The 41328-nt window shown below is 72.6% G+C and carries 43 protein-coding genes and 2 pseudogenes (1 of these 45 running past the window's edge); 22 read left to right on the top strand and 23 right to left on the bottom strand.

The genetic code is table 11. From position 1 onward, the window contains the following. Positions 1–51: 51 nt before the first annotated feature. Positions 52–2646, bottom strand: a complete 2595-nt coding sequence (locus ACFE76_RS07485) for a right-handed parallel beta-helix repeat-containing protein (protein ID WP_375431117.1) — start codon at positions 2644–2646, stop codon at positions 52–54. A 287-nt stretch (positions 2647–2933) separates the two neighbouring features. Further along, the gene (locus ACFE76_RS07480) at positions 2934–3299 is read right to left on the bottom strand and encodes a hypothetical protein (protein WP_375431116.1); all 366 of its coding nucleotides are present in this window, start codon (positions 3297–3299) and stop codon (positions 2934–2936) included. Here ACFE76_RS07480 and ACFE76_RS07475 point away from each other — a divergent pair. Then, entirely contained in the window at positions 3292–3630 is a 339-nt protein-coding gene (locus ACFE76_RS07475; RefSeq protein WP_375431115.1) for a hypothetical protein, read from the top strand. The genes ACFE76_RS07480 and ACFE76_RS07475 overlap by 8 nt on opposite strands. Before the next feature lie 6 nt (positions 3631–3636). Here the strand turns inward: ACFE76_RS07475 and ACFE76_RS07470 are convergent, their stop codons facing one another. The 5 genes from ACFE76_RS07470 to ACFE76_RS07450 all read right to left on the bottom strand — a co-directional run bounded on the left by ACFE76_RS07470 (position 3637) and on the right by ACFE76_RS07450 (position 7693). Then, positions 3637–4062, bottom strand: a complete 426-nt coding sequence (locus ACFE76_RS07470) for an adenylyltransferase/cytidyltransferase family protein (protein ID WP_375431114.1) — start codon at positions 4060–4062, stop codon at positions 3637–3639. After that, positions 4059–4448, bottom strand: a complete 390-nt coding sequence (locus ACFE76_RS07465; protein ID WP_375431113.1) for an adenylyltransferase/cytidyltransferase family protein — start codon at positions 4446–4448, stop codon at positions 4059–4061. Before ACFE76_RS07465 ends, ACFE76_RS07470 begins: the two co-directional genes overlap by 4 nt. Positions 4449–4566: 118 nt before the next feature. After that, the gene (locus tag ACFE76_RS07460) at positions 4567–5718 is read right to left on the bottom strand and encodes a glycosyltransferase family 4 protein (protein ID WP_375431112.1); all 1152 of its coding nucleotides are present in this window, start codon (positions 5716–5718) and stop codon (positions 4567–4569) included. Continuing rightward, complete coding sequence (locus tag ACFE76_RS07455) at positions 5715–6893, bottom strand: DUF1972 domain-containing protein (RefSeq protein ID WP_375431111.1); 1179 nt, start codon at positions 6891–6893, stop codon at positions 5715–5717. Before ACFE76_RS07455 ends, ACFE76_RS07460 begins: the two co-directional genes overlap by 4 nt. After that, the gene (locus tag ACFE76_RS07450; protein WP_375431110.1) at positions 6890–7693 is read right to left on the bottom strand and encodes a CDP-alcohol phosphatidyltransferase family protein; all 804 of its coding nucleotides are present in this window, start codon (positions 7691–7693) and stop codon (positions 6890–6892) included. The genes ACFE76_RS07455 and ACFE76_RS07450 overlap by 4 nt, the downstream gene beginning before the upstream one ends. Positions 7694–8065: 372 nt before the next feature. Between ACFE76_RS07450 and idi the strand changes: the two genes are divergently transcribed. The 6 genes from idi to ACFE76_RS07420 are packed head-to-tail and all read left to right on the top strand — an operon-like array spanning position 8066 to position 14074. Further along, on the top strand, positions 8066–8623 hold the full coding sequence (idi, locus tag ACFE76_RS07445; protein WP_375431109.1) for an isopentenyl-diphosphate Delta-isomerase: 558 nt from the start codon (positions 8066–8068) through the stop codon (positions 8621–8623). A gap of 16 nt (positions 8624–8639) precedes the next feature. Continuing rightward, positions 8640–9797 (top strand): polyprenyl synthetase family protein, encoded by a 1158-nt coding sequence (locus ACFE76_RS07440; protein ID WP_375431108.1) that lies wholly within the window; start codon positions 8640–8642, stop codon positions 9795–9797. A 22-nt stretch (positions 9798–9819) separates the two neighbouring features. Continuing rightward, complete coding sequence (locus ACFE76_RS07435; protein ID WP_375431107.1) at positions 9820–11307, top strand: phytoene desaturase family protein; 1488 nt, start codon at positions 9820–9822, stop codon at positions 11305–11307. Continuing rightward, complete coding sequence (locus ACFE76_RS07430) at positions 11304–12254, top strand: phytoene/squalene synthase family protein (RefSeq protein WP_375431106.1); 951 nt, start codon at positions 11304–11306, stop codon at positions 12252–12254. Before ACFE76_RS07435 ends, ACFE76_RS07430 begins: the two co-directional genes overlap by 4 nt. Further along, the gene (locus tag ACFE76_RS07425; protein WP_375431105.1) at positions 12232–13302 is read left to right on the top strand and encodes a DUF5914 domain-containing protein; all 1071 of its coding nucleotides are present in this window, start codon (positions 12232–12234) and stop codon (positions 13300–13302) included. The genes ACFE76_RS07430 and ACFE76_RS07425 overlap by 23 nt, the downstream gene beginning before the upstream one ends. Continuing rightward, positions 13286–14074, top strand: a complete 789-nt coding sequence (locus ACFE76_RS07420) for a hypothetical protein (RefSeq protein WP_375431104.1) — start codon at positions 13286–13288, stop codon at positions 14072–14074. The genes ACFE76_RS07425 and ACFE76_RS07420 overlap by 17 nt, the downstream gene beginning before the upstream one ends. Positions 14075–14281: 207 nt before the next feature. Here the strand turns inward: ACFE76_RS07420 and ACFE76_RS07415 are convergent, their stop codons facing one another. From ACFE76_RS07415 to ACFE76_RS07400, 4 genes are read right to left on the bottom strand one after another with little or no spacing between them, the layout of a single operon-like run. Continuing rightward, positions 14282–15853: an FAD-dependent oxidoreductase gene (locus ACFE76_RS07415; RefSeq protein WP_375431103.1), complete on the bottom strand. Its 1572-nt coding sequence runs from the start codon at positions 15851–15853 to the stop codon at positions 14282–14284. Further along, positions 15850–16587, bottom strand: a complete 738-nt coding sequence (locus ACFE76_RS07410) for a class I SAM-dependent methyltransferase (protein WP_375431102.1) — start codon at positions 16585–16587, stop codon at positions 15850–15852. Before ACFE76_RS07410 ends, ACFE76_RS07415 begins: the two co-directional genes overlap by 4 nt. Next, a complete protein-coding gene (locus ACFE76_RS07405) occupies positions 16584–17054 on the bottom strand; it encodes a lycopene cyclase domain-containing protein (protein WP_375431101.1) in 471 nt (156 codons plus the stop codon). Before ACFE76_RS07405 ends, ACFE76_RS07410 begins: the two co-directional genes overlap by 4 nt. Next, complete coding sequence (locus tag ACFE76_RS07400; protein WP_375431100.1) at positions 17047–17460, bottom strand: lycopene cyclase domain-containing protein; 414 nt, start codon at positions 17458–17460, stop codon at positions 17047–17049. The genes ACFE76_RS07405 and ACFE76_RS07400 overlap by 8 nt, the downstream gene beginning before the upstream one ends. 150 nt (positions 17461–17610) lie before the next feature. On the opposite strand from ACFE76_RS07400, the gene ACFE76_RS07395 reads away from it, so the two are divergent. The 3 genes from ACFE76_RS07395 to ACFE76_RS07385 are packed head-to-tail and all read left to right on the top strand — an operon-like array spanning position 17611 to position 19580. Further along, positions 17611–18912, top strand: coding sequence for an ROK family protein (locus ACFE76_RS07395; protein WP_375431099.1), 1302 nt, complete (start codon positions 17611–17613; stop codon positions 18910–18912). 45 nt (positions 18913–18957) lie between these two features. Then, positions 18958–19179 (top strand): ribbon-helix-helix protein, CopG family, encoded by a 222-nt coding sequence (locus ACFE76_RS07390; protein WP_375431098.1) that lies wholly within the window; start codon positions 18958–18960, stop codon positions 19177–19179. After that, positions 19176–19580 carry a PIN domain nuclease gene (locus tag ACFE76_RS07385; protein ID WP_375431097.1) on the top strand — a complete coding sequence of 135 codons (405 nt, stop codon included), beginning with the start codon at positions 19176–19178 and terminating at the stop codon, positions 19578–19580. Before ACFE76_RS07390 ends, ACFE76_RS07385 begins: the two co-directional genes overlap by 4 nt. A gap of 145 nt (positions 19581–19725) precedes the next feature. Here ACFE76_RS07385 and ACFE76_RS07380 read toward each other — a convergent pair whose 3' ends face one another. Beyond that, on the bottom strand, positions 19726–21024 hold the full coding sequence (locus ACFE76_RS07380) for a glucoamylase (RefSeq protein WP_375431096.1): 1299 nt from the start codon (positions 21022–21024) through the stop codon (positions 19726–19728). 96 nt (positions 21025–21120) lie between these two features. Next, positions 21121–21561, bottom strand: coding sequence for a YdeI/OmpD-associated family protein (locus ACFE76_RS07375; RefSeq protein ID WP_375431095.1), 441 nt, complete (start codon positions 21559–21561; stop codon positions 21121–21123). 101 nt (positions 21562–21662) lie between these two features. Here ACFE76_RS07375 and ACFE76_RS07370 point away from each other — a divergent pair, with 101 nt between their 5' ends. The 6 genes from ACFE76_RS07370 to ACFE76_RS07345 are packed head-to-tail and all read left to right on the top strand — an operon-like array spanning position 21663 to position 26858. Then, the gene (locus tag ACFE76_RS07370; RefSeq protein WP_375431094.1) at positions 21663–22373 is read left to right on the top strand and encodes a DUF4129 domain-containing protein; all 711 of its coding nucleotides are present in this window, start codon (positions 21663–21665) and stop codon (positions 22371–22373) included. Continuing rightward, a complete protein-coding gene (locus ACFE76_RS07365) occupies positions 22370–22876 on the top strand; it encodes a hypothetical protein (protein WP_375431093.1) in 507 nt (168 codons plus the stop codon). Before ACFE76_RS07370 ends, ACFE76_RS07365 begins: the two co-directional genes overlap by 4 nt. After that, positions 22866–23846 carry an AAA family ATPase gene (locus ACFE76_RS07360; RefSeq protein ID WP_375431092.1) on the top strand — a complete coding sequence of 327 codons (981 nt, stop codon included), beginning with the start codon at positions 22866–22868 and terminating at the stop codon, positions 23844–23846. The genes ACFE76_RS07365 and ACFE76_RS07360 overlap by 11 nt, the downstream gene beginning before the upstream one ends. A 10-nt stretch (positions 23847–23856) precedes the next feature. Then, positions 23857–25182, top strand: a complete 1326-nt coding sequence (locus tag ACFE76_RS07355) for a DUF58 domain-containing protein (protein ID WP_375431091.1) — start codon at positions 23857–23859, stop codon at positions 25180–25182. After that, positions 25179–25820 carry a hypothetical protein gene (locus tag ACFE76_RS07350; RefSeq protein ID WP_375431090.1) on the top strand — a complete coding sequence of 214 codons (642 nt, stop codon included), beginning with the start codon at positions 25179–25181 and terminating at the stop codon, positions 25818–25820. Before ACFE76_RS07355 ends, ACFE76_RS07350 begins: the two co-directional genes overlap by 4 nt. A gap of 9 nt (positions 25821–25829) precedes the next feature. After that, complete coding sequence (locus tag ACFE76_RS07345) at positions 25830–26858, top strand: aldo/keto reductase (RefSeq protein ID WP_375431089.1); 1029 nt, start codon at positions 25830–25832, stop codon at positions 26856–26858. A 73-nt stretch (positions 26859–26931) separates the two neighbouring features. Here ACFE76_RS07345 and ACFE76_RS07340 read toward each other — a convergent pair whose 3' ends face one another. Next, positions 26932–28617, bottom strand: a complete 1686-nt coding sequence (locus ACFE76_RS07340) for a hypothetical protein (protein WP_375431088.1) — start codon at positions 28615–28617, stop codon at positions 26932–26934. Positions 28618–28908: 291 nt separating this feature from the next. Here ACFE76_RS07340 and ACFE76_RS07335 point away from each other — a divergent pair, with 291 nt between their 5' ends. Next, positions 28909–30276 carry a GntP family permease gene (locus tag ACFE76_RS07335; protein WP_375431087.1) on the top strand — a complete coding sequence of 456 codons (1368 nt, stop codon included), beginning with the start codon at positions 28909–28911 and terminating at the stop codon, positions 30274–30276. A 286-nt stretch (positions 30277–30562) separates the two neighbouring features. Further along, complete coding sequence (locus tag ACFE76_RS07330; protein ID WP_375431086.1) at positions 30563–30691, top strand: hypothetical protein; 129 nt, start codon at positions 30563–30565, stop codon at positions 30689–30691. On the opposite strand, the gene ACFE76_RS07325 is transcribed toward ACFE76_RS07330, so the two are convergent. The 4 genes and pseudogenes from ACFE76_RS07325 to ACFE76_RS07310 form a co-directional block, all read right to left on the bottom strand. Then, positions 30680–31663 (bottom strand): glycosyltransferase family 9 protein, encoded by a 984-nt coding sequence (locus ACFE76_RS07325; protein ID WP_375431085.1) that lies wholly within the window; start codon positions 31661–31663, stop codon positions 30680–30682. The genes ACFE76_RS07330 and ACFE76_RS07325 overlap by 12 nt on opposite strands. 22 nt (positions 31664–31685) lie before the next feature. Then, positions 31686–33788, bottom strand: a complete 2103-nt coding sequence (locus ACFE76_RS07320) for a beta-galactosidase (RefSeq protein ID WP_375431084.1) — start codon at positions 33786–33788, stop codon at positions 31686–31688. Between the two features lie 199 nt (positions 33789–33987). Next, positions 33988–34083, bottom strand: a pseudogene (locus ACFE76_RS07315) (hypothetical protein); the annotation flags it as partial. A gap of 44 nt (positions 34084–34127) precedes the next feature. Next, positions 34128–34268 carry a hypothetical protein gene (locus tag ACFE76_RS07310; protein WP_375431083.1) on the bottom strand — a complete coding sequence of 47 codons (141 nt, stop codon included), beginning with the start codon at positions 34266–34268 and terminating at the stop codon, positions 34128–34130. A gap of 311 nt (positions 34269–34579) precedes the next feature. Between ACFE76_RS07310 and ACFE76_RS07305 the strand changes: the two genes are divergently transcribed. Next, the gene (locus ACFE76_RS07305) at positions 34580–35074 is read left to right on the top strand and encodes a helix-turn-helix domain-containing protein (RefSeq protein WP_375431082.1); all 495 of its coding nucleotides are present in this window, start codon (positions 34580–34582) and stop codon (positions 35072–35074) included. A 158-nt stretch (positions 35075–35232) separates the two neighbouring features. Then, positions 35233–36153, top strand: coding sequence for a CAP domain-containing protein (locus ACFE76_RS07300; protein ID WP_375431081.1), 921 nt, complete (start codon positions 35233–35235; stop codon positions 36151–36153). 9 nt (positions 36154–36162) lie between these two features. Here the strand turns inward: ACFE76_RS07300 and ACFE76_RS07295 are convergent, their stop codons facing one another. Beyond that, positions 36163–36384, bottom strand: coding sequence for a hypothetical protein (locus ACFE76_RS07295; RefSeq protein ID WP_375431080.1), 222 nt, complete (start codon positions 36382–36384; stop codon positions 36163–36165). 128 nt (positions 36385–36512) lie between these two features. Here ACFE76_RS07295 and ACFE76_RS07290 point away from each other — a divergent pair, with 128 nt between their 5' ends. Then, positions 36513–37253, top strand: coding sequence for a PadR family transcriptional regulator (locus tag ACFE76_RS07290; protein ID WP_375431079.1), 741 nt, complete (start codon positions 36513–36515; stop codon positions 37251–37253). A gap of 7 nt (positions 37254–37260) precedes the next feature. On the opposite strand, the gene ACFE76_RS07285 is transcribed toward ACFE76_RS07290, so the two are convergent. From ACFE76_RS07285 to ACFE76_RS07270, 4 genes and pseudogenes are all read right to left on the bottom strand, one after another. After that, positions 37261–38796 (bottom strand): FG-GAP repeat protein, encoded by a 1536-nt coding sequence (locus ACFE76_RS07285; protein WP_375431078.1) that lies wholly within the window; start codon positions 38794–38796, stop codon positions 37261–37263. 99 nt (positions 38797–38895) lie between these two features. Then, positions 38896–39416 (bottom strand): annotated as a pseudogene (locus ACFE76_RS07280) (DUF6886 family protein). 7 nt (positions 39417–39423) lie between these two features. Further along, complete coding sequence (locus ACFE76_RS07275) at positions 39424–40254, bottom strand: oxidoreductase (protein ID WP_375431077.1); 831 nt, start codon at positions 40252–40254, stop codon at positions 39424–39426. Between the two features lie 58 nt (positions 40255–40312). Then, positions 40313–40840, bottom strand: a complete 528-nt coding sequence (locus ACFE76_RS07270; protein ID WP_375431076.1) for an AAA family ATPase — start codon at positions 40838–40840, stop codon at positions 40313–40315. Between the two features lie 144 nt (positions 40841–40984). Here ACFE76_RS07270 and ACFE76_RS07265 point away from each other — a divergent pair, with 144 nt between their 5' ends. After that, positions 40985–41328 carry the 5' portion of a hypothetical protein gene (locus ACFE76_RS07265; protein WP_375431075.1) on the top strand. The gene runs 109 nt beyond the window's last position, so 344 of the gene's 453 nt are visible here — the first part of the coding sequence; its start codon is at positions 40985–40987; the stop codon falls past the right edge of the window.

The following is a 41328-nucleotide window of genomic DNA, read 5'->3' as shown; positions in this document are numbered from 1 at the left end:
CGGCAAAACCCGCCCGACCATGATCAACAACCACCCCATGAAAGATGCGGGCTAGCTCCAGGCGCCGAGCTGGCGGAGCCCAGGCTCGCCGCCGGACGCCGCGGCGGCCGCACCACTGAGACCGTCGGCGACGTCGGGCGCCACCGTGTTGACGGCTGCGCTGAGCCCGCCGGCGCGACTGACCGCGCGGCCGGCCGACGGTGGAGCGACGACGCTGTTCGCGTCCTGGCCGGTGGCCTCGCGGTAATGGTCGAGGTCGACGTACGCCAGCGACGAGCCCTTGCGACCCGCGGGCCAGTCGGCGAAGGACACCCCGTCCTTGGCGGTCTGGGCGTAGTAGTTGTGGTCGATCTGCAGCTGCAGCTCGCTGGCGGGGTACTGACCGGTGTAGTCGACGACGCAGACCACGCAGCTGCCGCTGTCGGCGAGCACGTTGTTGTAGACCTTGGCGTCCCGGCTGACCCAGACCATGTCGGGATCCTGCGGCCGGCGCGGGTCGCCGGTGCTGAGCCCCGGGCTCTGCCCCGAACGGCCGTCGGTGACCAGCACCAGGTTGGCGCCCTCGTTCCGGGCGAGGGTGTTGTTGGCGATCTCGACCCGGTCGGTGTCGATCACCCAGATCCCGTTCAGGCCGTTGTCGAGCGCGACGTTGTCGACCAGCCGGAAGCGGCTGGAGATCTCGAGCACGACACCCGAGCCGGTGTTGCGCTCGGCGCGGTTGCCGGTGAGGTCGACGTCGTAGGAGGCGACGTCGAACCACAGGCCGTGGCCCTCGTTGTCGGCGAACTCGCTGTCGGAGATCTGGACGTGCCGGGACGAGGTGAGCTTCATCCCGCCGGCGGCCGGGGCGCGGTTGAAGTGCTCGAGGTTGTTGTCGATGGCCGCGAGGTCGGTACCCACCAGCCGGTCGGCCTGGTTGGCGTGGAAGCCCATCAGCCCGTTACGGGCCGAGGTGAGCTGGTTCAGCGTGACGTCGGCGGCGAAGACCGACAACCCGGTGGTGGCGTTGTCGGCGAACACCATGTTCTCCAGCGTCACGCCGGAGTTGTTCACCGTGGCCGCGCCCAGCTGCCAGACCGAGGTGGCGTAGCGCCGGACCCCGATGCCCCGGACGGTGTCACCGACGCCGACGATGGTCAGCGCCTTGTCGAGGGTGCTCGCGCGGACCTCGGCGCGGCTCGGGTCCGACCCGACCACCAGCAGCTGGGCCTTGGTGTCCACGTAGAAGCTGTCGTCGCTGAGCTGGCTGCGGCGCCCGACCTGGGTCAGCCGCCGACCGTCGACCCACACCTGGTCGGGGTGGGCGGCCAGCGGGAACTGAGGGTTGACGAAGTTCCAGCCGGCTTCTTTCCGGTCCTTCGCGCCCTTGGTGTACGTCGGGCTGGAGTCGAACTCGTACGACCACGGCACCTCCCAGCCCGTACCCACTCGCCGCCAGCCGTCGACGACGGAGCTGCCCTCGAGCCAGACCTCCTCCGCCGGGTAGGACTGCAGGTGCACGACCTTGGCGATCGGCAGCAGGACGCTCTCGTGGTAGCTCCCGGCGCGCACGACGACCGTGGCCCCCGCGGGCGCGGCGTCGACCGCCGCCTGGATCGTGTCGAAGGGGTCCTCGAGCGAACCGGACGCCGTCGGACCGCCGCTGGGGCTGACGAAGACGGCCCCTTCTGGGACCGGGTAACGGGTGGTGCCCGGCGGTAACGACCCGTGCCCCTGACCGTCGCCTGCCTCGTCCTCGACCGTTCCGGCCGGATCGGCGGCCTCGGCCGGGTCGGCGGGCACCGGGACCGGCTCGCCGAGCGAGCCGGCGCCGTTGGTGGCCGTTCCCGATCCGGCGTCGCCGTCGGCGGTCCCGCCGGTGACGGAGAGCTGGCGGACGTTCAGGTTGTCGAGGCCGACCGTCTTGTTGGCGTCGGAGCTGCCGGCGACGTAGGTCCAGAGCGCGAGCGGGCCACCAGCCACCAGCCGGGACGCGGTGCTGTCGGTGGCAGCGAGCTGGACCGGCTTGGCCGACCCCGTCTTCACGGTGCTGGTCAGCTGGACCGGCGACGCGCCGCTCAGCGCCACCGTCAGGTTGAGCCGCTGGCCCTGCTTGACCCCACGGGCGACGGTCCGCTCCTCGAGCAGCACCAGCTTCTGGTCGTCGCTGCCGTCGAAGCGCGCGATCGAGAGGAACACCCGCTTGTCGAAGGCGAAGCGCACGGTGACCCGGTAGTAGGAGGAGCCGTTCGTCCGCAGCTGCAGGCCGACGTAGACGCCGCTGCCTCGCTGGGTGGGACGCGGCGCGAGGATGTCGACCGAGGTGAGCAGGTCGGCGGTCCGGACCGAGCTCAGGGTGGCCAGCCGTGAGGACCCGGGACGCGGCAGGGTCACCTTGCCGAGGCCGTCCTCGACCGAGTAGTCGGCGGGCACGGTCACGTCGTACGCGCCGCCGACGTCGGCGGTGCCCCAGCCCGTCTCGACGGTGCGCGTGAAGGTGTCGGTGACCACCACCCGGCCAGGTCCGTAGCTCGGGACGGCGTCAGCGGGCGCGTCGCGGTCCGACCGCTGGTTCGCCACGACGATCACGACGGCGAGCACCAGCAGCAGCACGACTGCGCCGACCCCGAGACGAGCTGCCCAGGGCCGCGGTCCGTTCGACGCCACGCGTGCGACTCCCCCTGTCGACGGCAAGTCCCGAGAGTGGGTTGCACCGCCAGGAACGGTATCAGAATGGGCTTCCGCAATCCGGGGAACAAAACGTCGGAACGAAAGCGAGATCTCGTCGGTCGGCTTTCGACCGAGCCCCTCAATATCCGCCTCTCGTTGACGTCGTCGGTTCCGGTCTGAGCGTGATGGACGCTCGACAGAGTCCGGTCGCGGCGACAAATGAGGGAACCACCGAACGCCTACCCGCTCGACGCCGTGATCCCCGCCGGTTGCTTTCGGGTCGATTAAGGTCGCTGCATGGTGTCAGGTCCGACGATCACGCGACCCCGGCTGGCCTGGCTCGTGCTGGCGGTCGCCGTCGTGGTGGTGGTCGTGGTCTCGGTGCTGGTCGTACGGGCGGTCCGCAGTCCCGGAGGCACCGTCGCTGCCAGCAGCAGCCCGACCCCGGCGGCCAGCGCCACGGGCTCTCCCACCTCAGGCGGCCAGACCTCGGCGTCCCCCACCTCCTCGACCAGCCGGCCGGCGTCGTCGGCCGGGGACACGTCGGCGAGCACCGCGCCCGAGCCGACCACGGGACCACGGACGAGGTCGCCGGTCCCGCTCGACACGACCGAGACGGTCGACCGCGGGCTGACGGCCCGGGTGACCACGCTGGAGGCGGTGACCGGCAAGGCTCAGGGGCCCGGTGAGGTGGCCGGTCCGGCCGTCCGGACCTCGGTCACCCTCACCAACCGGTCCGGGCGCACGGTCGACCTCAGCAACACGGTGGTGAACCTGCTCTACGGCCCCGACCAGCAGCCGGCTTCGGTGCTCAGCGGCCCCGGCGTCCAGGCGCTGCCGGCCTCGGTCAAGGACGGCAAGCAGGCGAGCGGACGCTACGTCTTCGCCGTGCCGACCGACCAGCGGGCCGAGGTCCTGATCACGGTGGACTACTCGGTCAGGACCGACATCGTCGCCTTCCGGGGCAAAGCCCCGAGCTGAGCCCGCTCAGCGCTCGGCGAGCAGGGAGCGCAGCAGCGTGCTGGAGGTGTGGGCGGTGTAGGGGAAGTAGTGCACCTGCACGCCGACCGAACCCATGTCGGCCTCGAGCTTGTCGCCCTTGGCGGTGCCGCGCCAGTCGTCGCCCTTGAACAAGATGTCGAAGCCGACCCGCTGCCACACCTCGAGCTTGTTGCTGGAGAAGTCGGTGGTCACCTCGTCGACGATGTCGAGCGCCGCCACGACCTCCATCCGCTCCTCGAGCGGCACGACGGGGTACTTCGACTTGGCCGCGTAGAGCGCCTCGTCGGTGACCACGCCGACCAGCAGCCGGTCACAGTGCTCGCGGGCGCGCAGCAGGATGTTGAGGTGGCCGACGTGGAACATGTCCCACGCGCCGGGAACGTAGCCGACGACCGGCGCCGCGGCGCTCACGCCACGTCCTCGGACCGGACGCCGCGGTCGACCGTCAACGGGTCCAACGCCCGACGCAGGGTGGCGCTCGCCGAGCACCGGCGTGGGCTCAGCACCTCCGCTGCGGGCAGCAACCCTTCGCCGTCGACGGTGAGCACGACGTCCGCCGTCGCCGCGGTGGCGCTCTGCTCGTGCACCACGACCTGGTCGACGCCGCGGACGTGGCTCAGCAGCGCCAGTCGCTCGTTGAGCGGCACGACCGGAGGCCGGCCGGCGACCGCAGCCACGGCGTCGTCGGTGTGCACGCCGACCACCAGGTGCGAGCAGCGCAGCCGGGCCTGCGCGAGGACGTCGAGGTCACCGACGTTGAGCAGGTCGAACGTGCCCAGCAGATAGCCGATCACCATCACGGACTCCCAGAAGTGCTTCTTAGATCGAATGCGGGTATCAATGTCCCCGTCGACGGCGAAATCTTATCGGCAGATATCGGTTCAGCGCGGCGGTTTGACCGCATTGAGCCTCAGATCACAGCCGGTCAACCGCGTCCACGACCGCGACGATCTCGCGGCGATAGCGCGGGACGGAAAAGCGTCGGACGGCCTCGGCGGCGGCCCGCTCAGCCAGTCGTACCCCGAGCTCGGCGTCACCGATCAGGCGTTCCATCGCTGCCGCCATCGCCTCGGCGTCGCCGGGCGGCACCAGCAGTCCGGTCCCGCCGTCGGTGACGCTCTCCAGGTGGCCGAGCGAGGCCGCCGCCACGACGGGTCGGCCGGCCAGCTGCGCCTCCACCACCGCGTTGCCGAACGGTTCGCGCAGCGAGGGCGCCAGCACGTAGCCGTTCCGTTCGAGCACCGGCCAGATCGGCGAGCTGTAGCCCGAGAAGGTGACCGCTCCCGCCAGGTCGTCGGCCGCGGCCCGCTCGCGGAGCTGGTCCTCGTACCACTCGTACCCGGGGAAGGTGGTGCCCGCGACCTCCAGCACCGCGTCGAAGCCGTCCGACCGGACCAGCGCGAGGGCGGCCAGCGCCACGTCCGGGGCCTTCCGCGGCGACAGCCGGCCGACCACGACGAAGCGGTGGGGGGGCGCGACCGGCGGCGGCACCGGCTCGGCCGCCGGACCGGGGACGCCGTTGTAGACGAGCCGGGCGCGACCGGCCAGGGCGGGTTCGACGTCGGTCATCGCCGCGAGGGCGGCCTGGCTGATCACGATCACGGCGTCCGCGAGCCGCAGCGGCAGCACCAGGGCTCGCCGGACCACCCGCCGGGCGTCAGTCTCGGCCTCGTGCAGATAGCCGACGGTCGGGGTCTGGGTGAGCCGGCCGACGAGCAGCCACCAGGGCAGCGTCACGGTGTTGACCAGGAGCACGGCGGGCCGCAGCCGCCGCAGCAGCACGGTCCCTCGGACCAGCGTGGCGACCGCCCGAAGCAGCATCAGCGGCAGACCCTTGGCGTTGGCCTGACCCTTGCTCAGCACCGGGAACGGGACGAAACGCACCTCGGCGCCGACGGCCCGCAGCCGCGGGACCAGGGGACCGTCGTCGGGCAGCGCCACGACGACCCGGCGGCCCTGCTCCACCAGCGCGACGACCGTCTGCAGCATCTGCAGGTCGGCCCCGTACAGGTCCGGGGACGGGTGGACGACCAGGACCGGCCCGCCACCGCCTCCCTGTCCCGTCACGTGTGGACGGGCTGCCGCTCGGGCTCGAGCGCCCGGATGTCGACCCCGGTCCGGCGGCCCGAGGGGCGCGGGCCGAGCTCGCGCCGCGCGAGCCGCTGGCACAGGTCCTCGTAGCGGGCGGCGACGTCGTCCCAGTTGTAGCGGCGGATCTCGGCCTGCAGGTCGCGACCGCGGTCACGGGTCCGCTGCGGGTCGGCCTCCGCTGCGACCACGAGCCGGGCCACGTCGGCCGGTCCGGCGAAGTACGTGGCGTCCTCAGCCAGCACCTCGCGGTTGAAGACGTTGTCGTGGGCGATGGTGAAGGTGCCGGCGCCCGCGGCACGGAGCAGCGACGGGTTGGTACCGCCGACGGAGTGCCCGTGCAGGTAGGTCAGCGCGTTCGCGTACAGCTCGTTGACCTGGTCGGCGTCCCAGATGCCCCCGACCAGGTGCACCCGGCCGTCGGCTGCGGCCCGCAGGCTCGCGGTGTAGGCGTCGGCGTACGGCGCCGAGCCGACCACGACGAGCGGAAGCGTCGCGGCGCTGGCGACATAGCCCCGGACGATCTCGAGCACGTGGTTCTCGGGCTCGAAGCGGGCGACCACCAGGTGGTAGCGGCCCGGTTCGAAGCCCAGCTCGCGTACCCGTTCAGCCCCCGGGTCGGTCAGGATCGGCGCGCCGTAGGCGATCAGCTCGGTCTGGGCGCTGAACTCGGCGGCGTAGTAGTCGGCGATGCCCTGCGCGTCGGCGATGAGGGCGTCGGACCAGCGTACGGACAGCGACTCAGCGGCCCGGTAGTAGCGCTGGCCGGTCGGTCCCCACTTGCCGCGGCGCCACTCCAGGCCGTCCACGTGGGTGGCCACGGGGATCCGACGGGCCTTCACGACGGGCAGCAGCGGGGCGTTGGCTGCGTTGAAGACCACGGCCGCGTCCGTGCCGCTCAGCGAGCGGTGCAGGACCGACAGCGTGGTGTGGGCCAGGGTCTCCAGCGACCGCCGGCGGACCACCGGCAGGTGCACCAGGGACATCCCGAGGTAGTTGGCGAGCGGCGGACCGGTCTCGTCGTCGCTGCGCCGGCAGAAGACGGTGACGGCGTGGCCGGCGGCCGCCAGCCGCTGGCCGACCTCCTCGACGCAGGTCTCGAAGCCGCCGTAGCGGGCGGGGACGCCGCGGGTGCCGATCAGGGCGATCTTCATCGGACTGCTCCTTGTGGGGGATTCACCGGGGACGCCGCCGGCTTCGGGACTGCGAGGGCATCGAGGGCGACGACGTCGCGCCGCCACTTGCGGACCACCAGCAGCGTGTAGCCGGCCGTGGCCAGGGCCAGGAAGGTGTAGATCCCGAAGAAGAGGTCGTGCGCCCCGAGCAGCAGGAAGACCACACACATGATCCCGTAGTCGGTCGGCAGCTTGAGCAGCGTCTTCGCCAGCTCCGCCGACTCCTTCGGCGGCGCCGGGACCCCGGCTTCGGCCCGACGGGCGCGGCCGAGCAGGTCGACCAGGATCATGCCGAAGAAGTGCACCGCGGACACCACCGCGAACGCCAACGGCACCAGCAGCCAGCCGGGACGCAGGTCGAAGTGTCGGTAGAAGGCGACCAGGACGACCAGGTGCAGTGACGCCACCTTGGCCGAGTCGATCATGTGGTCGAGCCACTCGCCCAGGAGGCTGCCGCCGCCGCGCAACCGGGCGAGCTGGCCGTCCGCGGAGTCGAACGCGTAGCCGAGCACGAGCAGGGCGGCGACGATGACGCCACTCCCCCAGCCGGCGGGGCCGAGCCCCAGCACGAGCAGCCCGGCGAGGGTGCAGGCCGCGCTCACGTAGGTGACCTGGTTGGGGGTCATCCCCAGCTGGTGCGCGGCCGCGGCGAAGATCCGACCGAGCGGCCGGTTGACGAAGAGCGAGTAGGGCGGTGCACCCTTGCTGGACTTCTGCGCGTTCCGCAGCAGCGCGAGCGACGAGCCGAAGCCGAGCGCCGGACCAGGCGAGGTACTCAACGCGCGACCTCCGCGGTCATGACGGAGGCCGCCAGCACGGGCGTGCCTGGTGGACCGGCCTGCAGAGGCGCTGACATCAGAACCGACTCTCCCTATCCGAGCGCGGCCCCCGCGACGCATTCGTGCAGTATGTCTCCGAACGTGGTGTGGCGGTCCGCCCCTCGGCAGCCGCTTGACGGCCATCGTAGATCATCATCGCGGCCGGGTAGCCAACCGAAACCTGGCTGTGACCTACGGTGTGGACGACCACCGCCGGGCGCCCGCGCCGAGATCCCTCGGCCCGGCCGCAGACGGTTTGCGTCCCGAGGGCGCGGCGCGACCTCAGTAGAGTGACGCAATGCGCATTACTCCTCACCCCCCGCGTGCAGCCTGATGAGACTGACCTCCGCCTCCGTGGCGACGGCCGAGGAGCGGGTCGTGCTGCTCGCCGACCACGGGGGGGCCATCGGCACCCGGCTCAAGTCGGAGGTGCACGGTCTGCGGACGCCGCTGCACCTGGCCTTCTCGCTCTATCTTTTCGACGCCGACGACCGGCTGCTGCTCACCCGGCGCGCGCTGACCAAGCGGACCTGGCCAGGGGTGTGGACCAACACCTGCTGCGGCCACCCGCAGCCGGACGAGGCGCCCGAGGACGCTGTCCGCCGTCGCATCGACCAGGAGCTGGGCCTCGAGCTGACCGACCTGGAGTGTGTGCTGCCCGACTTTGCCTACACCGCCGTCGACGCGAGCGGGGTGATGGAGAACGAGGTCTGCCCGGTCTTCCGCGCCCGCACGATGCATCCGTCGGCGAACCCCGCTGCGAATGCAGCGGAAGTGATGGACTGGAAGTGGGGGCAATGGCAGGACATCGTGACCGCCGTCGAAGCAACGCCGTACGTCTTTTCTCCGTGGGCGGTCCTGCAGGTGACCGAGCTGGCCGCTCGCTCGTGATGACCGGAGACCGACGGTGAGCCAGCCCTCGGCCGTCGGCGCCCCCCGGCTACTCCGTCCGAGCGTGGTGGCCCTGCCGACGCGTCGGGCGCGGGAGCTGAACGAGGACTTCCTGGCCCGCGTCGACGGTCGGCTCACCGACGTGGTGGCTGACCTGCAACGGATCTGGTCCGAAGAGGTCGCGCCGGCCGGCAGCGACGCGTCGGTCGACATCCTCGCCGACCGGGACCTGCCCGAGCTCGTCCGCGGACTGACCGGGACGGGCGGTAAGCGGATCCGGCCCAGCATGGCGTTCTGGGGCTGGGTCGTGGCCGGCGGGCGGCGCGAGGACCGCGGGGCCGCCGACCTGCTCGAGGTCGCGACCGCGCTGGAGCTGCTGCACATCTTTGCGCTGATCCACGACGACGTGATGGACGAGTCGAGCTCGCGGCGGGGCCAGCCCTCGGTGCACACCCTCGCCGCCCAGCTGCACCTGCACAGCGCCGGCCAGGGCAGCGCGACCCGGTTCGGCGAGAGCATCGCGGTGCTCGTGGGCGACCTGGCCCACGCCGAGGCCGACCACCTGGTCGCCTCGCTGCCCGAGCCGCTCCGCCGGGTCTGGCGGGTGCTGGTGATCGAGCTGGTACGCGGTCAGAGCCGTGACGTGATCGGCAGCGCCGCCGGCCGGCGCGACCTGGAGCACGCGCGCCAGGTGGCCCAGATGAAGTCCGGCTGCTACACCGTCTGGCGGCCGTTGCAGCTCGGCGCCCTGGCCGCTGAGGCCGACGACGCGACACTCGGCCTGTTGGCCGCGTACGGGGCCGAGGTCGGTGAGGCGTTCGCGCTCCGCGACGACCTGCTCGGGGTCTGGGGCGACCCAGCCCGGACCGGCAAGCCCGCTGGCGACGACCTGCTGTCGGGCAAGCCGACCGTGATCCTCGCGCTGGCCCACGACCTGCTCCAGGGTCTGGCCCGCGACGTGCTGGAGCGGGTCGGTACGCCCGAGCTCAGCCCCGCCGACGTCGCGTTCCTGCAGGACGCGCTGCGCGCCGGTGGCGTGGTGGATGCCGTCGAGTCGCGGATCAGCGCGCACGTGCACACCGCCGTCGGCCTGCTCGACGGGGCTGGCCTGGATCCCCAGGGCGCCGCCGGACTGACCCAGATGGCCCACCGGATAGCCTGGCGGGACCGATGATGCTGTACGGAAGGACCCAGTCGTGAACGAGGTCGTGATCATCGGCGCCGGGCTGGCCGGGCTGTCGTCCGCCTGCCACCTGGCGGGCCGGGGCTACGAGGTCACCGTCGTCGAGCGTGAGGACATCCCCGGCGGCCGCTCAGGCCTGCTGCAACGGGACGGCTTCACCTTCGAGACCGGGCCCAGCGTGCTCACCATGCCCGACCTGATCGCCGACGTGCTCCGCGCCGCGGGCAGCGACCTCTCGCTGCTGGGACCGCTGAAGCGTCTCGACCCGGCGTACCGGGCCGTCTACGCCGACGGCAGCACGATCATGGTGCGGGGCAACCGCGAAGCGATGCGGCAGGAGATCGCCGACACCTGCGGCAGCGTCGACGCCGCCGCGTTCGAAGGCTTCGTGGAGTGGTTGCGCAAGCTCTACGTCGTCGAGATGCCGAACTTCATCGACACCAACTTCGACTCCCCGCTCGGCCTGTTCAAGAACCCGCTGGCCGCAGCCAAGCTGGTGCAGCTGGGCGCGTTCCGTCGGCTCGGCCCTGCGGTCCGCTCGCACTTCCGCGACCCGCGGCTGCACCGGCTGTTCAGCTTCCAGGCCATGTACGCCGGGTTGGCGCCGGAGAAGGCGCTGGCCCTCTACGCCGTCATCACCTACATGGACAGCATCGAGGGCGTCTACTTCCCCGAGGGCGGCATGCACGCCGTGCCGCTCGCGCTGGCCCAGGCCGCGGAGAAGGCCGGGGTGCAGTTCCGCTACGGCGAGTCCGTCGAGTCGGTGCTGCGCTCCCCGACCGGCCGGGTGGCCGGCGTCCGGCTGGCCGGCGGCGGGGTCGTCGCCTCCGACGCGGTGGTCTGCACGCTCGACACCCCGGTGGCGTACGAGCAGCTGTTGCCCGAGCTCACGCCGCCGCGGGCTGCGCGCCCGGGCAAGGGCGACTACTCCCCGTCCGCGGTGGTCTGGCACGTCGGTGTCCGTGGTGTGCCCGAAGCGCCGGTGGCCCACCACAACATCCACTTCGGGACGGAGTGGAACACCGCGTTCGAGCACCTGCTGGACCGCGGCGAGCTGATGCCGGACCCGTCCCGGATGGTCACCGTCGCCTCGCTCGACGAGCCGGCCGCGGCCCCCGAGGGCTGTTCGACGCTGTTCGTGCTCGAGCCGGTGCCGAACCTGTCCGGTGGAAAGATCGACTGGAAGACCGAGGCGCCGGCGATGCGCGACCGGCTGCACGGCTTCCTCACCGAGAACGGCTACCCGGACGAGATCCTGGCCGAGGAGCTCGTCGACCCGGTCGAGTGGCAGCGGCAGGGGATGGCCGCCGGCACCCCGTTCGCGCTGGCCCACACCTTCCCCCAGACCGGCCCCTTCCGGCCGCCGAACGTGGAGCTCAGACTGCCCGGGATGTTCTTCGCCGGCTCGGGCACCGTGCCCGGCGTCGGGGTGCCGATGGTGCTGATCTCGGGCAAGCTCGCCGCGCAGCGGGTGGCGGCGTACCTGCCGGACCGCCCATGACTCTGGATCTGCTGAAGGAGGGGTACAAGCGCTGCGGCAAGCTGACCTGGGAGTACGGCACCACCTACTACTGGGGTGCCGCCCTGCTGCCGCGGGCCCGCCGCAAGCACGTGTACGCGGTCTACGCGCTCTGCCGGCTGGCCGACGACATCGTCGACGACCAGGACGTCATCGACCAGGGCGACACCGTGGCGACGGCCGCCGCGCTCGAGGCCTTCGCGACCCAGTTCCGGACGGCCCTGGCGTCCCGGCGTGCCGGCGGGGGTCTGGGCGAGGACCCGGTGATGGCGGCCGTGGTCAACACCGTGGTCGAGTGCGAGATCGACCCGGAGTGCTTCGACCGCTTCTTCGGCGCGATGGCGATGGACCTGACCACCACCTCCTACGAGACGTGGGACGACCTCTGCGGCTACATGGAGGGCTCGGCTGCGGTGATCGGGGAGATGATGCTGCCGGTGCTGGAGCCGCTCAGCCCGATGGCCTACGAACCGGCCCGCGCGCTGGGCCTGGCCTTCCAGCTCACCAACTTCCTCCGCGACGTCGACGAGGACCTCGACCGCGGCCGGGTCTACGTGCCGCAAGAGGACCTGCGCCGGTTCGGGGTCGATCTGACCACCCGCACCGCCTCGCCGGAGTGGCAGGCGTGCCTGGCTTTCGAGATCGACCGCAACCGGGAGCTGTACCGGCAGGCGGACGTGGGGATCGCCCTGCTGCCCGGCCGGTCGGCCCGCTGCGTGGGCGCCGCCCGCGTGCTGTACGCGAGAATTCTCGACCGGATCGAGGCGGCGGACTACGACGTCTTCAGCAGCCGGGTGCGCGTTCCCACCTGGCGCAAGGCCGTCACCGCCGCGCGCATCATGGTGGTGGGACCACCGAGGACCGTTGCACCGGCCGCCGGACCCGAGATCGAGAGGAGCGCCGACCATGTCGCTTCGGACACCCGCTGACCCCGTCTCCCGGCAGCCGACCGGTCAGGAGGCGGCGGAGGACTCGCTGGTGCCCGGGTTGCCGATGCCGGCGGCCGTCCGCTCCCGGATCCCGATCTCGCGGGTGCCGCAGCCGCACGAGAACCGGATGCTCTCCACCTGGCGGCTGGCCAAGCCGCGCCGGATCGCCGCCGCCCTGGTCGCCTCACAGGCCCAGAACTCCGGCGGCTGGTTCGTCGCCGGGGCGAGCGGGGACGTCGGTCGCAAGGAGTCGGTGGCCCGGACGATTGCTGGCCGCGAGGTGGTGCTGTGGCGCGACGCCGCGGGCGCGCTCGTCGCCGGCCCCGGCGCCTGCCCCCACCTGGGTGCGCTGATGGACCGCTGCCCGGTGTTGGAGGGCACGATGTACTGCCGCTGGCACGGTCTGGCGTTCGACGACCAGCCGCAGCCGGGCTGGAGCCCGTACCGGGCCTTCGACGACGGTGTCCTGGTCTGGGTGGGTCTGCCCACCGCCGGCGAGGAGCCGACAACCGCCCCGGCGCTGCCGCCCCGGCCGCCACTGCTGGACTCGGTCAGCGCGGTCATCGCCCAACCCGGGACCTGCGAGCCGCAGGACGTGATCGCCAACCGGCTCGACCCGTGGCACGGGTCGTGGTTCCACCCGTACGCGTTCAGCCACCTGGTCGTCGACGACGACGCGAGCGACGAGCACGTGCTGGTCGTCGACGTGACGTTCCGGCTGAGCCGTACCTGGGGGGTGCCGGTCCGGGCCGAGTTCAGCTGCCCGGACACCCGGACGATCGTGATGCGGATCGTGGAAGGCGAGGGCGCCGGGAGCGTGGTGGAGACGCACGCGACCCCGCTGGGGACCGACGCCGAGGGACGGCCGATGACCATGATCACCGAGGCGACGATCGCCTACTCCGACCGGCCGGGCTTTGCCGCGGCCCGCTGGTTCTCCCCGGTGCTGAAGCCGATGATCCGGCGTACGGCGCGACAGCTCTGGGTGGATGACCTCGACTACGCCGAACGGCGCTACGAGTTGCGGCGGCGTGGTGACCCGGGTTGACGGGTCCGCCGCGGTGGCGGTCGGGACACCGCCGCTGACCCGTGGAGAGGCCCTGGCTGTTCAAGTGCGGCACGAGGTGGTGTGGTTCTTCCGCCGACCCTGGCCCTGGCTGAACGGGGTCGCGTTCAACCTGGTGCTGTCGCTGCTCTACCTGGTGGTCCAGCCGCTCACCGGTCAGCCGCACCGCGACTGGGCGATCCTCGTCGGGACCTACTTCGCCGTCTGGATCCTGGCCGACGTCACCACCACGAACATCCTGGGCGCCGACGCCGTCCGGGTCGACGCCGAGCTGACGCACGACGTACCGCTCGGGCGGATCCTGATCGTCAAGAACGTCACCCTGCTGCTGGTGGTGGGGCTGCCGACGCTGGCCGCCACCGCCGTCATCACCGTGACCGAAGAGGCCAGCCACCGACTCGTGATCACGCTGCCGGGCGTCCTGCTACCGATCCTGACCTGGCTCGGCGTCGGCAACCTGATCTCGGTGCTGCTGCCGGTGGCCACCCGGCCCTGGCGCGAACGCTGGGAGCAGCGGCGCGAGGTACGCCCGACCGCACGCTGGCTCGTCGCCCTCGGCCTGCCGTACGCCCTGCTGGTCGCCGCCGAGCCGATCGCCGCCGTACCCCGGATCGTGCTGCGACACGCCCGCTTCCTCCCCCCCACCTTCGCCGTCCGCGGAGCCGTCCTGGGCGGCCTCGGCCTCACCCTCTGGGCCCTCAGCACCGGGCTGGCCCTGCTGGTCCACCACCTCCGACCCGTCCGGATCAGCTAACCGCTGACGAATGCTCCGCAGCCGGCCCTACGGGGTCCAGCAGAGCCCGATTCCGGATCTGGGGAGCATCTCTCAGCGGTCGAGGACCAAATCCAGCGCCTGATCAACCCGTTGCCGCACCACGCCATCGCGGCGGCCCCCGCTCGTGACCGCGACCGCCAGCGACCAGCCGCCCACGCTACTTTTCGTAGACCCCTACGGAAAAGGTCAGCGGGTGAGCAGGCGGCGGACCCGGCCGGCGACGGGGTGCCGACTGCTCATCGGGACGGTCCACAGGTCGTGGCCGGCCACGCCTTCGGCGGCGAGCAGGGCGTTCGCGGCCAGCAGACCGGTGGTGGCGGCGCGTTCCATCAGGGCGACCGGGTAGTCGCAGCGGATGCCGTCGCCAGCCAGCACCAGGCGCGGGTCGGCGGTGGTGACCTCGGGCCGCAGCTGCCACGGCGCCGTGCCGGCCAGCGGGCAGTCCTCGCTCAGCAGCCACTCCTCAGCCAGCACACCCGCGCCTTCGAGCTCGGGATAGAGCACGTCAAGCTGCTGGCGCAGCTCGGCCCGGACCCCGGCCTCGTCGGACCCCGGCCGCAGCGCGTAGGCGTGCAGCTCGACCACCGAGCCGCCGGAGGCGTCCGACCAGCGCCGGGCGCCGTTCTCGAAGCGTTCCAGCAGCGAGATGTTGTCGAGCGGCCCGAAGCCGCTGGTACCCAGGAACGGCGACCGCTCGGGCGCCGCCCGGCGGTCCAGCCACAGCCGCCAGACCGCGAACGGGGGTGCTTTCCGGGTGGCCGCCAGCCGGTCGGTGTCGCGCCCCTCGACCAAGCCGGAGCCGATCACCAGCCGCCGGGTCGTGGCCAGGTCGGTCGCGACGACCACGCCGGCGTAGGCGCGCTGCTCACCCGAGCCGAAGCCCACCAGCAGCTGGCCGTCGGCGCCCTCGGCGACGGACTGGACCGTCTCGGAGGTCCGCACCTGCACCCCCAGCCCGTGCAGATAGCGGCCGAGCGGCGCCCAGAGCGCGGTGTCGTAGTCCTCGCGCGGCACGTCGAAGAGCAGACCCTCGGCCGAACCGGTGAAGTAGGTGTGGAACATCGCCACCAGCTCACCCGCAGCAAACTCGGACGGGTGGGCAAAGAAGCTGCGCGCGAACACCTCGAGCGCCAGGTGCCGAGCGCCCTCGGGGAAGCGCAGCCGGTCGAGGAAGTCTGCGGCACTCTCGCCGTCGTAGCGGGAGAAGGTGTCCGGAAAGTCGACGTCCAGCAGCTCGAGCGCCGCCGGGACGTCCACCCGGGACAGATCCGCCAGGGTGAACGAGGGGCTCTGTGCGACGAACGCAGCCACCGACAGCGGTGGCGTCCGCGGCAGGGTGGCGAAGGAGTCGCGGTGACCGCCGGCCAGCACCAGGGGATAGTCCTCGAGCGGCACCAGCTGGTCGAGGCCGGGGTCAGCGCGGCGCAGCAGGCCGCGCAGGTTGTAGTACTGCCGGAAGAACGCGTGGAAGCCGCGGCTCATGGTGACCTCGGCCCCGTTCACGCCGTCGTCGTGCACGACCGGCCAGGCGCGGACGCGGCCGCCCAGCTGGGGCTGTGCCTCGACCAGGGTCACCGGGACGCCGCGCTCGGCCAGTCCCGTCGCCGCGGCCAGACCGGCGATCCCGCCACCGGCCACCAGGACCGGCCGCTGCCCGTCGCTACGCCGTACGCCCGGTGCGGCCGGGTGCCGGACCGCCCGGGCGTCGCGGCCCGGCTGCCAGTCGCGGTGCTCCGAGACCAGGCGACCGGGCCTCACGCCACCGGCTTGCGGGCGCGGAAGGTGTGCAGGATGCCGCGCTGCCAGCCGGCGGCGGTCCGCACCTCGACATCGACGTACCCGGCTCGGTAGAGCCGGTCGACGAAGGTCTGGACCGAGTCGAACCCGCGGACGCTGCGCCACAGGTAGCGGTAGAGCCGGGTCTGCCGCGAGGTCAGCCAGCTCAGCGGGATGACCACCAGCCAGCAGACCAGCGACCAGACCACATCGGCCAGCCGCGAGTGCGCCACCGAGTACTCCTGGACGACCAGCACCCCACCCGGCTCCAGCAGCCGGTGGACGTCGGTGAGCACCTCGTCGCGCTCGCTGACGTTGCGGAACAGGTACGCCGCCAGGACACCCTCCACGCCACCCGACAACGCCCACTCGCTCGCCCGGGCGCCCAGCTCCTGAGCCAGACCGTGCTCGAACCGGACGCCGGTCGGCCAGACCTTGTCCGCAGCCTCGTCGAGCATGCCGCGGGAGGCGTCGACGCCGGTCACCTCGACCGCGCGGACGGCCCGGGTGGCGGCCGCCAGCAGCGCTCGGGTGGACGCGCCGGAGCCGCAGCCGAGGTCGACCAGCCGAGCGGTCCGGTCGGCCGGCAGTGCGGTGAGCAACGCGTCCGCAGCGGCGGCGAGGTGCGCGTGATAGCCGGGGTTGCGCGCGACCATCGCGTCGTAGCTGGGCGCCGCCTCGTCGAAGGCCAGCGGCAGCTCGTCGGTGGTGATCATGGTCTGGTCCTCGCCTCTTCTGGCTTGGGTGCCGGCTGCTCGGGTGCAGTCGGCTCGGGAAAGGGTGTCGACCGCGGCCGACCGCGCGGGACAGTCTGCCGTGACCGGCGCGCGGCCGTGCTCTCCGGCGCAGAACTCCCCTGGTCCAGCCGGTGCCGCCACAGCAGGATGGCGAACGTGACCATGGCGAAGCCGAAGCCGAAGTCCTCGACCGGGATGTCCCAGGGCAGTCGCAGCCCGGTCATCTGCCGCTCGTTGTAGATCACGATCGGGTTGTCGAGCTTGGTCAGCCACCCGTCCACCGCCACCTGGAAGGCGAAGACGATCGCCATCGTGATCCAGTACTGGGCCGTCCGGAACACCCCGGTCCGTAGCCAGGCCAGCTCCAGCACGACGACCGCGACGACCGCCAGCACGGTCAGCAACGTGTACTCACCGACGCCGAGGAACGGCTCGGAGTCAAGCACGCGGAGCCTCCGCCGAACGGGCGGTACGGCCGCGGCCGCGGACGCGGGCGAGCACCTGCCCGACCGCCTCGTAGCTGAGCAGCCCACAGATCGGCACCACGACGAAGAAGACCAGCTCCTCCACCGGCATCCCGAACACGAGCTGGAGGCCGCTGACGTAGCGCGCGTTGTAGGTCCAGTGCTCACGCAGGATGCCGCCGATGTCCCAGACGGAGAAGACGAGCACGACCGGCACCAGGGCCCAGAGCAGCGTGGGCAGCCGTCGGTACACCCGGGCCCGCAGCACGAGCTCCAGCGGCAGCGTGACCACCAGGCAGGCCGCCATCAACAGCAGGTACTGATAGCGGTCGATCTCGGGTCCTGCCTCTCGGGAGTTCGGGTCGGCCCAGACGGCGTATCCCGCCACGTTACGTGGCTGGTGCGAGACTAGCCGGACGTGCTCAGTCCCTTCTACCGCCGAACCTCCGGTGGTTGCGGGTCGGGTGCGTACCTCGGATAGACAACGATTCGGCCGTTCGGCTGCGGCCGTCTGAGGGGCGGAGCGAGCATCGTCGGCATGCCATCAGACCGCTCGCGGCCCGCAGGCTCGCCCGAGCCTGGCCGCGGCCGTCGGCGGCGGGGCTGGAGCAGCGACGACCTCCGCTACGGCAACCTGCTGCGCATCCTGCGTCACCTGCGCGACCACGGACCGAGCAGCCGGACCGACATCGCTGCCGGCTGTGGGCTGGCCATGTCCACCATGACCGAGCTGATCGCGGAGCTGCGCGGTCGCCGGCTGGTCCGCGAGCTGAAGGGCGTCCCGCGCAAGGGAGCTGGTCGGCCGCTGCGTCCGGTCGCCCTCGACGGCGAGCCGTGGTGTGCACTCGGGGTGCAGGTCGACCTGTCCGGCATCCACGTCCTGGCCAGCACCGTCGGCGGCGAGGAGCTCTGGTCGGACTACGTGTCGCTGCCGCTGCTGCACTCGGGACCCGAGCCCGGCTGGGGGCTGCTCCGCGAGGCGCTGGACGACCAGTTCGGCCGCGTCCCGGAGGAGATGACGCTGGTCGCGGTCGAGCTCGCGCTGCCGGGCTACGTCGCCACCGACCGGGGCACGGTCGGCTGGTCGAAGGACCTCGGCTGGGACGGGTTGCCGCTGCAGGACCGGGTCACCGATCAGCTTGCCGAGCGCGGGAGAGCCGAGGTGGCGGTGGGGGTCGCGCACGACTGCCACCTGGCCGGGCTGCACGCGGTCCGGGTCGAGCTGGCGCTGCCGCTGCCCCACGTCGCGGTCTACCTCGGCGGGCTGCGCGAGGTGGGCGGCGCCCTGGTGGTCGACGGGGCGGTCTTCGACGGGGAGGACGGCAGTGCCGGCGACTTCGGCCACGTCAACGTCGACCCTCGCGGGCCCAGCTGTCCGTGCGGCCGGAACGGCTGCCTGGAGTCCCTGATCGGGCCGACGACGCTGCTCGCGCGGAGCGGCCTGGTGCCGGCGGAGGACGCCGACACCCTGGTGACCCAGGACCCGACGGCAGCGCTCGGCGCGCTCCTGGCTGCGGCCGACGACGGGGACCTCCGGGTGCTGGCCGTGCTGGCCGAGGCCGGCGACGCGCTCGGACTCGCCCTCGACGACATCATCGGCGCGGTCAACCCGAGCGTCGTGCTGCTCGGCGGCTACCTCGGCGTGCTGCAGCGCTACCTGCTCGAGCCCGCCCGGGCCCGGGTCGCCCGGCGTACGGCGGTCACCTCGTTCAGCGCCACCAAGCTGATCGCGCTCGGCGACTTGGCGCCGCGGGTCGTCGCCGGCGCCGCCCTCGCCGCCCGCGACGCCTGTCTCGCCGACCCGCTCCGGCTGACCTCGGTCGTCGGGGACGGCCGCTGACCCGACGGTCCCGGCGGTGCTATCTTCTGATATCAGGAGGCTGGGATGACAGATGTGCTGGTTCGTGGTGTTCCCGAAGAGGTCGTAGCGGCGGTGGACGCACACGCTGCGCGCCTCGGCCTGTCGCGGAGTGAGTACCTCCGCCGCCGCTTGCAGCAGGAGGTCTCCACCTCGGCCCGGCCGGTCACGGTCGCCGACCTGAGCTGGTTCTCCGACGTCTTCGCCGACCTCGGTGACCCCGAGGTGATGAAGGGCGCTTGGGAGTGAGCGGCTGGCTCGTCGACACCTCCGCGCTGTCACGACTCGCTTCTTGCGCCGAAGCCGTCGAGTGGGCCGACCGCATCGACCGTGGCCTGGTGCGAATCAGCACGGTGACGCGTCTCGAGGTGGGCTACTCGGCTCGGTCTGGCACAGATCTTCGCGCCGCCGGCCGACAACCGCCGCTCGTGTCGATGCCGCTGGAGTATCAGACTCCCGCTATCGAGGACCGGGCGATCGAGGTGCAGACGATCCTGGCTGACCACGGCCAGCACCGAGCGCCATCTGTGCCTGACCTGATCGTCGCTGCGACCGCGGAGCTCGTCGGCCTCACCGTCCTGCACCTCGACCAGGACTTCGAGCTGATCGCCGCCGTGACGGGCCAGGCGACCGAACGGCTCCGTATCTGACGGAACCAGCTGGACGGGCAGCCTGTTGCCGAGGCGGGGCCTCGCCCACCGTTCGCCGGACGCGGCCGGGCCTGGTCGGGCCGGGGCCACCGCCCTGGGGACGCGCAGGCGGGTGTAATGGCTGTGTCCCCGCCGGGGACCCCGCTCAGCGCGACAGGGTCGAGGCGGTCAGCACCACCACGGCCGCCGACCAGGCCAGTGGCGCGGCCGAGGCGGGTCGGCCGTCGCCCAGCACCTTCTCGGGTACCGAGCCGGCGGCCGTCCGGTGCTCGTCCAGCCAGCGCAGCCAGGCCACGGCGGTCCTACGATCGCCCACCGCGGCGGCGGTCAGCGCATAGCTGGAGGTGGCCGTGGTCCAGCTGACCCCGTCGCGCGGCCAGGAACCGCCGGGGGCCAGCCCGCCCGCCGGCCGGAGCATCGTGTCGCCGGCCCGGCGCCAGGCGGCGAGCACGCCCGGGTCAGCGGTAGCCGCGTACGGGGGCAACAGGAACGCCGCCCCCAGGTCGGTGGAGGACGCGGGTCCACCGCGGTGCCGCGGATAGCCGTCCGCCGCGAACGCCGCCGTGATCCTCTCGCCGAGCCGAACGGCCGCGGCCCTCACCTGCTCGGCCCGAGCCTGGTCCGTCGCGCCGCCGGCCTCGGCGTAGAGGGTTCCCGCCGCCTGCAGCCCCGCCCGGACCAACGCGACGGTGGCCAGGGTCAGCTGCCGCTCGGGCAGCTCCCAGTAGTCCGACGAGGGACGCGGCAGTCCGTCAGGGGTGGCGACGGAGGTGAGCGCGGCGGCGGACGAGCGGTCGAGCAGCGACCGGTAGCGCGCCACGAAGGCCGCCCGCTGCGACGCCGGCTGCTCGGCCGTGACGCCGACCAGCGCCCAGAGCGCCCAGCCCACCCCGTCCAACTGCGGCCCGCGGTCGTCGGGCACCCCGCTGCCGTCGGGCAGGTAGCGCGCCTCGAACACCCCGGACGCCGGCTGCACCCGCTGCAGGAAGTCCAGCACCGCCTCGGCGTCGGCGAGGTGACCGGTCCGGGCCAGCGCCACCGCCGCGAGCGCGGAGTCGCGCGGCCAGACGTAGTGCCAGGCCGGCGGCCAGCCGGCCACCGGCACGCCGTCCGGCAGGCCGAGCGTCCGCAGGTCCAGCAGAGCGTCGCGCACCACCGTGCTGTCGCCGAGCTCCGGCACGCTCGGCACCGTGCCGGCGGCCAGCCAGGCCCGTTCCGCCGCCAGCTCGCGGGCGGTGGTCGGCGTCCCGGCCAGCACCCGGCTGCCCGGCACCAGCTGAGCCGCGTCCGACACCCGGTCGACGCGGCCGTCGGCGCCGACCGCGAGGGTCTCCGCGTCGAGCGGGAAGTAGCGGTTCCGGACCGAGGCTGCCGACGCGCTGGAGCCCACGAGGACCAGGGCCAGCGCCAGCGCCAGACCCGCGCGCACCGTCCGTCCCGTCACCCTCTGAGGGTAGTGTCGCCGCGACCAACCCACCGACTTGTCAGACGCTCACGGGGCTATGACCCCCTTGGCATCTGACGAGTTGACACCACCCTCCTAGGCCGGCCGCAGGGTCTCGACCACCTTGGCCACCCGGCGGGCCCGGGTGTCGGCGGCTTTGGCGCCCTCGACCGAAAGCACGTGCCGGGACTGGTTGCTGTAGGACAGGGCGGCGAAGGCAGCCGCGGCTGCGGGCTCGGCGGCAAGCGCCACCGCCAGGTCCTCGGGCACGGTCACCTCGCGGGGCGCGTCGTCGACGGCCACCTCGACCTCGACCTCGTCCCCGGCGGCCAGCCCGGTGTGTCCGCGTACCTCCGCGCTCACCGGGATCAGGTAGCGGCCGCCCATCATGGCGATGCTGCTGCGGTAGGTGAAGCCACGCAGGGTGACCGTCACCTTCGGTCGCCCCCCGGCCGCCAGCCCGGTGACCACCTCGGTCGGGACCTCGAGCCCGGTCGCGGTCTTGCCGCCCAGCTCCAGCGTGCTCGTGAACCTCATGGCCCGCAGTATCCCGCTCCCGACGCCGACTTGTCAGAATCCAGTTGTCCTCTGGGACGACTGGGTTCTGACACGTCGGTGACGTGCCTATTCTGATCTCGATGTCTGCCGCGCGCTCGCCCCGTACGCTCCCCGTCGCCGCGGCGGTCTTCGGGCTCGGGGTGGTGGCCGTGGTCGCGGCCGGTACGGGGGCCCGCTGGGACATCTCCGACCGCTTCCACCTCTTCAGCAGCCGACCCACGTACGTGCCCCCACCCCAGCCGACGCGGATCGTCACGCCCGCGGCGAGGCCGCCGACGGGTACGCCGGACACCGCCGACTGGCTGCTCCCGGTGCTCTGGGCGCTGCTCGTGGTGGCCGTCCTGGTCGCGGCGTTCGTGGTGTGGCGGGTGCTGCCTCGACGCCCGCAGAAGAACCGGCACGCCCTCGGCGCGGGCAGCGACGTCCTCGGCCAGCCGGGCGACCCGTCCGTCCCGGTGCTGCAGGAGGGTTTCGGGATGGCCCAGCACCTGCTGGACACCGTCGCCGACCCGACCGACGCCGTGCTCGCCGCGTGGGTGGCTCTCGAACAGGCGGCCGGACGGTCGGGAGTGCCCCGCCGACCGGCTGACACCCCGACCGAGTTCACCGTCGAGGTGCTGACCGCCACCCCGGCCGACCGCTACGCCGTCACGACCCTGCTCGGCCTCTACCACCAGGCCCGGTTCTCCGGCCGCGGCGTCGGACCCGACGCGGTGGTCGAGGCGCGGCGCTGCCTGGACGCGCTGGCCGCGAGCTGGACGGCCTTCTCCGTCTCTGTTTCGCGACCATGACCGCCTCCGCGTCGGTCAAGGCGCTGCTGCTGGTGGCGGTGGTCTTCGGGGCCACCTTCGTGGTGGGGGTCGACCTGACTCACTGCGTCCTGCTGGCCCTCAGCTCCCTGGTCGTGGTGCAGCTGCGGCGGCTGCCGCCGGCTGAGGACGAGGAGTGGCCGCAGCGCCCGGCCGACCCGTCCGACCGCGGCGTCCGGCGCGAGGTCTCGCGGCTGTCCTGGAGCCTGCACGGGTACGAGTCGCGGGTCGATCACCGCTCGCTGACCCGGCTGCGCGCGATCGCCGCCCGACGACTGCGGACGGCGGGGATCGACCTGGATGACCCGGCCGACGCCGACCGCGCCCGCGATCTGCTGGGCCCTGGCTCCTACGCTGCGGTCACCAGCGACCGTGCGACCCCTCCCCGCTACGACCTCTTCGCCCGTGCCGTGGCCGCTGTCGAGGCGCTGCCGACCCGGGTCCCCGCGTATCCCACCACAGAGAAGAGCACCCGTGACGCCTGAGCCGCTGCCCGTCGCCGAGGTCGCCCGGCTGGGTGCTGAGGTGCTGGCCGAGGTGGGCACCGTGGTGGTCGGGATGGAGCCCGCGCTCCGCGGCGCGCTCGCGGCCGTGCTGGCGGGTGGCCACGTGCTCTTCGAGGACGTACCCGGCCTCGGCAAGACCCTCGCCGCCCGCAGTCTGGCCGGCGCGCTCGGCCTGGACTTCACCCGACTGCAGTGCACCCCCGACCTGCTACCGGCCGACATCACCGGCTCGTACGTGTGGGACCCCGCGTCCGCCGGCTTCAGCTTTCGGCCCGGACCGCTGTTCACCGGCCTGCTGCTGGCCGACGAGATCAACCGGACAGCGCCGAAGACCCAGTCGGCGCTGCTCGAGGCGATGGCTGAGCGGCAGGTCACGGTCGAGGGCCGCAGCTTCACCTTGCCCCAGCCCTTCCACGTGATGGCGACCTCGAACCCGGTCGAGTACGAGGGCACCTACCCGTTGCCCGAGGCCCAGCTGGACCGGTTCCTGGTGCGGCTCAGCGTCGGCTACCCCAGCCGCGACGGCGAGGCCGACGTGTTGACCCGGCGGCTGGCCCGGCAGCGCGAGGAGACCAGCGTCCGGGCGGTCGTCGACGCCGGTGAGGTGCTGGCCATGCAAGCCGGAGTGGAACAGGTCGAGGTCGATCCCGACGTCGTCGCCTACTGCGTCGCCCTCGCCGCCGCGACCCGCACCCACGCCGCCGTCGAGGTCGGCGCCTCGCCGCGTGGGTCGCTGGCGCTGCTGCTCGTCTCGCGCGCCCTGGCCGTGCTCGACGGCCGAGACTTCGTCACCCCAGAGGACGTCAAGCAGATCGCGGTCAGCGCCCTCGCCCACCGGATCACCCTCAACCCCCAGACCTGGGCCACCGGAACCGTCGCGGCCGACGTGGTGGCGACCCTGCTCGGTACCGTCCCCGGACCGGCCGCCACGGCCACCCTGCGGCGCTGACCACCACCCCATGAAGCCCTTCCCCCGCTGGCAGGTAGCCCCCGCCGCGGTCGCCTGGCTGGTCGGCGGGATCGGGGTGCTGCTGTTCGGCGTCCTGGTCCAGCGTCCCGACGTGGCCGTGCTCGGCCTGCCGCTGCTGCTGGGCGTCGTGGTCAGCTGGACCCGGTGGCCAGGCGACCGGCCGGGCGCCGAGCTGCACGGGGTGGACCAGGCCGCGACCAGCGGACGGCTCGCGGCCGAGCTGCAGCTCCAGTCCCAGCCGGGTGAGCTCGTGGCCGTCCGGGTCGGCGCCCCCGGCCACCGGTCCACCGACTGCCTGCTGGCCGGCGGCGACCGGACGCTGACCGTCGAGATGAGCTCGGTCCGGACGGGCCGGCGGCCACTGTTCCGACTGGACGCCGGCGCCTCGGACGCGGCGGCGCTGCTGGTCACCCCCATCACCGCGGACGAGCCGATCGAGATGACCGTGCTGCCCGCGAGCCGCGCCCTGCGCGCGCTGCCGCTGCCCTTCCGGCTGCAGGGGCTGACCGGACCGCACGACTCCCGGCGGGCCGGCGACGGCGGCGACCTGCACGACGTGGCGCCGTTCCGGCCCGGCGACCGGCTGCGCCGGATCGACTGGCGGGTGACCGCCCGGCTCAACCGCGGCCAACCCGGCGCGGGTGCGGGTGCGGTGACCCAGCTCTACGTCCGGCGCACCTTCGCAACCGCCGACGCCACCGTGATGCTGGTGGTCGACTCCCGTGACGACGTCGGGCCGCGGGTGTCGACGTGGGGCGACGCGGCCGAGGTGGACGAGGACGAACCGACGTCGCTGGACCTCGCCCGGTTCGCCGCCGCCTCCGTGGCGCGGGCCTACCTCGAGGCCGGCGACCGGGTCGGGCTGGAGGACCTCGGCCGGCTACGGCGGCCCAGCCCGCCTGCCGGTGGCCGGTCCCAGCTGCAGCGGCTGGTGCAGCAGCTCGCCGTCACCGCCCCCGAAGGTGAGCCGACCCGACGGCGACGGGTGCCACGGCTGCCGTCCGGCTCGCTCATCGTGCTCTTCTCCACCTTCTTGGACGACGACGCGGCCGACCTCGCCGGCTCCTGGCGCCAGACCGGGCACCGGGTCGTGGCGGTCGACATCCTGCCGCCGGTGGTCACCTCCGACCTGACGTCACGGCTCGACACCGCGTACCGGATCGTGGCGATGGAGCGAGCCGACCGGATCGAAGCCCTGAGCCGGCTCGGCGTCGAGACGGTCGCCTGGCAGCTGCTCGTGGCCGACCGTCGGACCGGCGGGACAGACCCGGCCACCGCCCTCGACGTCCTCGCTCGACGGCGGCACCGCCGGTGACGGCCCTCGGCCGGTCCCCTCTTCTCCGCGGACCAGCGGCCGTCGGTAACCGCGCGATCACCCTGCTGCGTTCGACCCCGCGCGGGCTGCCGACGCTGGCTTCCCGGCGGCCGCGGGTCACGGTCCGCACCGGCGCGAGCGTACCGGCCTGGCTGCCGCGGGTGCTGGGCGCGGCGATCGCGGTCGCCGGCGTCCGCCTGGCCGGCGCCGGAGACACGCTGACCGTCCTGGGCGTGCTGCTCGCCCTGCTGTTGCTTGTCCGCTCCGGCGGTGCGGCGCCGGTGCTCGTGCTGGCGTTCACCGGGCTCGTGCTGGCCACCTCCGGTGACAGCGGCTGGCGCCCAGAGGCGTTCGCCGTCCTGCTGGGCACCCACCTGGTGGCCCACCTCGGCGCCCTGCTCGGCCGTAGCACCTGGCACGCCCGGGTCGAGCTACGGGCGCTGCTCGTCGGCGCGCCCCGGTTCCTGCTGGTGCAGCTCGCCGCCCAGCTGGTCGCCGTGCTCGCTGCCGTGCTCACCCGCGGCCGGCTGGAACTGCCGTGGCTCGGCGTGCTCGCGGTCCTCGGACTGGCCGGCCTGGTCCTCGTGCTCGCGCCCCGGCTCGCCAGCCCGCCGGCGCCACTGGAGCGGCACGTGTAGAAAGGAGGGATGGACTATCGCACTCTCGGACGCAGCGGCTGCGCCGTCTCCACCCTCTGCCTGGGCACCATGACCTTCGGCGCCGAGACCGACGAGGCCGGCTCGCACGCCCAGCTCGACCGTTTCGTGGCCGCGGGCGGCACCCTCGTTGACACCGCCGACGTCTACTCCGCCGGGATCTCCGAAGAGATCGTCGGCCGCTGGTTCGCCGCCCGGCCCGCCGACGTCACCGAGCCGGTCGTGCTGGCGACCAAGGGCCGCTTCCCCACCGACGGTCACCCGAACGGCTCGGGGCTGACCGGACGCCACCTCACCCGCGCCCTCGACGCCTCGCTGCGGCGGCTCGGGGTGGACCGCGTCGACCTCTACCAGGTGCACGCCTTCGACCCGTGGACACCGTTGGAGGAGACGCTGCGGACCCTCGACGGCTTCGTCCGGGCCGGCAAGATCGGCTACTACGGCCTCTCCAACTTCACCGGCTGGCAGCTCACCAAGGCCGTCCACCTCGCGGCGGCGCTGAACGTGGCCGCACCGGTCACGCTTCAGCCGCAGTACAGCCTGCTCGTCCGCGAGATCGAGTGGGAGATCGTCCCCGCCGTGCTCGACGCCGGGCTGGGGATGCTGCCCTGGAGCCCGCTGGGCGGGGGCTGGCTGTCCGGCAAGTACGTCCGCGACCAGCGCCCGACCGGCGCCACCCGGCTGGGTGAGGACCCCGAGCGCGGGATGGAGGCCTGGGAACGCCGCGGCACCGCCCGCACCTGGGACGTCGTCGCAGCCGTCCAGGAGGTGGCCGAGCAGCGCGGGGTCTCGATGGCCGAGGTCGCCCTCGCCTGGGTGACCGACCGGCCGGGCGTGACGTCGACCATCCTCGGCGCCCGGACGCTCGAGCAGCTCGACACCAACTTGGCCGCCGCCGACCTGCACCTCACCGCGGACGAGGTGCGCGTCCTCGACGCCGCCTCCGACCCGCAGCCGGCCGACTATCCGTACGGCGAGATGGGTGTCGACCAGCGCAGCCGTTCCCTCGCCGGTCGCTGACCCTGACCTGTCAGAACTCAGGGTGCTCGAGCACTCTGAGGGTCTGACAACTGGGTCAGGGTGACCTAGTGGTCTAGGTGCTGTAGACCACCACGCTGCGGACGGCGTTCTTGTCGGGGTCCGCCACGTAGATCTGATAGCGGTAGCCGACGCCGACCTTGGCCGTCTTGTCCTTCCAGGTGACCTGCGGCCGGCTGTAGTAGGTGGAGCTCTTCGTGAAGGTCGTCAAGGTCTTGCCGTCACGAATCACCTTGTAGGTCAGCGTGTGGTCGTCCAGGTCGTAGTTGGACTTCCAGCTCAACGTGCGGCCGGTGCTGTCGGAGGTCGTGATCGAGGGCGTCATGCCAGACGAGGTGCCCTGGGGCCCCATGTTCTCGGGGGCACCGTTGGCCGGCGTGGTGAAGCGGACCAGCCCCTGCTGGGGGATGCCGTTCACCGTGGTGAACTCGCCGCCGAGGACGATGTACTTCGACGTGCCCTTGATGCTCCAGGCGCCCTGGTTCTGCCCGCTCACGGTGCCGTTGTTGAGCTTGGGGAACCAGTTGTAGATCGCCGGGGCCTTGTAGCCCGACCAGTCGGCGTAGTTCACGTTGTCGGTCTGAGTGTTGTGGGCGATGGTCCCCTTCGCCGCCTTGGTCACCGCCAGCGTGCGCTGGGGGCTCAGCTCGCCGAAGCCACCGATGTTCTTGCAGAAGTGGGCGTGCCCGACGGAGTAGACGACGTTGCCCACGGCCGCGACGCCGTACTGGTCGCCGTGGCAGTCCTGCAGCCAGCGCAGGTTGCCCGCCGTCGGACTGACGGCGAAGACGCCCTCGAAGTTGCCCGACTGGTAGCCGTACGCAGCGCCGTAGACGGTGTCCTTGTCGGCCACCAGGTCCAGGATCGCAGCGTTGGGGCCGTAGTCCCGGATCTTGGTGTTGACGTTCCAGTCGCGGACCCAGCCGCCGACCGTGGTCACGGCTCCCATGCCCAGGGCTTTCTTGCCGCGTAGCGTCGAGAAGTGTCCGCCGAGGATGACCCGGTTCTTGGCCGGGTTGACCAGCAGGGCCTCGACCACGCCGTTCGCCGACGGGTTCCACGACTTGAGGGCCCCGGTCTTGGCGATGACCGCGCCGGCGTAGAGCCGGGGCTTGCCGTTGATCGACTTGATGTTGCCGCCGAGGTAGACCGTCTTGCCCACGGTGGCGATGGCCCGGACGGGCGACTTCAGCTTCAGGTTCAGCGGCCGGAGCTTGCCGGTGGCGACGGTGAAGGAGGCGAAGAAGGTCCGGTTCGCCGTACCGACCTTGGTGAAGTTGCCGCCCACGTACAGGATCTTCTTGTCCGGGGACAGGGCCAGCGCGAGGACCTCGGGGTGCATCGGGTCCGAGCTGGTACCCGTCAGGCCACCGGTGAGCTTCGGCGCAAAGCCGGTCATCTTGCCGCTCTTGATGTTGTACGACATCAGGTTCGTCCGGGCCACCGTGCCGGCACCTCCCCGCGCCACGCCGGCGGGGCGGGCGCTGGAGAAGCGGCCGCCGGCGAAGACGGTGTTGCCCGCGATGGCCTGCTTCCAGACGATGCCGTCGATCTGCGCCGTCGGCAGCGCGTCAGCCGTCACGTTCTTGGCCGACGGCTGCAGGATCGGCGGGACCGACTTCGAGACCGCCGCCGTGGAAGGCGAGACACCGGCGGCCAAGCCCAGCGTCGCGAGGGCGAGAGCCGCCGTCACCGCGAGCGCGCGACGCCGAACCGTACGAGGAAAACTGAGATTAGGCATAAACCATCCGGGTTCTACACGAGATCGCAGATCTCTGTGGTAGGGGGAGAGTAACGAATCGTACACGAGCGCCAACGCCGCCCGGGGCTTCAGCGTAGAGCCGCGAAGGGGCCTGGATTACCGCGGAAACCGTCGTAATGGCGCCGTAACGCAGCCGGGTTCCGCCCCGGTCGGTCGCGCGCGAACTGGCCCGTCTAGCCTGGCGACCACACACCGAGTCGGCGCCACGGTGTGACTGGAATCACCCCCAAGGCGACGGTTGAGAGCGCTGCTCACCGTGGGACGGAAGCCATGACTGCGCTCCTCATTCTCGCCACGCTGCTCGCCATCGCGGTCGTGGTGGTGCTGATCGCCTGGCTCAAGGTCAACCCGTTCGTGGCCCTGATCCTGGGGTCGGCGGTGCTCGTCGCCGTCTCGGGGACCAACCCGCAGGACGGCGTCACCAGCTTTGCCAAGGGCGTCGGCGACACCTTCGGCAGCGTCGGCATCCTGGTGGCGCTCGGCGCCATCGTCGGCCGGCTGCTGGTGGACTCCGGCGGCGCGGGCACGATCGTCGAGCGGATCGTGTCGCGCGTCTCGACCCGGGCACTGCCCTGGGCCATGGCCGGCGCGGCGGTGCTCGTGGGTCTGCCGATGTTCTTCGAGATCGGTCTGGTGCTGCTGATCCCGATCGTGTTGATGGTGGCCCGGCGCAGCAAGCTGCCCATGCTGGCCGTAGCCATCCCGGCGCTGGCCGGGCTGTCGGTGCTGCACGGCCTCGTACCGCCGCACCCCGGACCCCTGACCGCGATCGGGCTGTTGAAGGCCGACCTCGGGCTCACCCTGTTGTTCGGCATCATCGTGGCGCTGCCCACCGTGGTGCTGGCCGGCCCGGTGTGGGGCCGGGTCTGCGCGAAGTGGGGGCCGCAGACCCCGCCGGACAACAGCGTGCTGTTCAGCGAGGGCGACGAGCCGGCCGCGGCCGACGGGAGCGTGGCGACCGCCACCCGCAAGCCGTCCTTCGCCGTCACGCTGACCGTGGTGCTGCTGCCGGTCGTGCTGATGCTGGCCCGGGCCGTCGCCGAGATCGTGTCGAAGAAGGGCAACCCGGTCCACGACGCGCTGTTCCTGGTCGGGACGCCGCTGATCGCCCTGCTGATCGGCACCCTGGCGGCGATGGTGCTGCTCGGACTGCGGACCGGGATGGGCTGGGGCGGCCTGGCCGTCAGCGTCGACAAGTCGCTGCCGCCGATGGCCGGCACCTTGTTGATCATCGCCGCCGGCGGCGGCTTCAAGCAGACCCTGGTCGACGCCGGGGTGGGCAACCTGGTGGCCGACTGGGCCAAGGGCGTCAACTTCAACGTGCTGATCCTCGGCTGGCTGGTGGCGGTCGGCATCCGGCTCGCGACCGGCTCGGCCACCGTCGCCACCATCACCTCGGCCGGCATCGTCGGACCGCTGGCCGCGGAGCAGTCGAGCACCGAGATCGCCCTGCTGGTGCTGGCCCTGGGCTGCGGGTCGCTCTTCTTCTCCCACGTCAACGACGTCGGCTTCTGGCTGGTCAAGCAGTACTTCGGGATGACGGTCAAGCAGACCATCCTCAGCTGGTCGCTGATGGAGACGATCATCTCCGTCGCCGGCCTGGTCTTCGTGCTGATCCTGAGCGCGATCGTCACCTAACGCTGGGGGGAGGGCTGGGTTTCCGCTGATAAATGCTCCGCAGACGAGCGTTCCGGGCCTCTTGAGCGTCGGGATCCGGCGCTCGGGAGCATTCGTCAGCGGCCCGCGGGCCAATGGCGGCATGATCGAGCAGACCGCCACCGCCACTGGGTCACCGATACCGCCGACGGCCCCGCCGCAGCCCTGTTCGCGGTGCTGGCCGGCACGCGCCGGCACGTGGCGATCGACGGGTCGGGATGCTACGGGCTGAGGTGGGCACCCGGACGGCCCGCAACAGACCACGGTCGTGCACGACTACGACTGGTCCCAGGTCACCGACCCGGCTGTCCTGGCCCGGGTCACCTTTCCCCGGGTCAGCCCCGACCAGCTGGAGCAGGCGGTGCAGGCGCTGATCCGGGCGGCGTCAGCCGGCTGAGCCGGTACGGCTGCGGTCGAGCAGCGGTCCGGCCGCAGCGAGGACGTCCTCGGCGGTGACCGCGAGCAGCGCGGGGTCCGGCTTGGACCCGAAAGTGTCGCCCACCCGCAGTCGGGCGTCGGTGAGGACGACGTGCGGCCCGGCGGCCGGCGGCCCCCACACCTCCGGCGGCGCCGGACCGAAGATCACCACCGACGGAGTCCCGTACGCGGACGCGAGGTGCGGAACGCCGGTGTCGACCGAGACCAGCAGGGCCGCCCCGGCGACCAGGGCGGCGAGCTCGACCAGGTCGGTCCGGCCGGCGAGCACGGCCTCCTCGGCCAGCCCGGCGAGCTCGGCCGTCCGCAGGGCTCGGTCCCGCTCCTGGGCGCTGCCCGTGACCACCACCTGTTCGCCCTCGGCCGCGAGCGAACGGGCGACGGCGGCGAAGCGTTCGACCGGCCAGGCCCGGCAGCCGTAGAAGGCCCCGATGTGCACCACGACCGCGCCGGGAGCGGGCGAGGCGACCTGCGGCCGGTCGATCGAGACGTCCTCGGGGTCGGCCGGCATGCCGTGCGCGGTCACCAGCCGGGCCCAGCGGCCGCGCTCGAGGACGCCGTCCTGCCAGGCCGGCCCGTCCCAGTCCATCCCGTCCAGCCCCGGGGCCGCGTGACCGCACCGCCGCCGCGGCTGCAGCGCCTCGAGCACCCGCCGGCTGTCCGGACCGCCGTGCAGGTCGACCACGGTGTCGATCCGGCCCGGCGGCAGCGGCAGCTCCTCGTCCAGGCCAGGCGTCGGCAGCAAGGCGTCGACCCCACCGACCAGGTCGACGACCGGCTCCAGCCAGCCGGGGACGGCCAGGACGAGCCGGTGCTCGGGACAGGCGCGCCGGATCCCACGGATCGCCGGGACGGCCACCAGCAGGTCGCCAAGCTTCAGGGGCCGGAGCGCGAGCAGCTCGGGGCGGCCGTCGGGCTCGGTCAGGATCTGCACAGACCTCAGTCTGCGGGTCCGGTCAGGCGTCGGTGAGCAGGATCTGCACGTCCCAGGGGCCGAGGGCGAGGCCGGTCGTCAGGTCGCGTCCCGGGTCGCGGGCGTCGACCGCACCGGCGGGTACGGCGACCTGAGCAGCGTCCCAGCCCCAGTTGTGCACCACGTGCAGCCGGCGGCCGTCGCGGCTCAGGGCGGCGGAGACCGTGACCGGCTCGGGCAGTGGACCCCAGCCCGGGTGCGGGTCGGGCACCAGCCAGGCGGCGAGGTCGCGGGCCAGCGCCGGGTTGGGGACCGTACCGACCGTCGTGATCCGACCGTCGCCGTGAGCGGTGCTGGTCACCGCCGGATACCGGCCGAGGAACGGGTGCTCGTAGGCCAGCAGGGTCTCGGCCCCGGTCGGTTCCAGCAGGTCGGCCCACCGGGTCGCCCGACTGCCCGGGCTCAGCGCGAGCCCGCCGTCGACGGTACGGACCGGCAGCGGCTCGCGCAGGTTGGTGAACTCCTGGTAGCCGACGCCCGCAGCCTCGGCCAGCCGGGCCGGCTTGGGCTCCAGCCGGGCCCGGCCCTCGAGGTCGCCGTACCCGGTCCGGATGCCGAGCACGAGGTGGCCACCGGCCGCCGCGTACGCCCGGAGCCGGTCGAGCAGGTCGTCCGCCGCCACCAGCAGGCCGGGCACGACCAGGACGGGCAACGTCTGCGCCAGCTCGGCGGGGTCGAGCTCGGCCAGCTGCTCATCGTGCAGCACCCGCACCGACAGGCCGGCGTCGTAGGCGCCGCGGGAGTAGGCGTCCAGGATCGTGGCGTAGCCGCGGGGGTCGACGTCGGTCGGGTCCATGCTGTCCGGCCGCGCCGGGAACGGGGACTGGCCGGCCAGCGCCCACCTGGACTTCGCGGAGTAGAGCAGGCCCAGGTGCGCGTCCGGGGTCAGTCCGGTCAGCACCGGACCGAGGTCGGCCAGCTCCGCCCCGAGCGCCGCCAGCTCGCGATAGACCCGGCCCGGGTGCTGGTCGTGGGGCAGGATGCCGATCCAGTACGTCTCGGCGCCGAAGTGCAGCGTGTGCCAGTGCCAGTACTCCACCATCTCGGCCCCGCGGGCGACGAGCGCCCAGGCGGCCTGGCGCCACTGCCCGTCCCAAGCCGGGAAGTTGGTCGCTGACCCGCCGATCGCGCCGGCGTTGGTCTCGGTGACCAGGAACGGCGCCTGCTTCGAGGCGTACATCCGGTCGGCGCTGGCGACGACGCTCCAGGCGCCGCTGGTGGTCCAGCCCTGCCGGCGGGCGGCCCCGGACGGTTGCGCCAGGTCGTCCTGCATCGCGTAGTACGGGTTGCCGGCCGCCACGTCGAGGACGCGGGTGAGACCGACGTCGTCGACCCCGGGCCGGTCGTAGGAGATGCAGGTGGTGACGAACTGCCCCGGCGACGCGTACTCGCGCACGATACCGGCCTGCCAGGCGATGAACTCGGTGGTCAACCGGGCCTGGAAGGCCCGCCACGCCAGGTCGTACTGGGGTTGGACGTTCCCGTCGGGACGCCACAGGTCGGCCCAGGTCGAGAGCCGGTGCGACCAGTAGACGAGCCCCCAGGCCTCGTTCAGCGCGTCGACCGACCCGTACCGGTGCCGCAGCTCGTCGACGAAGCGCTGGAAGACGCCCTCGTTGTGGAAGGGCAGCAGCCCGGGCTCGTTGTCAGCCTGGAAGCCGGTCACCGCTGGATGGGCGGCGTACCGCTCGAGAATGCGGCGGACCACCCGTTCGGCGTGGAAGCGGAACGCCGCGTGGCTGAAGTCGACCTCCTGCCGCGACCCCCACGCCATCGGCTGGCCGGTCGCGACGTCGCCGGCGATCTCGGGGTAGCGCCGGACGAGCCACGGCGGGACGGCGTACGTGGGGGTGCCGAGCAGCACCGCGATGCCGCGGGCGTGCGCGCCGTCCAGCACCGGCTGCATCCAGTCGAGGTCGAAGACGCCGTCGGCGGGCTCCCACGTGCTCCAGACCGACTCCCCCACCCGGATGACCGAGAAGCTCGCCTGCGCCATCAGGTCGAGGTCGGCCTCGAGCCGCGGGCTGGGCTGGTACTCGGGGTAGTAGGCGGCGCCGAAGAGCACCCGGTCGCGAGCAGCGGTCATGGCCCGCAGTATGCCCTCGTCCGGGCGGGCTCACGAGGTCAGCCGGCGCTCCCGGTAGAGCAGGAACAGCGGGACGGCGCAGGCCATCGACACCAGCACGCCGAGCACGACGAACAGCACCGGCACGTACGTCCGCAGGCCGAGCACGACGGGACTCCGCGACCACGAACACCGTCAGCACGGCCGACACCACCAGCAGGTCGACGGCCGCCGAGGACGAGGCGTCGTTGGCGAACCAGGCCGCGAGGTAGGAGACCGAGCCGTCGTAGCGCAGGTTGAAGAACCAGGTGAGCACCAGCCCGACCACCCCGTATCCGGCCTGACGAGCGGTGGAGGCGGTCACGCGCGTCGGTCCCGGACCACGAGCAGCGTGGCGACGGCGGCCGCCAGCAGGACCCCGGCCAGGCCCGCCGCCGCCAGCGGAGCGTCCGGCCGCAGCAGCGGCAGCCCGCGTTCGGCCTGCACCGCGAGCCACACCACGACGCCGACGGCGCTGAGGGTGGCGAGCCGGACCAGCTCCCCCGCGAGGGAGTCCGGTGACCCAGGCGACCAGCCGGACCAGCCGTACGTGTCCGGTTACCAGCGTCAGCAACCAGGCCAAGGTCGCGCAGTAGACCGCGATCGAGATGGCGAACTTGAGCGGTTTGAGCCAGGCCGGCGCTCCCGTGATCCGCTGGCCGTCGACCCCCAGCCCGACCAGCGCGACGACGATGGTGAGTGACGTGCGACCCGCAGGTCGGACCGGCGTACGGCCACCGTGGCCGAGATCAAGGACGCTGCCTGGGCTTGAGGTGCACGCCTCCGGCTCCGGCGACTGCTCGTTACGGGCGGTCGCCCGCCGGCTGGGGATGGCGCCGTCCGCGCTGTACCGCTACTTCGACAGCCGCGACGAGCTGTTGACGGCGCTGATCGTCGACGCCTTCGACGCACTCACGGCGACCCTGGCGGCGGCGTACGAGCAGGCGAGGGCCATGACGGCGGCGGCGCTGCGCTCCACCCAGGTGCTGCTGGACATGATGGATGATCTGGTCGACGCCGACGCGCTCGACGCGGAACGGCTCGCCGAGCGGCTGTCCGCCGACTCCGAACGCCGGCTCGCTCGCTGGTCGGGCGTGCTGCCGCGTCCGTTGCCGCCCGCCGCGCTCGCCGTGGCGCTGGACTGCTACGCCGCCCCGCACGGAGCGATCCAGCTCGAGCTGAACGGCCACCTCCCGCCCCCGGTGGTCGGCGGCGACGAGCTCTTTCTCGGCAGCATGCGGCAGGTGATCGGCGCCGCGCTACGCTGATCCGCGGCCGCTCCGCGCTGCCCGTTCCCGTGCCGTCGGAACCAACCACAGGGTCTTCCGGCCCGGGCCGCCGGACTCTGCCGTACCGCGACGGCTGCGGTTAGGTTCGCTGGTGGCGGCCGGGGACGTCATGGATCTCAACCTTTGAGGAGCCCCCCGTGTCCCGTTCGCGCAGCACGTCGTTCCGCTCGGTCTGGTTCCGCGCCGCAGCCCTGGCGGCCGCGGCCCTCAGCTCAGCGGCCGTGCTCGCGCCGGCCGTACCGGCAGCCGCCGCGGTCACCTCGACCGGCGCGTGCGTGGACGGCGGCGGCACCCGCTGGTCGGTCAAGGCCGTCTGGGGCAGCACCTACGCCTCGGGCGACCTCACCAGGATCACGCTGGCCTCGGCTGCCTGGACGACCGTCGCCAAGGGTTCGGTGCCGACCGACTCCCGGGTCCGCACGTACGACGGCGACGGCACGCTGCTGCAGGACCTGACGTGGACCGGGTCCTTCACCTACGCCTCCGGCACGGCCTTCAAGTCCCGCAACCCGGTGAACCCGCCGACCGCGCCGGGGAAGGCACGGGTGGCGATCACGCTCGGGGTGGACGGGGACGGCTTCGGCAGCTGCACGGTGAGCCTGGTCCAGCCGGCCGCGACCACCCCCGCCCCCACACCGAGCCCGACGCCCACGCCGACACCGACTCCTGCGCCGCCCACGGTCAGCGCGAGCGACCGCTACGAGGCCGACGTGGTCACCGCCACGAACCGCGAACGGGTCGCGCAGAGCCTGCCGGCCTTTACCGCCCAGAGCTGCGTCGACTCCTACGCCGAGACCCAGGCCGCCCGGATGGCGAGCGAGGGCCGGATGTACCACCAGGACCTCGGGCCGATCCTCAGCGCCTGCGGACTGCGGTCGGTGGGAGAGAACGTGGCGTACGGCTACAGCAGCGGCACGGCCGTCACGGCCGGTTGGATGGGCTCCCCGGGCCACCGCGCGAACATCCTCAACCCCTCGTTCCGGCTGCTCGGAGTGGGCGCGGCCCAGGACGCGCAGGGTCGCTGGTACGCCTGCCAGGTCTTCGGCGCGACCCGCTGAGGGCGAGCGTCAGCTGGAGGGGCCGTCCGGCTCCCGGTCGTAAAACACCATCCAGCCGACGTGGACGCCATAGAGAAAGAGGGCGAACCCGACCAGCCAGCCGACGGTGGTCAGCAGCGGCGGACCGGCGTGCAGGCCGCTGAGCACCATGCTCACGGCCATCTCGACGAGCCCAGCGATCGCAGCACGGCTGGACCGGCGCTTGAGACGCCAGATCTCGTTCGGCTGCACAGTGTCGACGGTAGTCCTCCGTGCGGCACCGTGCGGCGACAAGGCAGACTGACAGCGGGTGCCGCTTGACTCGCGACACGTAGCGATATATCTTGATTGCAACCTTGCTACGAGAAAGGACATCCATCATGGAACCCAGCAACCACAACCACCCAGCACCGCGCCACCGGCGCGGACCCCGCTTCGAGGGTCGCCGACCCTTCGCGGAAGACGCCTTCGGGCACGACAGCCCCGTGGGGCGCCGCGGTCGAGGACCGCGGGACGAGAACGGCGAGCCGGGCTTCGGCCCCGGTCGCGGACCGCGGTTCGAGGGCCGGGGACCCCGGCCCGAGCGTCGCGGACCCGGAGAAGGTCGCGGCGAAGGTCGCGGCCCCGGCGAGCGTCGGGGACGGCGAGGGCCGGACGGCTCCCGCGGTCGCGCCCGGCGCGGCGACGTCCGGATCGCCCTGCTGCTGCTGCTCGCCGAGCAGCCGATGCACGGCTACCAGCTGATGGAGGCGATGGCCGAGCGCACCAACGGGGTCTGGCGACCCAGCCCGGGTGCGGTCTATCCGACCATCGCCCAGCTCGAGGACGAGGGGCTCGTCCGGACCGAGGCCGAGGGCGGGCGCAAGCTCGTCACCCTCACCGAGGCCGGCAGCACGCTGATCAAAGAACAGCGCGCGACCTGGGGCGACCCGTTCGCAGAGCTCGCCGGACACGAGTCCGGACCGGACCTGCGGGAGTCGCTGCAGGCCCTGCACGCCGCCGCCCGCCAGGTGGCCGTCACCGGCAGCCCGACCCAGGTCGAGCAGGCCACGACGGTGCTCGACCAAGCCCGTCGTTCGCTCTACCTGCTGCTCGCCGGCGAGGAGAAGCCGACGAGCTGAGGCCGCCTCAGCCGGCCGGCGCGGCGATGACCGCGCCGTAGCGGGTGCCGGTCGCCGCTCCGCCGCTGAAGCCGACGGACGGCAGCCGCCGCCCGGCGACCTGCAGGTCGTTCGCACCGGCCTTGCTGCCCACGGCGGTCGACTCGACGATGCCGGCGTCGACGACCGCGCCCCGGTCCTCACCCGGCACCCCCACGTACACCCGGTCCCCGAGCTCGTCGTCGTGGTCGTCCCGGATCCGGCCGAGGCCGAGCGTGCTGCCCAGCTGGTCACCCGGCTCCGCCGAACCGGCCAGCACGCTCTGCTGGTCGTCGGAGCGGGTGGCGCACGGGTCGGGGCCGGTGAGCGCGTGCACCAGCACCGTCCCGGCGTCCCGGACGGACCGACCACCGACGGCGAGGTCCTCGCCGGGAGCGCCGGCCGCGAGCTGGGTCACCCCCTCGAAGCAGCCGATGTTGCGACCGACCACCACCGCCGCACCGAGCCGGTCACCCACCTCGGCGACCCCCGGGATCCCCTTGGAGTCCTGGTTGAGGCCGGCCACCGGCCGGAAGGCGGCGAGGGCCGAACGCCGGGCCAGGATCTGCAGCATCCCGGCGTCCCGCCGGCTGCCGACGTCCTCACCCGGGACCCCGACGACCGCATGGTCGTCGAAGGCGCCGATCGCGGCCCCGAAGTGGTCGCCCGCCTCGGCCCCGCCGGCCACTCGCGGCGAGGCCTGGGACCAGCTGGTCGCGGTATCGAAGCCGGACACGCCCTCGGAGGCGAGGAAGGTGACGGCCCCGGCATCCTTGACCGAACCGACGTCCTCGTCCGGGGTGCCCACCCAGACGCCGCCGGGGACCGCCGTCAGCACCGCACCGAAGTGGTCTCCGACCTCCGCGGTCCCCGGGACGCCGCTGGTGGCCTGGCTGATCGTCTCCACCGTCTCGACCTCGATCTCCCCGTCCTCTCCGGTCACGAAGAAGTGCGTCACCGAGCCGGCGTTCTGCACGGCTCCGGGGTCGTCGTACGGTGCCCCCACCCAGACGTGGAAGCCGCTGTCGAGGGCGGCGTCGGTGATCGCCACCGCCGATCCGAAGCGGTCGAACGGAGTCGAGCCGCCGTCCTCGGTGAGTCCGCCCGTGGTCTGGGATCCGTCCGGGGCGCCGTAGACGACGTGGATCCGGCCGGCGTCGTCGGTCACGCCGGGCGCGCCGACCACGAAGTCGTCGCAGCCATCCCCGTTGAGGTCGGCCAGCGCGACGGCCGAGCCGAAGCGGTCGCCCTCCAGGCTGGGACTGAGACCCGCAGCCTCGAGGGTGAGCAGCCGGCTCGCCGCGCTGGTCAGCCGCAGGTCGACCGCGCCGGCGGCGTCGGCGCGCGCCGGGAGCCCGACCGCGAGGTCGGAGAGGGCGTCACCGTCCACGTCACCGACCACCGGGACGTCGGTCTGGCAGCTGACGGTGGCGCCCCACGCTCGGTCGTCCGGCAGCACGACCGGCCAGGCCAGCGCCGTACCGAAGGTGGCGGCCCACACCCAGGCCCGAGTCGTCGTCGACATGCGGTGCTCCTCACCGTTGAGGGAACCGGAGCGGCCGGTCGGGCCGAGCCATCCGGATCTCGGCAGCGTAGCCCCGGCCGGCAGGCCCGACAAGGGTCGTCAGCCGCTGCCGCGGCCGAGCCGGATGCCGCTGAACCCGACGGTCGTGCCGGTGACCGTCCGCCACCATGGCCAGACCGACGAAGCCAGCCGCAGCTCGATCCCGGCCTGCTCGTGCAGGTCCCCCACCGGCTCGGCCGGGCCGAGCGGTCGGACGGGGCGGCTCGCCACGAAGGCGTGCGGGCCGCCTCCCTCGCCGTACGGCGAGAAGGCTGACGCGTCGAAGCGGTACGCGAACAACCGCACCTCCTCCAGCCGTCGCAACCAGGCGTACTCGATCAGGTGCACCCGGTCGGCGACCGGTCCCAGCGCGGCGAGCCGGTCAGCCGGGGTCGTCGGCTGCGTCACCCAGGCCATTGCCGTGGGCAGTCCCGCGGGAACCAGTACGCCGGCGCCTGGACCGCGTCGACCGCCCAGACGTACGGGGTGGGTTCGCGCGCCGTCGCCGCGAGATGAGGGACGAAGTCGGTGATCGTGGGGTCCTCGGAGAAGTGCAGGACCTCACCCGCGCCGGCACGCACGGCCGGGTCAGGCGTCGAAGTCGGTGCTGCGACTGACCGACTCCCAGGCGTCGACCTCCGACCGCAGCGCGTCGAGGGCGGCGCGGAAGCCGTCGGAGGCGTCGTGGCCGAGCAGCAGCATGAACGGCGGCTCGTCGGACTCCACCGCCTTGATCAGCGCGGCCGCGGCCTTGGCCGGGTCGCCGGCCTGGGTGCCGTGGCCGGTGTCGTGCTCCTTGCGCCGTCTGCCGGCCGTGTCGGCGTAGTCGGCGATCGGCTCGGCCGCCTGCATCAACGAGCGGCCGGCGAAGTCGGTCCGGAAGCCGCCCGGCTCGACCACCATCGCCGTGATGCCCAACGGGGCCACCTCCTGGCGGAGCGAGAGGGTGAGCGCCTCGATCGCGGCCTTGACCGCCGCGTAGTAGCCGGACCCGGGAGGCGAGATCCGCGCGCCGATCGACGACAGGTTCACGATCGTGCCCGAGCGCCGCGCCCGCATGCCGGGCAGGACGGCCTTGGTCGTCCGGACCGTGCCGAAGACGTGGGTGTCGACGAGCTGGGCGACCGGCCCGTCCTCGCCCTCCTCGACGGCCGCGCGGTAGCCGTAGCCGGCGTTGTTGACGAGCACGTCGACGCGGGAGAACCGTTCCTCGGCGGCGGCCACGACCGCGGTGACCTGGGCGTCGTCGGTGACGTCGAGCGCCAGGGCAAGAGCCGTCTCGGGGTGGGAGTCGACGAGGTCCTGCACCGTGGCCGCGTCGCGGGCGGTGACCACGACGTTGTCGCCGTGAGCGAGGACCGCTTCGGCGAAGGCACGGCCGAGTCCGGTCGAACAGCCGGTGATGAGCCAGGTGGCCATGGAGCCTGCTTTCGTGCGGAGGGTGGAGAACGCCGGTTCACCAGTCTGGCCCCGTCGCTCATGCCCGGCAGAAGGCCACGATCTCGGCGAGACCGGGTCGCCAGCCGTCGGTGGTGTCCACGTCGAGCGTGGGCACGTCCAGGTGCAGGGCGTCGAACGGCGCCGCAGCGGACAGGTAGGCAGTGTCGGCGTGTGCGGCACGCGTCCCCTGCGCCGCCAACCGGGCGAGCATCCGCCTCCGGGCGACGCCCTCGGCCACCTGGCAGCGGACAACCTTCAGGGTGGCGAGGCCGGTCAGCGGCTCAAGACCCCGCCACCACAGCGGGTGCTGGAACGCGGCCTCGGCGACCAACGTCACCTCGGCCCGCAGCAGCTGGTCCATCAGCGCGAAGAACAGGTCGTAGGTGCGCATCGTGAGCGGATCGCTCTGCGCCGGAACGAAACCCGGGATGGACGCGACCATCCCTTCCTTGAGCTCGTCCCGGCAGAGCGCCGGACAGCCGACGCCGGGGGCCAAGGCATGCGCCAGCGTGGTCTTGCCCGAGCCCGCCGGCCCGGTGACGACCACGAGCGTGGGGGTTCCCATCAGGCTGACCCTACGACCCGCGCCTGCCCAGCGACCAGGGATGCGCCGGGTCCCGCATAAGCCGACGGTAAGGCTGCGATAAGCGGTGATTCCTAGCGTGCTCGTCATCGGCACACCCGGTGCCGACAGACCAGGAGGATCATCATGGACACGTCAACCCTCACCGTTCGGGACAACGGCAGCTCACCGAGCGTGGCGGAACCCAGCACCACCGCACCACGTTCAGCCCGACGCTCGCTGACCACTGTGCTTCGGCGCACCATCGCCGGCGTCGCCGTGATGCTCGCACTCGCCGGCCTCGTGAGCTGGGCGCCCGTGAGCACCGCCTCGGCCGCCACTTCCAACGGCATCGTCTGCTTCACGCAACGGGGCGGCGGCGCCTTCACCGGCCAGGTCACCTCGCAGTACTGGACCAACGCCGGCTGGGCCAACTACTCGTCCTTCGTGCTCCCCACCAGCGGTTGCCAGAGCGTCTACTACCCGACCGG

The organism is uncultured Friedmanniella sp., assembly GCF_964244005.1.
In the GTDB taxonomy this organism is placed as follows: Bacteria; Actinomycetota; Actinomycetes; order Propionibacteriales; family Propionibacteriaceae; genus Microlunatus.
The sequence above is the reverse complement of the archived record's forward strand: the minus strand, read 5'-3'. Positions and strand labels throughout refer to the sequence as shown.

Excerpts from the sequence above, each read along its gene's own strand:
- ACFE76_RS07465 (WP_375431113.1), bottom strand. The coding sequence starts at position 4,448 with ATGGTGATCGGCTATCTGCTGGGCACGTTCGACCTGCTCAACGTCGGT.
- ACFE76_RS07455 (WP_375431111.1), bottom strand. The coding sequence starts at position 6,893 with ATGAAGATCGCCCTGATCGGCACCCGCGGCGTCCCCGCCCGCTACGGC.
- idi (WP_375431109.1), top strand. The coding sequence starts at position 8,066 with ATGAGACTGACCTCCGCCTCCGTGGCGACGGCCGAGGAGCGGGTCGTG.
- ACFE76_RS07430 (WP_375431106.1), top strand. The coding sequence starts at position 11,304 with ATGACTCTGGATCTGCTGAAGGAGGGGTACAAGCGCTGCGGCAAGCTG.
- ACFE76_RS07425 (WP_375431105.1), top strand. The coding sequence starts at position 12,232 with ATGTCGCTTCGGACACCCGCTGACCCCGTCTCCCGGCAGCCGACCGGT.
- ACFE76_RS07410 (WP_375431102.1), bottom strand. The coding sequence starts at position 16,587 with ATGATCACCACCGACGAGCTGCCGCTGGCCTTCGACGAGGCGGCGCCC.
- ACFE76_RS07395 (WP_375431099.1), top strand. The coding sequence starts at position 17,611 with ATGCCATCAGACCGCTCGCGGCCCGCAGGCTCGCCCGAGCCTGGCCGC.
- ACFE76_RS07390 (WP_375431098.1), top strand. The coding sequence starts at position 18,958 with ATGACAGATGTGCTGGTTCGTGGTGTTCCCGAAGAGGTCGTAGCGGCG.
- ACFE76_RS07375 (WP_375431095.1), bottom strand. The coding sequence starts at position 21,561 with ATGAGGTTCACGAGCACGCTGGAGCTGGGCGGCAAGACCGCGACCGGG.
- ACFE76_RS07370 (WP_375431094.1), top strand. The coding sequence starts at position 21,663 with ATGTCTGCCGCGCGCTCGCCCCGTACGCTCCCCGTCGCCGCGGCGGTC.
- ACFE76_RS07365 (WP_375431093.1), top strand. The coding sequence starts at position 22,370 with ATGACCGCCTCCGCGTCGGTCAAGGCGCTGCTGCTGGTGGCGGTGGTC.
- ACFE76_RS07355 (WP_375431091.1), top strand. The coding sequence starts at position 23,857 with ATGAAGCCCTTCCCCCGCTGGCAGGTAGCCCCCGCCGCGGTCGCCTGG.
- ACFE76_RS07345 (WP_375431089.1), top strand. The coding sequence starts at position 25,830 with ATGGACTATCGCACTCTCGGACGCAGCGGCTGCGCCGTCTCCACCCTC.
- ACFE76_RS07340 (WP_375431088.1), bottom strand. The coding sequence starts at position 28,617 with ATGCCTAATCTCAGTTTTCCTCGTACGGTTCGGCGTCGCGCGCTCGCG.
- ACFE76_RS07335 (WP_375431087.1), top strand. The coding sequence starts at position 28,909 with ATGACTGCGCTCCTCATTCTCGCCACGCTGCTCGCCATCGCGGTCGTG.
- ACFE76_RS07320 (WP_375431084.1), bottom strand. The coding sequence starts at position 33,788 with ATGACCGCTGCTCGCGACCGGGTGCTCTTCGGCGCCGCCTACTACCCC.
- ACFE76_RS07290 (WP_375431079.1), top strand. The coding sequence starts at position 36,513 with ATGGAACCCAGCAACCACAACCACCCAGCACCGCGCCACCGGCGCGGA.
- ACFE76_RS07285 (WP_375431078.1), bottom strand. The coding sequence starts at position 38,796 with ATGTCGACGACGACTCGGGCCTGGGTGTGGGCCGCCACCTTCGGTACG.
- ACFE76_RS07275 (WP_375431077.1), bottom strand. The coding sequence starts at position 40,254 with ATGGCCACCTGGCTCATCACCGGCTGTTCGACCGGACTCGGCCGTGCC.
- ACFE76_RS07270 (WP_375431076.1), bottom strand. The coding sequence starts at position 40,840 with ATGGGAACCCCCACGCTCGTGGTCGTCACCGGGCCGGCGGGCTCGGGC.